The sequence below is a fragment of the Clostridioides mangenotii TR genome (genome assembly GCF_000498755.1).
Taxonomy (GTDB): domain Bacteria; phylum Bacillota; class Clostridia; order Peptostreptococcales; family Peptostreptococcaceae; genus Metaclostridioides; species Metaclostridioides mangenotii_A.
In genome coordinates, this window is sequence record NZ_AXUS01000007.1 from 1 (window position 1) to 57,671 (window position 57,671).

Sequence of the window (57,671 nt, forward strand, 5' to 3'; positions counted from 1 at the left end):
ATTTAATATAATATAAAAATAAAGAATAATTTTACAATGAATAATCTAGTATAGATATATTGAATAAACGTTGATTTACCTTATTGAAAGGTGATTTATATATATTACATAATATTAATAATCTTTATTTGTATAGTAGATATATTATTGCGCTTAGTAAAACATGGAATTATATAGTCCTGTTTTACTTGTTAGTCCAACCGTCTAAAAAGACGGTTACTCCTGCCTTGGGAGAGATATTGTCATATTTACATAGTCAAGACAATATTTAGTATTACAGATTATACCGATATGTTTGTTAAATCATATCGGTATAATTTTTATTATAAATAACTTTTAAAAATTAATCTGAGGTCTTTGTATTTTAAGTGTATTTTTACTAACTATTTTTAAATGTGTTTTTAGGGAATAGAAAAAAAATTTAGAAACTGTAAGGTTTTGATAAATAAAATTGTATATAAGTAATGTAAAAGCTTTTACGGTCATGAAAGGGAGGAAGTAAACTTGCAAGATACATTGATTATTAAACATATCAAAAAGAGAAAGCAAAAAGGAATAGAGATGCTAATAGATAGATACAGTGGACTTTTAGCATCTGTTGTAAGAAAAAACTTAGGTAAATTAATAAACTATGAAGAGGAATGTATCAATGATGTATTTATAGCTATTTGGGAGAATATCGAAAGCTATGAAAAGGATAAAAATTCTTTTAAGAACTGGATTTGTGTAATAGCAAAATATAAGGCAATTAATTATAAAAAGAAATACTTATCTAATACAAGTACATTGGAAATTGAAGATGATATTTATTACATAGACAAAAATTTACTTAGGCTTGAAATTGAAGATGGTATAGAAGAAATTTTTAATCATTTACCTGAAAAAGATAAAGAAATTTTTATTAAATATTATTTAGAGGGGATAGAAGCCCCAGTTATAGCAAAAGAAAATAATTTAAGTATATCTAGTTTTTATACTCGACTATCTCGAGGGAGAAAAAAGATTAGAGAAAAAATTTATAAATAAGGAGGTTATTAGATATGAACGAATATAAGGAATTTAACAATGTGAAATTTGATATAGATAATTATGAGGAAGTTAATGTTAATAAAGCGCTTATAAAATCATCAGTTAAATCTAATTTAAATAAAATAAATAATAAATATAAAAAGGTATTAGTTGCTACTATATCAGGATTAGTTATAGCTGGAGGATTATTTACATTTCGCCAACCAGTTTATGCAAATATTTATAAGGTAATGTATGACATAAAATATGCTCTAGGCATAGAATTTAATTTAGATGAATATAAAACGGTTGTTGGAAAATCAATATCGAAAAATGGTCTTACAATAACTTTAAATGAGGTTATACTTGACGAAGATGAATTAATAGTTTCTACAACTTATAAATATGATAAAGAACTTAAGCATGAATATATTTCCTGTGACCCAGTAATTTACGTAAATGGAAAATCAACAATGTTAAGTGGTTATGGAAATGCTATTGCAACAGATAAAAATACTACTGAACGGGTAATTACCTATAGACTAGAAGAAAGTTTAAAGAGTGATATAGATATTAAGCTAGTTTATTTAAACCCAACATACTTTGAAAATAATAAAGAAAATGTAATAAAAGGAAGGTGGCAATTTAAATTTAAGATAAGTAGCGATGAACTTGCTATTGATACGAAAACTATGGACTTAAATGAATCTTTTGATTTGGGTGAGGATGAAACTATGACATTAAAAAAATATAGAACTAATATATTAGGTACTAAAATAATTTATAATAGAAAAATTCATAACGATGAGGATATATTTTATGACATAAAATTAGTTGGAAAAGATGATTTAGGAAATGATGTTGAGTTTTATTTAAAAAGCACTAATGATAAAGAAGGTAAATTAATATTTAATAAATTAGATAAAAATTTAAATGAAAAAGCAACAAAATTAACACTTACTCCTTATGCTGCAAAGCAAGCAAATACAGGAAATAAGATGAATAGTAACTTTAAACAAATTGGCGAAGAGTTTGTTATAGACTTGAATAAATTAAAATAACTGGTCGTTAAGTTTCAATTTATGGACTAGTTATGTAATTAAAACGAATATAAAGCCTTAAAATCTAATAAATGGATTTTAAGGGCTTACTATTTATCTTTTAATATATTTTTAGGGCTTAGTTATTCTTATAAATCTAACCTCTTTTAGGGATAACTGGTACTAATAAGTGAGAGTTATATTTTCCACCTAAGTAGAACTTATGAGTTCCTTTGTTTACAGTTTTTTCATGCTTGTAACGTTGTACACGATAAATCGATGAGTCTTCAGTAATTATTTCGCTACCTTTTACAACAACCTCTAAAGATTCTCCTGACTTAAATAATGTACCTGAAGGCCATAATTCTATCTCTACTGGAACTATCTCATCTTTTGATAATTTTAGTAGGTTTTTATGCTTTAACCATGGTTGTGCTGGAGTAGATTTTTCATCATCTAATTCACGATGTGAAACTCTTAGCCATCCACTACTTACTTGTCCATTTTCGATATGATTAAAGTCTGGTAAACACACTTCATTACCACGTTTATCGTACTTTTTGATACCTGCAAATAGGTCCATATCATCAGCACCATCTGCACTAACCCAAAGTTTAAGTTTCATATTACCAGTAATCTCTGTATCTGCATTGAATTCTATTTTAAATCTTACTTCATTAGTTTCTGTATTGCTTGAATCTGCATTGTATGACACAACAGATTCTTCTTTAACTGGTGATGCTTGAAGTGTCATATCTTTACCGTTTAAGTAAAACTCTGTATATTTAGTACCTTCTATTGGCCACTCATTTGCTATTTTATCTTGACCTTGGAAGAACTTATCTCTTAATTCATAACGAACTCTTGGATTTTCTCTCCAATCATTTTCTATACCTTTTAGGAAATAATCAAAGAATGCTTTTTGAAGTTCTAGTGATTCTCTTCTGTAGTACATTTCCCACTCTTTACGACCGTGAATTAATAACCACTTATCTTCAGTTGATGCTTGCTTAAATCCTTCAAAAGTACCTCTACTGTGTAGCCCTATAGTAGACCAACTAGCACCAACAAGCATTGGAGTTTTTATCTTAGTTAAATCAGGTGTATTTTTCTCCCAACGTTCATCAAATAGTGGATGTTCCTTTTGAATTTTCATCATATCATCTACTTTTGTATCTGGCCATCTCTCTACAACACTATCAGCCCAAGACTTATAAAATCCTGTATTAGGTATTCCACCGTGGAATGCAACCTCACGATAAACATCGTTTAAACCTTCCCACGGAATCATTGCTTTTAAGTGAGGTGGATTTAATGATGCCATCATCCATTGGGTAACAGCAAGGTATGACACCCCATTTGTACCTACATTTCCATTACTCCACTCTTGAACTCCTGCCCACTCTACAACTTCATAGTAATCTTTTGCCTCTGACATTGTCCATGGATGAAGATCTCCCTCAGAAGTTGCACTACCTCTTACTGCTACTTTAACTAATACATAATCATTTGGAACCCAAAATCCTGGATCTGGAGATTCAAATGGAGTGAAATCTGAATATTCAAAAGCTCCTAAAGTAGGCCAAGTATGACGTATTGCCTTAAAATGTGATAATGAATCTTTTCCATAAGCATCAGCAGACATTACAACTGGAAACTTGCCTGGCTTATTTGGTCTAAATACATTTACATAAAGTGTAACCCCATCACTCATTTTAACAGGTACATCTTTTTCCATAATCATTTCTTGATATCCATAATATATTGTGTTTACAACTATGTTATTAAGTCCTGGATTTGGTTCATCAAATTTTGTTGGTGTTAAAGTAGGATTTCCTAAAAATTTATTCATATATTTTGTTCTCCTTTTCATTTTTTAAATTATTCTTTAGAGAATTTTTATTGCTTGCTTGTCCTTAATTGAAATATACTCTCATTTACACTTATAAACAACCATCAAGTATTTAATAAAGTGTTTGATAAACAACAAAATCAGGTCAAATGTTGCATATGTATATAAATTAAAAAATATTGTATAAGTTTATTCATATACTATATTTGATTATTTATTTCGGATATAATATATACGTAAATATAATAAATTATGAGGTGCTTTATGGAACTTAAAAATGATTTAAGAGTAATTAAGACAAATAACAATATAAAAAGTTCATTTATTCAACTATTAAACGAAAAAGACTTCAACTCTATAACTGTTAAAGACGTATTGGATAGGGCTTTGATTAATCGTTCAACTTTTTATAAGTATTATACTGATAAATACAATTTGGCAGAGATAATCTCTCTGGATTTTTTAGATAAATTTAAACCTTTAGTTAATCTTATCTTCATAAATGGAAAAGAGCTTAAAGACATATTAAATCTTAAAGATGAATTGCTTGAAGAACTTTATGCTCAAAAGATGACTATTTTAGGGCTATGGAAAATTAGAACAGAAAAAATTCATGTGTATGATGATATGCAAGAAATTATAAAATATAGTTATATCAATCTTATAGAAGATGACAATAAAGAAAATCGTGATATAGAATATGAATCATATATTTGTGCTGCAATTATATTAGCAACACTTAAGTTTATTTTGGAAAGTAATAATGTTTATACAGTTCAGGAAGTGGCGCAAAGACTACAGAACTTCCACAATACTTTTTTTAGAATAATAGTTTAAATAAACATTAAATTTCAATTTAGGTATAGTTGAAATTTATATAAAAGGGAAACTGATGCAATAGATATGAATTAGCATCAGTTTCATTTTCAGCTAAAAATTAAAATAGACGAGATAAATAATTTGTTAAGTAGTTTTGATAGAAAAGATAGAGAAATTTTTAATATAATACATCATAACTAGAAGAACTTCACATCTAATTTATAGATTGTGTAGCTCTAATATAAAATTTTCATCTATTTGATACCTTTATCAATCATTTCTTTAATCATATCTCCAAACCCAAAACTATTATACATAAATAAAACTATATCCGAATCACTGTTTCGTATAATTTGATCATAAGTTAAATCTATATTTTCAATATATCTAGGGTCAATTATTTCAACTTGAGAAAACACGTCTGCTAGTAACAATGTCATAGGTGCTTGATAAGAATCTATAAATTTGTTCTATCAACTAAAATTGCTCCTGATGTGTTCCCAAAAAATTTTCTTACTTCATTTTCTATATTAATAACAGCCGTACTAAACTTAATAATTATATTTTTGAGTTTTAATCTAATTAGTGAGGCATAACATCAGTTGGAATAGCTGACTCATATTTTTTGCCACCTAGAGTATTTAAATGCTCCTGATTCATAGTTTCAAGTAGTTCAGGATTTACTAAAACATCGTACGCTGTTAACGCAATTGTTTTACCAGCATTCAATAAACCTTTGTGTGCAACTGATGATTTACCATTTGCTACCCACTGCCATGAATGTGGTGGGGTACCTTGAGGCTCACATCCAATTGTAACCTGTGCTGTTGGAACTATCCAACTAACATCTCCAACATCTGTTGACCCTGCAGTATTATCAGTAAAAGCTAATGGGAATACTTTAGTGTTTACTGGCATCTTTGCAATTTGTTGAAGTTCTTCTTCGCTTAAATCTGGAAATGCCTTTTTAGCACGTAAGTATAAACCTCTTTTTGCATCTTCTGGTAGAGTATCATAGAATTTTTGTTGGTATTCTAACTCTTCATCAGTTAAATTCATTGGCGTAACTAATTTTAGATTTTCATTCATAACTGTTGTCAAAGCATGGTTTGGTAAATAATTAGCACATGCTGAATCAAACTCAATTTCTAATTCAGTCTCTGTCATAAGAGCTGCACCTTTAGCTATCTTATTTAATCTTTCATATATTTCAGCAGCTTGTTCAGTTCTAGGAGCTCTTATGAAATAGTATAGCTTAGAAGTTGGTTGAACGACATTTGCAGATTCGCCGCCTGCATCAATAAACGCATAGTGTATCCTAGCTTGATCTATAATATGTTCTCTTAAGAACTGCACACCTATATTCATTAACTCAGCTGCATCAAGTGCACTTCTTCCTTTTTCTGGAGCTGCAGCTGCGTGAGCTGAAATTCCTTTAAATTTATAATAAACTTGATAAACTGCTAAACTGCTATCCCCCCAAGCTTGGTTTACATCCATTGGATGCCATGTTAGCGCAGCATCAATTCCATCAAATACACCATCTCTAGCCATAAAAGCTTTTCCGTATCCACTTTCTTCCGCTGGGCATCCAAATATCTTAACTGTACCACTCAATTTATGGCGATCTATATACTCTTTGATTCCTACTCCACCAGCCAATGCACCCATACCTAAAAGATTGTGACCGCATCCGTGTCCATTGCTACCTTGCACTATTGCCTTTTGTTCAGCGACATCAGCAACTTGGCTTAAGTTTCCTAAAGCGTCATACTCAGCTAACATACCTATAACTGGTTTCCCTGATCCAAAAGTAGCAACATAGGAGTACTCCATGTTAGCTACACCTTTTTCTATTTTAAAACCTTCTTTTTCAAGTATTTTATAATGCTGATCTACAGATTTTTTAGTTGCGAATCTAGTCTCTGGAGTTTCCCAAATACAGTTTGAAGCCTCAAAAAATTCTTGGCTTTTTTCTTCAATAATATCGATTATTTCTTTTTTTGCATCATTCATATAAGTTCCTCCATAAAAAATTTTTATATTGTAAATTATTTGCTATCACTGCTCTTTTTTATCATAAGTACACTAACACCACATAGTAAGGAAGCTACAGCCATAAAAGTAAATGCTAGTGTAAATGAACCTGAAGCAACTTTAATTAAGTAACCTAAAATCATAGGTGCTAAAAACCCACCAACTGTTCCTCCTGTATTGATAATTCCTATAGAAGAACCAATAATAGATGGATCGAATATTTTATGTGGCCATGTGAATATAGCCGTAAATGCAGATACTGAAACTATACTAACTAAAATTAAGCATACTATAGATAGTGCTAAGTTATTAGAATATACAAATCCTAATACTAAAGCGGCACTAAGAGTTGTAGCTCCCAAAATGAATACTTTTTCTTTACCATTAAACATTTTTGATAATAATGAACCCGCTGAAATAGTCGCTATAGTTTGGAAGACAGCATTAGTAGCCAATATCATACCTGTTTTTCCAAGATCCATTGAGAATTTAGTTGATAAATAACTAGGCATCCATGACATAATTCCATATAATAGGAAATTTAATAATAACATTGCTAAAAATAAAACTAGTACGTTTTTGTTACTTATTACATTCTTTAAGCTAACTTTAGGCTTTGCTGAATTTTTATCTGCAGAACTCGTTTTTTCAGTATTTGGTACAAATATAAATACTAATACAAATGCTATTAAAAATAAAGTTCCTAGTGCAATATAAGCATATCTCCAGTTATAAGATATCAAATTTGCTCCTAACGTAAAGGCTAAGACTCCTCCTATACCTGAAGTTGATAAAATTAACGATTGAACGAAAGTTCTTTTTTCTTTAACAAAGTTATCTGCTATAGATTTTGAACAACTAGGTGGATATCCTCCATGTCCAATACCTGCAAAAAATCTAATGCACATAAAAAGCATTAAACTACTAACAGCACCAAAAGCAAATGAAAATATTGATATTAGTAGTAGTGAAAGCATCAAAACTTTTTTTGAACCGATTTTATCTGCCAACCATCCACCAGGAATTTGCATTAATGAATATCCTAAGAAGAAGAAAGACATAATAAGTCCTGTTTGTCCTGTATCTAAACTGAATTTTGCTGCAATCGGTATAATAGCTGTTGAAATCATATTCTTATCCATATAAACCATTGAATAACCAAACATTAATGTTAGGATAAGAACTGTACTTTTACCTTTCAATGAACTTTTTTCAACTTGATTTTCCATATTTACCTCCAACTATCCTTATTAGAAAACGATTTCTTAATAAATATTATAATATGTATTTTTATTATCAAGGGTGTTATTTTTGCTATGATTCCATCCCTTTTTTTTATTCTTTCTGATATTGTAAGTTGTTAAGTAAAAAAAGGACCCACCTTTAATTACTAATAAAGTGTAGGCCTTATACAAATATACTTAACTGCATTCATAGTTAACGTAGAGGACAATGAAATCATACTGTCATTTATAGTTATATGTTTCAAAATATATTTTGGAGCAATTGTAGTCTCTAAATAATCCATATATTCTTGGTCAATTTCTTTCTCTCCACCAAGTCTCAACCAATCATTGTAAATTCCGCCATGATCTTTATCTAATAAATAACTTTTTACAACATACTCACGAGCTGGCAGATTGAAAAATTCGATGTCTATTGTCTTAGTTTGGTATTGAATAAATTGATTGCTAACAGAGAGTTTCGGCTCCAGTAAACAGGAATTATACTGAATAATATGGTATTCTTCATTGTACTTGTAGATCACTGTATCTTGCGATTGATAAATAATAAATCCACGTACTTTATCTAAAAATTTAAGAGTAAAATATGCAGGCCTTTTGATATATCCAAAGAGAAATAATGAAAGAGAATTATCTTCATTTTTATTAGAAAGAGAAGATTTTATATCTATATTCAGCCAATATCCAAAACCTAAAATTTCATCCTTTAGTATATCTAGTGTATGAATAATTAAAGCTGCTCTGAAAAAAGTTCCTGCAAGTGGACCACTATCTCCAACTAAAGTATTCCATTCAGTTAAAAATATTGATCTTTGCTTGGTAAAAATGGATCGACTCTCTTCTTTTAACTTATAATACTTGTCTAAAAAATCAGAAGATACAAACTCTCCTTGATCATTGTAATACTGAAAAAAATCTCCTCTTAATCCAAGAAATGAAAACTTCATTTCATGTTCTTTCACTTTATCAATTAAAAATCTATTTTTTTTATACACTTCCTCATTTTGAATATCTCCAAAATCCAATCCAATATTATTAAAATGAAACTCTTCTTTTAATTCCTTTGCGAATTTTATCAATTTAGATGTAGAATTTTCATCTCCATTAATATTAATATCAAAAGAAAATTCAAAATGCCATCTAGAAACTTTTTCCTTTCCAAAGTATCCTAAAAAATGTTTAATAAATTTTCTTAATTCATTTACTTCATCGTCAATATCAATATTTGTCTGTTGCAATCTTTTTTGATCAACTACTATGATTGGTAAAAATCCTAACCGCATAATAAAATTAAATAGTCTATTATTTCGATTATAGCTTGAAACAAGACTAATATTATTTTGAGTTGAACTCTCTTTACAGAAACCTATCATTCTTATGAATTCGAAACCTAGATTTTTTTGAACATCCTCAATTTCATCTATACAATCCTTTATCAGAAGGTTATCCGCATCTCCAATATTAAGTATTTTAGATTTTTTCTGTACCTCTACAGAGCTGTCCCGTTCTTGCATACAGTCTATAGTAATATTGCTATTCACAATTCCGTATGGATCTTCAATATCATTTTTAACTAAAAAACCAGATAGTTTGTGTAAAGCCTCTTCCTCTGATATTTCTCTATACTTAGATTCTAACAAAGGATTAAACTCTTTTTTAAATAGATCTTGATTTTGCATACGATAGTCAGCAGGGCTTACTCCAAAATATTTTTTAAAATGTTTATAAAATGATTTACTTGTTGAAAAACCATTTCTCATCGCAATCTTAATAATTGAATCTTTAGAATCTCGCAGATTTTCAACGGCATTCTGTAAACGAACTTTAGTAATATATTCGCTAAAGGACACTCCTACTTCCTGTTTAAAATATCTAGAGAGGTAGCTATATGACAAAAATTCCTTTTTAGCAACCTCCTCTAAAGATATCTGATCCTTATAGTTCTTATTAACATATTCCATTATACGTCTAATTTTTTCATCTTTTATCAATTGTCCTTGTGGCTTTTCAAAGATGTTCTTTATTAGAAATTCACTTGATAGCAAAGTTAATAGGTCAAAAAAATGTCTGTACATATCAAATTCGGATGATGATTTGTTAACAGCTTTCATCATCATTTCAATCAATAAATTTTTTATCTTCTTATATTTCTTCTCTTCTCTAGAACTATAAGCTCCTGTTGTATTGCAATTAAATCTAAATTGAAAATCTTCCTTTAACATCTCTTCAAGCTGTTTTCTATCAATTTGCATAATCATGGTTAGATTGTCCTTATTAGAAGAAACACTATGAATCTCCATAGGATTTACAACTATTATATCTTCTGAAATTAGGTCGTGTCTTTCACTCTCGATGTTAACATTAATTTCTCCATTTATCACAAAATGAATCTTCCAACCATCGAATTGATGTGTAGGTAGATATTGGATTTCCATTAATTTAAGGGTAAATGCTTGTTTCATAATTTCAACTCCCTTTATTATAATATTTACATATTACCATATATATTTACGAAAGGGTCTTGATTTGTAATTCTTATTCGTTATATAACTGATTCGAAATAATATGATAATTAGCATCCTCCTAATATATATTAACAATAATGTACATCTAATATATAGGTTACACATTCAACATTTAAAATACTCAAAATAAATCTGTAATACTATAACAAACGTATAAAAAGCCATAGATCCCCTTATAACAAAGGTATTCTATAGCTTTTTTCCTTTTATCACTACTATTAGCATTCCCGACTCAATATTTCTATTGAACACTTAATACAGTTTCATATCCATATTTTACTTAGTTCTCTATTTATTTTTCTTATCTTATACCTAACAACTATAATAATCATCACAATAGCGTGCTGCATGCTACTTAAAATCAAGTATATTTAACACAATTTAATTTAATTTTTATACATCGTAAGTATTTATAATATTTTATTTATATTCAATAGCCTGATATTCCTGAATTCTACCAAATTCTTTTCTTACAAATGAGCACAGAGGAACTATTGATTTATTTTGTGATATAGCTAAATCAACTATATGCTTTACCAATCTATTTGCTATAGATTTTCCTCTATATTCCTCCTTTACATACGTATGATCAACTATCAAAACCTTATCTCCATCTTTAGTAAATGTTATTTCTCCAACTTCTTTTCCTTCATGATACGCTGCAAATCTATTTTTTGTTTCCTCAAATACATATTCAATCATAAAATAACCTCCATATTTTTAAACTAGTGAGTTTAAAATCTTATTATTATGTATTATACCTTGCAATTGTAATTTTAAACTTTTATATTATTTTTTAAAATATTTTAAATTTAATTCAATTTAACATTGTTATAAGTTTTAATTGAATAATAAGACAAAAAATAGTATAAAAATTTTGACTGAATATAATAAATAGAGTGATTTGCTCATTTTAAAAGGAGTTATTTATAAATGAATAGACGTTTATATAAATTTTAATCTCATAGCTCTTGTGATCAAAATTTTTCGAGTTGTCGGAACACATGAGTAACATAGAAATAACATGTGCCCATCTACTTGCTTTCTTGGATATTATTATCATCTATGATAAAATATCTAAAAAGGGGGTATTACTATGGATTATTCATTGCTTACAAAGCAAATAGTTTCAGTGATAGAGAACGAAAAAGATTTTATAGCAAACACATCAAATATAAGTGCAATTCTATATGATGCGATAGAAGATATAAATTGGCTCGGGTTCTATTTCATAAAGGATGGTGGGCTTGTTTTAGGGCCTTTTCAAGGCAAAGTTGCCTGCACTAGAATTAATATTGGAAAAGGTGTATGTGGAACTTCTGTTTCCAGGAAAAAAACACAACTAATTGACGATGTGCACAAATTCCCTGGACATATTGCATGCGATAGTGATAGCAATTCGGAACTCGTTATACCTATTATTATAAAAGGTGAAGTAAAAGCTGTCTTAGATATAGATTCTACAACTTTCTCTCGTTTTTCAGAAGAAGATCAGGTAGGATTAGAAAATTTAATTGATGAAGTTAAACATTATCTTTGGAATTAATATAAACAAAAAAGCTGTTCTAAAAATAATTATTTGGTCAGCTTTTTATTATGAACTTAATTTATACTTAAACTGTTTCATATAAATATTTTCTGATATAGTTCATCCTTTTTATTAAACTATCCTGTCAGCTTGTTAAGTAGTTTTGTTTTAAAAAATGAATATTATAGGAACAGACGCTTTAACATTGCTGTTTATTGAACTTAGAAAGATTTTTATACAAACTTGCTTGTATCCTGTCTTTACTTGTTTTATCTAGTAGCAATAAATGTGATCAATGACGATTGGCTATCATGTCCGTATCCCAATTCATAGTTTATGTTATCAAAGCCTACTTCTTTTAAGAGTAATTCAAATTCTGTTATACCATACCAAAATAAAGTAAAGTGCGAAACTTCAGTACTTTCAATTGAACCTTTATTTAGTAACTCATACTTATGAATATATGAAGTTTTTTGTGCGAACCAATCAATCTCTTCACTAATGCTTGTAAAAAGTATCCCTTCCTCTTTAGTTAATGAATAACTACTTGAGCTCACTTCACCAAGTTTAAAATCTATTGGTAATTCTAAATCGATTATTATTTTACCGTCTATATTTAAATGATTATAAAAAGAAGTTAAAATTTGGCTTACTTTATCTTTTGGCAATAAACAAAAGCTACCAGTGGGCATTATAATTGCATCATATTTATTAGGTAAAAATAAATTAGTTAAGTCTTGTTGATACACTTTAGTATCTACCTTATGTTCGTTCATATTTACTTTGCATTGTTTAATCATTTCTAAAGATAAATCAACCCCTTCAACATGCAGTCCGTTTTGAATAAGCGGTATGAGAAAACGCCCTGTACCAACACCTGCTTCTAAAATGTTTCCGTTCAAATTTTCTAATTTACTGAAGTAGTATTCAATATCCCCATCAATTGAATATCCTACTGGTTTGGTTATTTCATATAACTTGGTACTTAATTCGCCGTATTCTTTGAACATGATTTCCCTCCAATAATGTATTATCATCAGAATTCACTAATATCTGAAAAACTAATATTTTCTGTTATATACTTTATAATTTATTGCGTTAAATATTAATTTGATTCTACCATAAATTTCATGACCTATCAAATAACAGAATAACACCTATTTTTATAGATTATTAGTACCTCTTCTTAAAGAGAAAATTATATTATTAAGGCAGTGTTAAATTAACATTCTATTGAAAAGTTGAGACTCTGACTATCGTTCTAATCAGCTTTGAGCTTTCGGAATGGATATGAAAAAAGGAATCTGTGAATTCAGTAATAACTGATTAAAAAATTACGTAAAGAATGTAAAGAATTATAAACAATGTTTACTCTTTATTTACGTATATATAATAATTGCTTAACAAGATTTAGTTATTATTAATTTAGAGTTTAAAAAATAATTTATTAGGAGGATTAGTAGATGTTAAAAAATAAGAAGTTAATAGTTCTAGCACTTTCAATAATGATAGGTATTGTTACAGTAGGTTGTGGAAAAGGAGTAGACAGGCAAAAATCTAATTCCAATAGTATTAAAATTTCGGGATCTACATCAGTTGGAGCTGTAATGGAACCTCTTGTAGAAGAATATAAAAAGAGTAAAGGTAAAGGGGCTGATATAGAAGTTCAGCAAATAGGTTCTTCTTCCGGAATAAAAAACACAATTGATGGTACATCTGAAATAGGAATGACATCAAGAGATCTTAAAGAAGAAGAAAAACAATCAAATTTAAAAGAAACACAAATTGCTATAGATGGGATTGCAGTTATAACAAATAAAGAAAATAAAGTAAAAGATTTAACTATGGAACAAATTAAAGGAATTTATACTGGTAAAATAACAAATTGGAAAGAAGTTGGAGGAGATAATTCATCTATAGTTGTTGTATCAAGAGAAGACGGTTCTGGAACAAGAGAAGGATTTGAAACTATAGTAGGATACGCTGCTGAAGAACTCGTAAACAGTGCAATTATAAGCGATGGATCAGGGAATATAAAAACGACTGTAGCAGGAAACAAAAGTTCAATAGGGTATATATCACTTGGATATGTAAACAAAGAAGTAAATAGTATATCGATTTCAGGAGTAGAAGCAACAGTTGATAATGTCAAATCTAATAAATATCCGATATTAAGACCTTTCTTATTAGTAAATAAGCCAAAAGGATTATCAGATAAAGGTCAAGCATTTATTGATTATATATTAAGCGAAGATGGACAGAAGGTAGTAGAAGAACACGGTTTTGTTGGAGTTAAGTAATAACTAATAGATATCTTAAAAAGCCATGAGAATTTTTCCTATGGCTTTTTAAAAATCGATTGAATCAATCAAATATTAAAAAATAAATATTTATCAGGTCTTCTTAATTTATTAAAAAACTGTATATTCCCTTATGAATGATTACTAGAGAACAACCTTAGATACCTAGTATTGAAAGATGTGTTAAATAGAGAAAGAGAGGGTGTAAATGATACTAAAATCGAGAAATGTAAAAATTGAACAAAACCGTGATCTTAACAATAATAATAGGCTTAAGTGTTTAGTTGAGAAAATCACTAAAAATATTTTTATGTTAAGCGCTTTATTAGGAGTTGCTTGTTTATTTTTGATAATAGCTTTTGTATTTTATATGGGTCTAAAACCGTTTATTTTTGATGGGTATTCGTTTACCGAATTCATATTTGGTAGTAAGTGGATACCTTCAGCTGAAAAGTTTGGCATACTACCGATGATAGTAGCATCGCTATATGGAACTCTTGGAGCTCTATTTATTGGAGTTCCAATTGGAATATTAACTGCTGTATACATAGCTGAATTGGCACCAAAAAAAGTCTCTAAGATTGTTTCTTCAGCAGTAGAATTATTAGCTGGAATCCCATCTGTTTTGTACGGTATATTTGGTATAGTGGTAATTGTCCCGTCTATACAAAATACATTTAATATACCAAAAGGACAGACTTTGTTAGCTGTGATTATTGTACTATCTATTATGGTACTACCAACTATTGTATCAGTATCAGAAACTGCTATTAGAGCAGTTCCTAAGGAATATAAAGAAGGATCTTTAGCCTTAGGTGCTTCACAAATAGAAACAATATTTAAAGTTATATTACCCGCCGCAAAATCAGGTATATTATCAGCAGTAGTACTAGGCTTGGGAAGAGCGTTAGGTGAAACTATGGCAATTATTCTTATAGCAGGTAATTTAGCTAATTTACCTTCTTCAGTATTAGATAGTGTTAGACCCCTTACAACAAATATAGCTTTAGAAATGGGATATGCATATGGAGTACATCAAGAAATGTTATTTGCAACTGGCGTGGTGCTATTTGTATTCATACTAATACTAAATCTTATACTAAATAAAATTTCTAATAAGATGGTAAAATAGTACTCCACTGTGATAAGTCATTTTTACTTCTATTCATATCTAAGATGTAAGTCATTTTTACTTCTATTCATATCTAAGATGTAAGTCTTTCGTGTTATATTTTAGTATTCAAGATTACCCCTGTTAAATATTAATCCCATATATCCCATATTAAAAGAGACCATATCGCAAGTTGCGATATGGTCTCAATCACTTAATCAAATCATATGTCATACATAGAGGTTTACTTGTTCTAGGATCTAATATGATTTCTGCATCTATATTGAAAACACTTTTTAAATTTTCCTTTGTCATTACCTCAAATGGAGTTCCGCTACAAACTACATTTCCACTCCTTACTGCTATCATATAATCGGCAAATCTAGATGAGAGATTTAGATCATGAAGTACCATTACTATAGTTCTTTGTTGCTCTTGATTTAATTTCTGAAGCAATTCTAGTATTTCCAATTGATGTGCTAAATCTAAGTAAGTAGTCGGCTCATCTAAAAGTATCAATTCACTCTGTTGAGCAAGTGCCATCGCGATCCAAACGCGTTGTGTCTGACCTCCTGATAACGAGTCTATCTGCTTATCCTTAAACTCTTCTACATTGGTAGCCTTAATCGCCCAATCAATTATATCTTTGTCTTCTTTTAATAATTTTCCAAATCCTTTCTGGTGAGGGAATCTTCCATATGCAACCAGTTCAGTTACGGTTAATCCTCCTGGGGCCTTTGGTGTTTGGGGTAAAGTAGACATTTGTTTTGCAATTTCCTTTGTTGGAATCTTCTCTATATCATTTCCTAAAATAAAAATATTTCCATTTGTAGGCTTTAACATCCTAGCTATTGTTTTTAATGTTGTTGACTTCCCACATCCTTTAGGGCCTATTATTACTGTTATCTCACCTTTTGGTATTTCAATGGATAAATTGTCTACTATCAGATTTTCACCATATGAAATTGACAAATCTTTGGTGACTATACTTTTCATTCCTTGTCCTCCTTTATGATTTACTTAGATTTGTATAAAAGATATATGAAGTATGGGGCTCCAATAATTGAAACTACTATGCCCGCTGGGATCTCTGTTGAAGACATTATAATTCGACCTATTGTATCTGACATAAGTAAAAAAATGCCTCCTAATAATCCCGATGTTGGTATCAATATTTTATTATTTGCTCCAACTAGTTTTCTAGCCAAATGTGGTGCTATAAGCCCTATAAAAAGTATCGACCCTCCTATTGCTACACATCCACTTGCCAGCGCAACCGCTGCTATCGATATAACTATGAATTCTTTATTTATATTTACACCTAAACCTATAGCCATCCCTTGACCAAGATTTAAAACGTCTATAATTCTGGACTTATAGAAGATTAATGCAGAAAATACCAAAACCCAAGGCAATAGTACCACAATATATCTCCATTCATCTCCCCATATACTCCCAGCTGTCCAAAGCTGTGTAAATTCATATTGTTGCCGATTTAAAGTTAGCGTTATAAATAGTGTAGCTGCATTAATTCCTGTATTTACAGCTACTCCAGTAAGTAAGAGTCTTGTTGATGATATATTTTTACCTTTTTTATATATTAATAAGTAAATTATAATTGCCGCTCCCATGCCACCTAAAAAAGCAAGTATTGGCAATAACACTGCAGAAATAAAAATAACTTTATAGAAATTATCTATTTAGAATCTGGAAACATGAGCAGATCTCAAAAGGGATATAAAACTATAGATCTAAAGGCAGGAATAAACGTATTTGTAAACAACCACAGACCTATGAAATTATTGTACCAAGCAGATTCCCCTCTTAAATTTGTAACAGTTACATTATTTTCAGATTTTTATGATGAATATATAAATTCGAAATTCCCAGAAGATAATATAAAATTTTTAAAATCAATAAATCTAATACCACCTGGATACAATACTCCAGAGATTTCATTAATATTTAAACAAATAAAGAGTAAAATGGCATCAAATGTAAACAACAGAATTTATTATGAGAGTAAAATTGGCGAGATTATTTCTATAATAGTAGACATATCTAATAAAATTAAAGTAGCAAGAGATTCTAACAAAGTACTATCTAAAGATGATTTAAAATCTTTAAACATAGTTAGAGAGGTATTAGATAAAAACTACGTAGATAAACCTACAATCAAAGAGCTAGCTTACATAGCTAAAATGAGCCCAACTAAGTTAAAATCAAGCTTTAAAGCTGTTTACAACACTACTATTACTCAGTATTCTATATCAGTAAAATTAAGATATTCTTTGATTTTACTTGCAGATGCTGACGCAAGTATTGAGGAAATTGCCAAGTCTGTAGGTTATAAAAACGCTAGTAAATTTAGTCAGATGTTCTTTAAAACTTTTGGTATGTACCCTAAGAACTACAGGAATTTATATAAATATCATTAGGAATCATATACTATTATTTTACATCTAAAAAACCTTATTCCTATAGTAGAATTATATTCAATTGTTGGGATAAGAATAGGCAGCCTATGGGAAGCAGAAAAGCGTGTTGTAATAGTTATCTCATTGTTAATTTTATACATATATATTTTTAGCTAAAATAAAATATAATTCGCTTATCTTTATAATATTAATAACAATTTTATTTTAAAAAATTATTATTAAATGTATTATACTAAATTAAAAAATATTATTATGCAATTAATTGCGATATTTATTTATATAAAATACGAAAATTTGAGAAGTATAAGTGTTATAATTTAAGTATTTAATATATAGAGCAGATATATTATGGTATCTGTTGATTTGCAGCTTAATAATTTTATAATTTTTACTTTTCAAACGTTTTCTTCATTGACCAATGTCAGGAGTAAATCATTTTATATATCTTCTTTAAAATAATGTAAGAAAGGTAGATATTTATGATAACAATTATTTTAGGAATATCATTATTATTAATAGCATTATCAGCTTTTTCTCTTTTTAGTTTGAAAATGCCAAAAGGGCAACTAGCTATGTCTGGAATGGCCAATGCTGCTGTGGCTACTTTTTTAGTTGAGGCGATTCATAGATACATTTCAGGAGACTTACTTGGTATTAAATTTTTCCAAATATTAGGAGAGACTTCTGGTAGTTTAGGAGGCGTGGCAGCTGCCATTTTAGTACCAATTTCAATGGGAGCTAATCCTGTATTATCTGTGGTGGCAGGCGTTGCTGTAGGTGGGTATGGAATTCTTCCTGGTTTCATAGCTGGATACGTTGTAGGTTTTTTAGCTCCTCTAATCGAAAAAAAACTGCCAACAGGTATTGACATCATAGGAGGTGCCCTTCTCATTGCTCCAATAGCGAGAGCAATTGTAATTTTTGTTGATCCAGGAGTAAATATGGTAATGTCACAGATTGGAACCACAATCACACTTGCCACAGAGCAGTCCCCCATTATAATGGGGTTACTTCTTGGAGGAATCATTAAAATGATATGTACATCCCCTTTAAGCTCCATGGCGCTGACTGCAATGCTGGGACTTACAGGATTGCCAATGGGCATCGCTGCGATTGCGTGCGTTGGTGGTTCTTTTACTAATGGTATTATCTTTCATCGCTTAAAATTAGGAGATAAAAGTAACGTGATAGCAGTTATGCTGGAACCTTTAACTCAAGCAGATATCGTTACATCCAATCCAATCCCTATTTATTGCTCTAATTTCTTTGGAGGAGGACTTGCAGGAATTGCTGCTGCTTCTCTACATATTGTAAATAATGCTCCTGGAACTGCTTCACCTATACCAGGACTTCTTGCACCTTTTGCTTTTAACCATCCCCTTAAAGTATTAGCAGCAATTGGACTTGCTATTTTAGGAGGTATTATTGCCGGTTTGGTAGGAAGCATGATATTTAAGAAAAAAGCGACAAAAGTTGCTGAAGTTGCTTAAATACGTAAAAATAAATTAATCTGTTAAAAGAGTAATATAACATGATTTGTTAATTGTTTGAGTAGTTACGTAAAATTATTAGTTTATTGGTTGATTAGTTAATTTTTTAACTATAAGTTGAAAATCGTTCTTTCTATATAAATTTGATATCTGTTTTTAATAACTCTAATATTTTAGATTTATCTATTTTTTAATGTCATTGTAAAAATATAATATTTTAAAATATGTAATAATACGATTTAAGATAAAAACAAAGTAAAGAGTAATAATATTAGATATATTAATCGAGGTTAAACCCTCGATTTTTTTATTCAAATTTATATTCTATGTGATAAGGAGTGTCATTAAAGCTCAAAAAAGTGTGTTGTATACCACTTAAAATTAAGTAATATCTAACACACTTTAATTATTTATCTAAATCATACAATCAATATTTTTCAATACTTTGATATTCAAAACTTTCACCCGATAAATAATAAGTATTGTAGCATCTAGATCGCCCAATAAAATCATTTGCAAATTTGTTAATATATTTCCCATTATTTCTCATTTTTCTAGTATTATATGACCTTTCAATCAGCTGTTATTGAGAGTATTCTCGTAACCTCGCGAGTAAAAATTTTAATGATTGTCAATATAATTTTGCACCTCACTATGATATTCAACAATGTTGGTCTCCTGAGGATCTGTTAACTCATTTAGCAAAAGATCAACCATATGATGTGCGGTTTTCCCACCAATTGTCATAGATTTTATACAGGAAACGCAATAAACTGCCACATCTTGACAAGGCATCTGGGCTGCCCTCTTCTTTTGAAATGCTATTACCTTCTGGACCGGTAATTGGGGATAAAAATTGTCACCACAACAGATTGATTTTGTTCCCGAATATTCTGACTCAATAATTTCTATATCCATTTTTCTTAGCAAACTTCTAACTGCAGCATGAACTTGTGGTTTTGGACGATATGAACAGGAATCATGCACAGAAAGAGTTAGTCCAGAATGTTTTGGTAAGGGTAAATCCTCTATAGAATCTAACACTTCCCATAAAGATATTGTGTTTACCCAAGCATATAGACTACGAAAACGCCTATCACAACCTGCACAATTATTAATTATGATTGATCCATTTTCTAATTTCGGTTCATGATGACAACAAATTTTATGCAGTTTCACTGGTCCAAAATATTTCTGTAAAATTTTAAGTATTTTTTCTTCTGATTCTGGCTTATATGTATTAAACGCACAACCTGCATTAAAATAGCATTTGTCCATATTTATGCTTGACAAGGGTATGCTTGAAAGTCGTAATCCATTCATAAAAACCTCCTATTAATTAAATAAATTATAGTTATACCTCCAACCTGTTGCGGCGAATTATAATCACAATAAGGTGTCTTATCCATTATACTATGCTTTTCCGCACATTGCTAGCGAGACTAGCACCGCCTCCCCAAAATGCGGTTCTAATTGTCACCTGTCAGCGGATGTCCTGTATCTGTCGCCCCTACGATTCTTATAAGTTAAAGTTCTCAACTCTTCAAACCCTTATATTCAAACTCCTCCCAACATTAATTTTTGCCATTTGACATCTTTACTTATGATATCTAACCCTCCCATATCGAGTACGCAAAAACGCAAAAAAGCGTGTTGTATACCACTTATAATAAGCAATATCTAACACGCTTTTATTATTCTATCTAAATCATACAATCTAGTAGTTTCAATGCTTTAAGTCTATTCCCACTCTATTGTTCCTGGTGGTTTAGAAGTTATATCGTAAACTACTCTGTTAACACCATCAACCTCGTTGATTATTCTGTTAGATATCTTCTCTAGAATATCATAAGGCATGTTGTACCAATCAGATGTCATTCCGTCAGAAGAATTAACTGCTCTTAAACCTACTAAGTGAGCGTAAGTTCTCTCATCTCCCATAACTCCAACTGTCATAACATCTGGTAAAGTTGCAAATGCTTGCCATATTTCAGTGTAAAGCCCAGCTTTTCTAAGCTCGTCCATATAAACTGCATCAGCTTCTCTTAATATGTCACATTTATCTTCAGTCACTTCGCCTATTACTCTTATTCCAAGTCCTGGACCAGGGAATGGATGTCTAAATATTAAATCTTCATCTATTCCTAACTCAAGACCTATTCTTCTAACTTCGTCCTTGAATAACTCTCTTAAAGGTTCAACTATTTCTTGGAAATCTACATCTTCAGGTATTCCACCAACGTTGTGGTGAGATTTGATTGTAGCCGCATCTCCAAGACCACTTTCTATAACGTCTGCATAGATTGTTCCTTGTACTAGGAAGTCCATCTTACCTAATTTATTTGATTCTTCTTCAAATACTCTTATGAATTCTTCACCTATTATTTTTCTCTTAGACTCTGGCTCAGTAACTCCCTTTAATTTTCCTAAAAATCTATCTTGAGCGTTAACTCTGATTAAGTTCATATCAAATCTTTCTTTGAATATTCTCTCAACATCATCGCCTTCATTTTTTCTAAGTAGACCGTGATCTACGAATATACATGTAAGGTTATCTCCAATGGCTCTGTGAATTAGTACAGCTGCAACTGATGAATCAACTCCACCACTTAATGCACATAAAGCTCTCTTATCGCCTATTTTTTCTTTTATTTCTTTTATTTTGTCATCTATAAATGAAGTTGTAGTCCAATCTCCACTTACTTTACATATATTGTATAAGAAGTTTTTAATTATTTTATGCCCTTCTAAACTATGCTCAACCTCTGGATGAAATTGAACACCGTATATTTTCTTAGCGGCATTTTCCATAGCTGCTACAGGGCAAACTGCTGTAGTTGCAACTATATCAAATCCTTTAGGTGCTTTTTCTATAAGGTCAGTATGACTCATCCATACAGAACTAGTAGTCAGACCTTCAAATAATGCTGAATTTCCGTAATTTATCTCAGTTTTTCCGTATTCTTTTTCTTGTTTTTCACCTTTTCTAACTACTCCACCTAAAGTGTGAGCTATTAGTTGGTCTCCATAGCATATTCCTAATATAGGAATATCTAAATCAAATATATCCGCTGATATTTGAGGAGAATCTGGTAAGTACGCACTGTTTGGTCCACCAGTAAATATTATACCCTTAGGATTTTTTGCTTTTATCGCATCAACTCCAGCTGTGTATGGAATTATTTCACAGTATACATTGTTTTCTCTAACTCTTCTTGCAATCAATTGGTTGTATTGACCACCGAAGTCTACTACTAATACTAGTTCATGTTTCATAATCTCTCTCCTTACAATATTTTAATTTTAATTACATTATATATAACTATATTAACACATTTTTTATAATTTGATAACTCTAACGAATATTAATCAAATTATTCTCCGTTTTCGTTCGACTTATAAATCTATACAAAAAACCTGTATAATAACTTCCAACATTTTCAGGAAAGTGAAATTACTATACAGGTCTCCAGAAGAGCTTATAAAATTTATAGCCAACACATAGGGATATTAATCAGCCTACATATTTACTTTACTAGCTATTCTGCTATAATAATTTCACTCATAGTTAAGATATTTACGGTATCTTAGGGGTAACTCTCAGACCTTATTACTGAGTATATACGAGTGATTTTATATTAAATTTATAATTACAACTGAGTACTAATTTATCACAAATTCAAGTATTATGTCAATAAGTTTTCGTCAATTTCTTCTATAATTCTCGAATTTATATTGTCAAAAATCGCAATAAGTGGAAGCCCTGTTTTTTCAGCTATTTTTTGCAATCTTCGTATTCTGGCGAGTACTTTATTAGCTTATTTTTATAGTATCCCAATTTGATAGATATTAAACCATATTCAGTGTTAATTTCAGTGAATTTCCTGTTCATTGCACTTCTATTATACTCAATATACCTAACACCAAAAGTACTTGTCTCTTTAAGTATCATTTCTACAAATTTCTCTCTATCTTTTTTAGCACATAATATTGAAAGTTTAGTTGCAGGTCTATTTTTTTTCATAAATATACTTTGAGTGTATACATCCAATGCCCCTTCACTTAGCAATTTATCGTATATATACGAGTATATCTCACCAGACATATCATCTATATTAGCTATCAGTTCATATACAGCTTCTTCTTCAGTACTGTATACCTCGCCGCTAGTTACTTCTTTTTTTTTTCGGCTAAGATAACCCTAAGCATATTAGGTATCTCAAACTTTTTATGACCAATCCCATAACCTATTTTCTTAGGTTCTACTTCAAGCACATCTACAATTTCATTGCAGAGTGACTTTATTATTGCAGCTCCAGTTGGTGTAGTGCATTCTCCCTCAACTGTATTGAACTTAACTGGAATATCTTTTAGTATCTCAATAGTAGCAGGGGCTGGTACTGGCATAATTCCATGATCACATTTTACAAAACCAGATCCAACAGGCACTGGACTTGAGTAAATTAAATCTACCTCTAGCAAATCTATCAGAATACACGCTCCTACAACATCAACAATAGAATCAACAGCTCCAACCTCATGGAAGTGAATTTTTTCTACAGTTGTACCGTGAACTTTCGCTTCAGCTTCTCCAATAGTCATAAATACTTTTTTAGCATTTTCTTTAACTCTATCGTTTAATTCACTATTATCTATAATTTCAAATATATCTTTAACATGCCTGTGGCAATGACCTTCTTTTGAAATAACTTCTACGATTGTACCTACTATTCCACTTTCATTTTTTGAATCCACCTTTATTTCAAATTCATCACTCATTCCAAGTTTGCTTAACTCCTGTAGAAATACATCTCTTGAAGCTCCTAAATCCAGCAAACTTGCGATTGTCATATCTCCAGATATTCCGTTTACTATATCAAAATAAAGAACTCTACTACTCATACCTACCTCCTATATGTCTTAATTTTAATCTAATTTATTAATCATGGATGCTAGATATCCAGCTCCAAACCCATTATCTATATTGACTACAGATAATCCTGAAGCACAGCTATTTAACATACCTAAAAGTGCAGATAAACCTCCAAAATTAGCTCCATACCCCACTGAAGTCGGAACAGCTATTACAGGTACATTTACAAGACCACCTACAACACTAGGTAGAGCTCCTTCCATGCCCGCTACAGCCACTATTACCCTTGCCCTATCCAATAATTCCTTCTTATCCAACAAGCGGTGAATACCAGCAACCCCGACGTCATATAACCTTTCCACTTTGTTTCCCATAAACTTTGCAGTGTAATAGGCTTCATCTGCTACAGGAATATCCGATGTTCCACCTGAAACTATTAAAATTTCACCTTTCCCTGTATCATCTATATGGTGTTTTTGTATCATCAGCGTCTTTGATAATTTATCATATTGTGCTTTTGAATATATGTTCTTTAGTTTTAAAAAAGTTTCCTCTCTGCATCTTGTTCCCAGTATATTAGAATCTTTTTTGTACATCTTATCCACTATACCTAAAATATGTTCATCAGTCTTTCCCTCACAGTATATTACTTCTGGGTATCCGTTTCTAATCTCTCTGTGGTGATCTATATTGGCATACCCTAAATCCTCATATGGCAAATTTTTCAGCTCATTTAAAGCTGAATCTATATCCAATTTATCATTTTTTACTTCTTCTAGTAGTTTTTTTAAATCCATTATTTTTGCTCATACCCTTTCTATAGTATTATCAAAAATCTTATCTGTATAAATTCTTTAAAAACCTAAAAAATTTCCAGAACTTTACTGCTTCTTTTTTAAATCATTCCCCTATATATAGTATACAATATTTGTATACTATATATATGCAATAACCTAACAAATAAATTTAAAAATAAAGATTAAATATTTTATTTAGTCCTAGCTTCCATTTACAGCATAGGAATGTTGCTTACGCACCAAATCTTCTGTACCCACGTATACATCATCGATTTCATTTTCAACTTCTAGATGATAGAAAATTTGTTTTACTTTACACTTCCTAATTTTCCATTATAGTAAGGTTTTTTTATTACACAAATATTATTAATTGTGATGTATTTTATATTTCTTCTTTTAATTTTCCATCAAAAAAACCCATAGTTATCTTAAACTGATTTTCAAGTTCTGTAAAGTTACACTTCTCTACCTCAACCAGAATAATATCAAAGACTCTCTTGTAGTTAACCCTATCATCTACAACTTTTCTGTGTATAAGTCTATTGAGTATCACAAAGTGATTTAAAATAGTTTTCTTTCTAATTGTTTCTCCTAAATGACAAATATTATGAACATAAAAATTATACCCATGATTATCTAACTAAAAAGAGCCAGGAAAAATAAATTCCCTGACTCATAAAAATCACTAAATTTTTATTACTTTATCGATTTTCGCTAAAGCTTGAATTGCAAGAACTACATCATGCCCGGCATTCCTCCGCCCATTCCTGGCATTCCACCAGTTGGATCTTCTTCTGGTAAATCTGCTACTGCTGCTTCTGTAGTTAAGAATGTAGCACCTATTGATGCTGCATTTTGTAAAGCTGATCTAGTAACCTTAGTTGGGTCAACTATACCTGCATCTATCATGTTTACATACTCTTCGTTCAATGCGTCAAATCCTATTTCTGGTTTAGAATCTATTACATTTTGAACTATTACAGCTCCTTCAAGACCAGCATTTATTGCTATTTGCTTTAATGGTGCTGTAAGTGATTTTCTTATTATTTGAGCTCCTAATTTAACTTCGCCTTCAAGTCCTTCAACTAAGTTGTCGATAGCTGGTATTACATTTACTAAAGCAGCCCCACCACCTGCAACTATACCTTCTTCAACTGCTGCTCTTGTAGCGTTAAGAGCATCTTCTATTCTTAATTTTTTCTCTTTCATTTCTAATTCCGTTACAGCTCCAACTTTAACAACTGCAACTCCACCTGCTAATTTTGCAAGTCTTTCCATTAATTTCTCTCTATCAAAATCAGAAGTTGTCTCTTCTATTTGATGTTTGATTTGGTTTACTCTTTCTTCAATTTCACGTTTGTCTCCACCACCATCTACTATCGTAGTGTTTTCTTTAGAAACTTTAACTGAAGAAGCTCTACCTAACATTTCTATTCCTGCTTCTTTAAGATCAAATCCTAACTCTTCAGATATTACTTGTGCTCCTGTAAGTATTGCTATATCTTGAAGCATTTCTTTTCTTCTATCTCCAAATCCTGGAGCCTTAACTGCAACTACATCGAAAGTACCTCTTAATTTATTAACTATTATTGTAGCAAGAGCTTCACCTTCAACATCTTCTGCTATTATTAATAATTTTTTACCCATTTGAACTATTTGCTCAAGTATTGGTAGTACTTCTTGTATGTTAGTTATCTTTTTATCTGTTATTAATATATATGGATTGTCTAAATTAGCTTCCATTTTATCTACATCAGATACCATGTACGAAGATAAGTATCCTCTGTCAAATTGCATACCTTCAACAGCATCTAATTCAGTGTTCATAGTTTTTGACTCTTCTACTGTTATAACGCCTTCTTTACCTACTATTTCCATAGCTTCTGCTATTAACTTACCTACTTCTTCATCTCCAGCAGAAATTGAAGCAACTTGAGATATAGCTTCTTTTCCTGTAATTGCTTTTGATTGAGATTTTAATTCTTCAACAGCTACTTCAACTGCCTTTTGAATACCTTTTCTTAAAAGTATTGGATTAACACCTGCAGTTACATTTTTAAGACCTTCTCTTATTATTGTTTGAGCAAGAAGTGTAGCTGTAGTCGTACCATCACCAGCAACATCATTAGTCTTAGTTGCAACTTCTTTTACAAGTTGTGCACCCATATTTTCAAATCTATCTTCTAATTCTATTTCTTTAGCTATTGTAACACCATCGTTAGTTATAAGTGGTGATCCAAACTTTTTATCTAATATAACATTTCTTCCTTTAGGTCCTAATGTTACTTTAACAGTATCAGTTAATTTATTTACACCAGTTTCTAAAGCTCTTCTTGTTTCCTCTGAAAATTTAATTTCTTTTGCCATCACAAATCCCTCCACTTAATATTTCTTATATTTTTCTAACTCTACGTTTTAAATACATCTATACACTAGTTTTAAATTCTTTTTAGTTAGATCTCTTTTGAAGTATTACTCTATCTCTATACAAATTGAAATAGCTATTACTCAAATAATAACTATCTCTAAATTTGTACTAGTCTTCTAATACAGCCAGCACATCACTCTGTTTTAATATTGAGAACTCTTCACCTTGCAGTTTTACTTCTGTACCTGCATATTTTTGGAATATAACTTGGTCCCCAACTTTTAATTCCATAACCACTTCTTTTCCTTCTACTATTCCACCAGGACCTACTTCTACTACTTCAGCAACTTGGGGTTGTTCTTTCGCAGCACCTGGCAATACTATTCCGCTTGCAGTTTTTTCTTCTGCTTCTACTTTCTTAATTACTACTCTGTCAGCTAATGGTTTTATTTTCATTTTTACTCCTCCTATACTATGTAGAAATAAATTATTATTTTATAATTTGTTTTGTTATCACTCTATCCAATAGAGTGCTAATAATTATTATGATATACCAACTCTACATAATTTTCAATACTTTTTTAGTAATTTTTATAATATTGGTGAAAACAATCTAGCTACTGATTCTTTAACTTTTCTAGTAAATCCTCTCTTTTTAAAATTCTCTAAAGTAAGTTCTTCACTACACTTTAAATCATTATAAAAATCGTCTGCCATTCTCTCTATAACTTTTTTATCATAAATAAACGCATTTATCTCGAAGTTTAGCATGAAACTTCTAAGATCCATATTCGCAGATCCTGCTGATGCTATTTCGTCATCGATAATAACTATTTTAGAGTGAATAAATCCATTGTTATACAAGAATACTTTTCCACCCGCTTCTAAAATCTCTTCAAAATATGAATGTGATGCTATATTTACAATTTTATGATCTGCAATCTTTGGAAATATAATTATAACCTCGACACCTATCAAAGCGACACTTTTTATTGCCTTTAATATACTTTCATCAGGTATAAAATATGGAGTCTCGATATAAACTCTTTTTTTAGCCTGACAAATTGCAGTAAAATATGCGTAGTGTATATCCTCCCAGTCGCTATCTGGTCCACTTGCAACTACCTGTATCATGCTGTCTCCAACGTAATCCATAGTTGGAAAAAGCTTTTTAGTCTCTATAACCTCTTTTGTCGTGTAGTACCAGTCTATTATAAATATCATCTGAAGCATATAAATAGAAATGCCTTCTATCCTTATATGAGTATCCCTCCAATAACCGAACTTTTCATTTTTGCCTAAATACTCATCTCCAATATTTATGCCACCAGTGTAACCAATTATTCCGTCAATTACTACGATTTTTCTGTGATTTCGATAATTTAACTTACCACCTATAATAGGAAACTTCGTAGGTAAAAATGCAGCAATCTCTATCCCAACAGACCTCATTTCATTAAAGAACTTCCTATTAAACCAAAATCTCCAACACCCTACATCATCGTATATTATTCTTACTTTGACACCTTTCTTCGCCTTTTCAATAAGTTCATGTTTAATTACTCGACCTATTTCACTGTCTTTAATAATAAAGTACTCTAAATGTATATGATCTTTTGCATTTCTTATGTCTTTTATTAAATGTTCAAACTTTTCATTTCCATCAATAAATACATCTACTTTATTATTCTTCGTAAAAGGAAACATACCTGTTTTTAAGAGCAAACTTATTACTCTTTTTATCGAGCTCCCATCCTCTTCATCTGAAAGCAATTTATTTTGCTTTATTGATTCTATTTCTAATTCAACAACCTCTTTAATTTTTTCTAAAGTATTAAAAAGTCTTTTTTCCTTTATAGTGTTAGCTAGCTTCTGGGTTTTAAATAATTTGATTTTTCTAATATTTCTCCCAGAAACAGCGTATACTACTAACCCTATTCCAGGAAATAATATAAACATCAGAAGCCAAGACATAGTTTTAGCGGGGTCTCTATTTTCAAGCAATATTATTACCGAAATAATTGCTCCCACTAAGTAAGAGATGGCTAAATAAATTAGAAATAACATTAATCCTAATCCCATAAATACTACTCCTCAGTTTTGTTTATTTGCCAATACCTAGCTCTCTTGCATAATAGAATAAATATTGTTGTGCAAATCCAGCTAGATCTCCAAATTTATCCATAGAGTACACTCTTATTTTAGGCAAACTAAGATCCTCTTCTAGGTAAAATTCTTGCATAACTCTCTTAACCCATACATCTACAGGAAAAGTGTCGTATTTTTGCATTCCAAATAATGCAATACAATCACAAACTTTTGGACCAACTCCATTAAATTTCAAAAGTTCTTTTCTACAGTTTTCCGTATCTAACTCAAAGTATCCACTTACATTGTCTTCATTTAAAAATACCGATTCTGCTGTACTCTTTATGTATTTATCTCTAAATCCAGTTGAGCATGCTCTTATTTCTTCTTTTGTCGCTTTATTTAGTTCCTCCGGAGTAGGAAAAGCGTAATATTTTTGACCTTCGTACTCTCCTATATATTTTCCAAATTTCTCAGATAAATTCTCTATTGCTCTTTGTATCATTGGAATTCTATTATTTGACGAAATTATAAAAGATACAAGCATCTCCCATCCATCTTGTCTTAATATTCTTATTCCCCATCCAAAGTCAGATGCCTTGTCTAAGTACTCATCCATATTTTTCAAAGTTTTCTTTATCTCTGTATAATCTGTTCCTAAATCAAAGTAATCATACCAAATATTATTAAAATCTTCTAAATTTGTATTGTTAAGTATTGCCTTTCCTTCTTCACTTTTCACATTTAGTATTTTTCCTTTTACAACTCCAGTATATGAACCATCCTCTTGTGGTTTCCATCTAAAGCACTGGCCACATTCGAATATATGCTTGGCATCAAAATCTGTTAATCCCTCTATAATAACAGAATTATTTTCTTCATAAGTTTTCATTATATTTTCCCCCTTTGTAAGCATTATTAATTATTTAATCTATTTTAGTATATACACATGTTTTTACTATTTTAACACATATAATGCTATTTTAAAAATACTGTCATTAATTGTATCGATTTGCAAGTAGATAAAGCTTTATTTTAGAATAAAAAAAGTGCAAATGCAGTAATTTGTATACTTATAGCATCACTTAGTGATTTTTGCTATACTGCTATTTGCACCTATTAATTTCTTTTCAACTTATAATATAGTATATTTAAGCTGTTATTTAAATACTTTATCTTAATCTCACTATTATTAAACTAATCTACTATATTAACCTTTCTTTAAGCTAAAATAATACACTTATTAGAACAATCGCCGAAATAACTTGAATTGTTCCTACACCTAACCCGTACATCGATACTTCTTTACCCTGTTTCACCAAATCCACTACATTTACTTTTAAACCGATTGCTGCTAAGGCCGTTATTTCAAATTTATTACTTATTGCCTTAAATCCAAGTGACATGCTTTCTGGAATAACATTTAAAGAAAACAATGCACACATTATAAAAAATCCAAATACATACCAAGGAACTTTTGCCTTGTTTTTTGATTTATTCGTTCCTTTTATATCGACATTATCACTAGACACTTCCTGCTCTGTTCTATTTTTCAGATATCCAAATAGTAAAACTACAACCACTAGCATTATTACTCTCATAATTTTAAATATTGTAGCTAGATCTTTTACTTCTTCTCCAACAATAGCTCCACTTGCTACAACTTGCCCTATAGATTGAAGCGTTCCACCTATTAGCGCAGAAGATCTAAGGACTTCCTGATTGTACAGAAATTGAGATAAAATAGGCAGTATAAACATCAGAAAAATTCCCGTTACATTTACAATTGTTATCGCTATTCCTTTATCTTTATCGCTTGCGTTTATAACTGGTGCAGTTGATGCAATAGCCGATGAACCACACACTGCGTTTCCACTTGCCATCAGATATCTAAAATTTTCTCCAAAACCAAGCTTCTTTCCTATAAACATAGCTGAAATTATCGTTATAGACATCTGTATTACTATAAATGATATCCCAGATATTCCAAGTCCCAGCAGAGATTTTATACTAAGTGTTCCACCTAATAAAACTATAGAATAAGCAAGTAAGTTTGACTCAGAAAATTTATACCCTTTTTGAAATATCGGCTGCCCTAAGAATAGATTCCCTACAAACATCCCCAAAAATATTGCAATTGATGCCGCACCTATTTGTGGAAATAATTTAGATAATAGTATACTCAAAAAAGCAACTCCCACCGATACTATTAATCCCGGAATAATATCTTTTATATATTTAAACGATGATTCTACTGTTATTTTAGTCATAAATCTCTTCCTCTCTTATTGATTATATTTATAGTATATTATGTGTATAATCATAAGTAAAATAAATATATCTTATAGTAACCATTATATATTTTAATCATTATTTAAAGTGTTAAGTTTTATCTATTATAAAGTTATTGGATTTGATGTATAGTATAATTAATTTAAGATGCAAATATATGATTTAAAACCAATTAATTTAAAATTAAAACTCGGAGATGAATGCAATGTTAGAGGAATTAAAAACACTTATAGCTGTCGTTGAATGTAAAAACTTTACAAAAGCCGGTGAAAATCTAAAGCTGTCTCAGCCAAGTGTTAGTACACATATTAAAAACCTTGAAAATAGATTTGGAGTCACTCTTATTGATAGGTCCATAAAGCAAAAGACAATATACATCACCGAAAGTGGATACATACTTTACAATAGATCTAAAGAAATCTTAAATTTACTCGATAAAGTAGACCATGAAATGAAAGATGTTACAGACTCTGTAATTGGACATGTTAAAGTTGGGGCTAGTTTTACCATAGGCGAGCAAATACTTCCTAAATTTTTAGCTAATTTTACTAAATCTTACCCAGATATAGATATAGAAATTTTTATTCAAAATACATCTCAAGTATCTTCTCATATAAAAAATCTAAACTACGATGTAGGACTTGTTGAAGGTACAACTTCTTCATCTCATTTTATACAAAAATATTTTTTAATGGATAAAATGATTTTGGCGATGCCATATGATAAAAATTTATCTTCAGAAAATTTTTCATTTGATAGCCTACAAAATAAAATATGGGTTGCAAGAGAAAATGGATCTGGTACAAGAGAATACTTAAATATGTTTTTAAACAGCAATGAAATTGTACCTAAAAACATAATAATACTAGGTAGTAATCACGCAGTAAAAGAAGCTGTCAAAAATGGTCTTGGAATAACGATCATATCTAATTTAGTTACTAAATCAGATGTAAAAAACAAGAAACTCTCTACAATAGAACTAGATGAGAACTTCAACAGACATCTGTCATATATAATTCCAAAAAACACAACATTATCTAAGTCTGTCGATGTGTTTTTAAATGAATTATGCAATTACTGCAACAAATTTAAAAATTAACGTTAATAAAGATAGGGGATTTTGATTATTTTCAAAAACCCCTATCTTTTTATTATTACAAATTCACAATACTATGCTTTAGCCTTTTCTAGATTCCCTTAACCCAGAAGTCTGGATATATAATGCCAAACCTCATCGAATATTCTAATGTAAATTCTTTAATTTACCATCTTATATCAGGTCAACTTATAAAATCAAAACTGTACCTAACAATTCTGTTAGTTTATTGTTATAAACATCGATTGGATCAAATTTTTAAATAATATAAAATTTAAATAATCAAAATAAATTTAATTTTTTTTAAAACTTATTTTGAAAGAAATTTTTACCAAACAGACTAAAATTTTAACTTTATTAGGGGGTTATAATGAAAAAATTTGATTCATTTACTTTAAAAATAATAGCAATAATAACAATGCTACTAGATCATATATATACTTATATTGGGCAAAGTGGCGTAGATATCCCGATATGGTTCGGGTATTTAGGAAAGTTAGCTGCTCCGATATTCTTTTTTTTAATTGTAGAGGGCTATTTTCATACAAGCAATAGATTTAAATATTTAACTAGGTTAGCTTCTTTTGGGCTGTTGATGGTAGTCATAGATAAGGTGTTAAATATCAATAACAATATATTTTTATCGCTTACTCTATCTATAATTATAATGATGTTTATGGACGCTATTCGTTTTGGAAAAAGCAATAAAACAGCTTCATTATCAGCGATTGCTTTAATAGGATGCTCAGCGATATACCTTTTTACAGAAGCATCAATTTACGGTTTGGTGATGACACTTATTTTTTACTTCTGTAGAGATTATAAACTACTACTCGCTCTATGTTATATCTTATTTAGCATTTTCCCGATTTTCCCGTTGCTTTCTACAAAAGATGTCTATGAACAATTATTCTTATATGATTACCAATGGATGATGATTTTTGCAATAATACCTATTCTTATGTACAACGGGAAACTAGGATTAAAAAATTCATTTACCAAGTGGATGTTTTATATATATTATCCACTACACTTAGTTATAATTATGATGGTTTCTAGCATTATGTAGTTCAATTATCCGAAAATTATTTAGTATTTTACAATACAATATTTTATCCCTTCATAGTAAAACCCCAAAACCAGTATATTTTTATTGTATACCAATTTTGGGGATTATATAAAGTCTTAAATAATATTAGTTACTATGTATCGTATCTACTCTAACACGAATATATCGATATTTCTTCTACCAAATTGTCTTGCCTCTTTATTTGAATTCATAAATACATCAACTTTTGTACCTTTGATCGCTCCACCTGTGTCATTAGCTCTGAATGTTTTATCAAAATACGGAATATATACATCTGAGTACATAGGGATCACTTTCGGATCAGTAGCTATTGTACCCCACTTTGGCTTTTCTCCACTGGCAGTAGCGCTATGGCCAGAGTATGCAGAAGCATTAGAAGTGTATTTTTTACCTTTTCCTATAAACTCTCCATTTGATTTAAATAAGTACCATTTGCCATCCATATATGTATGTTTCTTTACCAGATTAGAATTATTATCGAAAAAATAACTCTTTCCATCTATATCTTTCCATCCTTTTACAGCAACATCTTCTTTATAATACTTGTCCCCTTTCCAGCCATTAAATTTAATAACTGGATTAATCGAAAGTCTCTCACCTAATATAACAATTTTCTCTGCTTCTACATATGTAAGCTCTTTTGCATTATTTTTAGATAATACTATATTAGTATCGTTGTTTGAAGCTAAAGGTATACCAGTTATAGAATCTGGGAAACTATCTCCTTTAGTAGTGTATACTACTTCTGTATTATCGAAGAATTTATTATGTATTTTCTTAGATGTATCATATCTATCTGCACCCGCAACTCTTTCAGTATTAGCGAAATTCTTTTCTACCCAGCTACCTACTACATTTTCTCCACCGACTATATAGACTTTATTTGGATTAAAACTTTTAATCTTATCTATTAAATCTGTGTCGGCATCTTTTGGTGTAATAAATAGTGGAATATTTTTATTGTGCGCATATGAAGATATACTGATTGAATCGGCGAAATTCTCTCCACTTACAATTATCAGCTCATCTATGCTATCTTTTTCATAAACGTAATCATTAATTATCACTGATGTATCATAACGATCATCCCCAGCAAATCTTTCGATTTCTAACCCGTTAGCTATAAGTTTATTCTCAACATCTAAACTAATAGATGTCTCGTCTCCTATCAATATTACTTTTTTTGTATTTAATTTTTTTAATACTGATAAATTTCCATTATTTAAACTTTCTTTTTCATTCAATATGATTGGTGCCTCATATTTTTTAGATAAACCTGTAGCAGATATCGAGTCTGGATATGAACCCCCATATGCTATAATAACAGTCTCTGCTGTTGCATATGTATTTAGCGCAATTTCTCTAGATGTTTCATACCTATCTACGCCTGATATTCTTTCATAAACTATATTTTCTTCTGCAAAACTTTTATTATTAAAAGAGAATATTGCTATTATAGTTATTAAAGATAAAATAATTTTTTTCTGTCTAATTATAATATTCATTGACTATCTCCTTTTCATGTCTTATATAATTCTTACTTATTTTACATTATCTGTCAAATTACATTTTATGAGTATATCATTAAATCAAAAAAGTTACAAGTTGTAACTTTTTAATTATTAATAAATATTTTTACATTAATTGTTAATTAACGCAAATTTACTGTTGTATTTTAGCGTTTATACTATTACTAAGAACTCATTACTTTTTTTAAAAATTCGACAAATTTTTTAGTATATTAGCAGGTATAGACTATTTAGAAAATCACCTATAAGACTTGTAAAAAGAATTAGTAAACAATACAATATTAAGAAGAAAATTATGATTTGTTAAAATTCTTGGAATCTAAATAGCCAGTGAAATTTACAATTAAATTTCACTGGCTATTGTTTATTTTAACTAAATCGTATCTTTAAATAGATGTTATTAAATTTACCTTTTATTTTGTAGCGAACTCTCTGCTGCCTGGTTTTATTACGTTTATCTTCCCTTCTTTACAAAGCGGACACTCATCAACATCATAAACTTGAATATCAAGCTTTATAGCACTGTATATTGGTATTCCAATATCTCCGCTAGTTCTGTTGGCTATACATGCAACCCCTATAACTTCTCCGCCAAGCTCCTCTAAAACTTTCTTAGTTTCTAAAGTAGATTTTCCTGTTGTAACTACATCTTCAGCAATTATGATCTTAGCTCCTTTTTTTATTTCAAATCCTCTTCTAAGTTCCATTACATTGTCTTTTCTTTCAGTAAATATTGCTTCTTTACCTAATTGTCTCCCTAGCTCATAAGAAACTACTACTCCACCCATAGCAGGACCTACTACTATGTCTATATCTAAATCTTTTATTTGGTCGACTACAGGCGCTAAAACTTTAGCTGCTCTGTCTGGGTATCTTAATACTTTAGCACATTGTATATATCTGTTACTGTGCTTTCCTGAAGAAAGAAGAAAATGCCCTTCTAATAATGCGTCGCAATCTTTTAATATTTCAACTATATCTAAATTTTCCATAATTATCTCCTATTCGTTTACCTTATATATATTTATAAAATTTCAGTTATTTTTAATTAAAGTATTCCTCTTATTTCATCTAAGTCCTTAATTCCTTCGCTATCCATGAATTCATTTATTCCTTCTATTATGTCTAATCCTATCTTAGTATTTATAAAGTTTGCAGTTCCCACTTGTATACAGGTAGCCCCTGCCATAATAAATTCTATAGCATCTGTTGCTTTAGTTATTCCACCCATTCCCATTACTGGTATGTCTACAGTTTTACATACTTCATGTACCATCCTAAGCGCTATCGGCTTGATCGCTGGTCCAGATAGACCTGCATATATATTTTCAAATACAGGCTTTCTTGTCTTAATGTCTATTGCCATAGCTTTAAATGTATTTACTAGGGATATTCCGTCAGCACCCTCTTCCTCACACACTTTTGCCATTCCTACTATGTCTTCTGCATTTGGTGATAATTTTATGATTAATGGTAATTTAGTGATATTTCTAACTTCTCTAACCACTTCTCTAGCTATTTCATTTTTTATACCAAAGGCCATTCCGCCTGCTTTTACATTTGGGCATGAAATATTTAATTCAATTATATCTATCGATTGATCATTTAATAACTTAACTCCTTCTAAGTATTCGTCAAGTGTTCCTCCACCTAAGTTCGCTATTCTAACTAAATCTAATTTACTGAAATTAGGAAGTTCATTTTCTATAAATCCTTTAACACCAGGATTCTCTAGACCAACACTGTTCATCATCCCTGAAGGCGTTTCCCAAACTCTCATACCGTTGTTTCCATCTTTTTGATTAAGTGTCAGCCCTTTACTGCTTATTCCACCTAATTTCTCTATATTGTAAATTTCACCATACTCTCTTCCGAATCCAAATGTTCCAGATGCCATTATTACTGGGTTTTTGAAGTTGATATCCCCAAACTTTACATTTAAATTAGCCATTGAATACCACATCCTCTCCCCAAAATACTGGACCATCTTTACACGTCTTTTTATTTCCATCTTTAGTCTTACAAGTACAAACTAGACAAGCCCCTACTCCACATGCCATATGATTTTCTAAAGATACCATAATCTCAGTATCTGTACCTTTAGCCATACCTACCAATTTCTCCATCATAGGTGTTGGTCCACATGTAAGTATATAGTCGTACTCGTTTACATCTATTATGTCAGTTACAAATGTGCTTCCTGTTGCTGTGTACACATTTTTACAAACTTCCTTGTATTCATCTTCAAGTATTACTTCATCTCTAAATCCAAGGTAAGCATCGCAGTTATCTATATTTTTAGCTACTAAGTGTAGTGGAGCTATTCCTATTCCTCCACCTACTAAAGCAACTTTTCCTTCTACTTTTGTATATCCATTTCCATAAGGACCTTCTAGCCTAATAGTATCATCCTTCTTTAAATCACTTATTATTTTAGTTCCTTCTCCAACAACCTTGTATATAAAAGTTATACCTTCAGAATCGATATCAAATATACTTATTGGTCTCGATAAAAGCGGGTACATATCCCATGCTCTAAGCATATAAAACTGTCCCATCTCTCCTTTGAAGTCTCCCTCAACTTTAATTTTATACATATCATCGCCGATATATTTATTTTCTATAATTTTATACATTGAGTTTCTCCTATTCATTGATCTCATCATCTAAAAGCATCATTATTAAAGCCATTCTCGCATACATTCCAAATTTTGTTTGCTTGAAATATACTGCCCTCTTATCTGAATCTACATCTGTATCAAGCTCTCCATTTCTTGGAAGAGGATGCATGATAAGCATGTCTTCTTTAGCCGCTTTAAGTTTTTCTTTATTAATATGGTAACAACCTTTAAGTCTCTCATACTCGTCCATATCACTGAATCTTTCAGCCTGAACTCTTGTCATATAAAGTATATCTAAATTACCTATCACACTCTCTAAATTATCTGTTTCTATATACGATGAATCATCTAAAGCATCTTTAACATACTCAGGCATCTTTAATTCATCTGGTGATATGAATATAAATTTTATATTTTTGTATTTAGATAGCGTCTTTACTAGAGAATGTACGGTTCTACCGTATTTTAAATCTCCACAAAGTCCTACTGTGTGGTTATCTAAGCTTCCTTTTAATGATTTTATTGTAAGCAAATCTGCTAGGGTTTGTGTAGGGTGTTGATTTCCTCCGTCTCCTGCGTTTATAACAGGTACTTCAGAGTAGTCTGAGGCAATTGAAGCCCCTCCCTCTTTAGGATGTCTGATCGCAATTAGATCAACATAGCTTGAAACTGTTCTAACAGTGTCTTCAAGCGACTCACCTTTTGTAGTAGATGATGAATTAGAATCTGAGAATCCCACAACCTTTCCGCCTAATCTAAACATAGCTGACTCAAAACTAAGTCTTGTTCTTGTAGATGGCTCGAAAAATAGTGTTGCGAGTAATTTCCCTTCACATGCAAGTGAATATTTTGATGGGTTTTCAATTATTTTTTGAGCTAACTCTAATAATTGATTTATCTCCTCTATAGAAAAATCTTCTGGTTGGATCAAGTTTCTTGATTTCATATTTTCCTCCTTTTTTAGCCTCTCTGGACTAAAATTAAAAGTTATTTTTGTACTTTTTTATACTGCTAGTAGCTTATCATTTATTTAAGATAATGTCAATATAGGTCGAGGGTTTGATAAATAAAAAACACCCCAAAATAATTTAATTATCTTTGGGGGTGTTAATACACTACTATATTATATATTAAATTATTTACTACTTAAATTATTTATTTATTCAAACTTTATATGGTTGATTTTGCCATCTATTATACAGATGAACTTATCACTTTTATAAAACTCTCTTAGCCGTCACAAATCTTTGAGTGTAGTAATCTGACTCAATACTTGTCACTTTTATATTCTTTCCTGAAGAAGGTGCATGTATCATACTTCCTCCACCAACATATATACCAACATGGCTTACTTGCCCAGAGCCATCTGTAGTAAAGAATACCATATCCCCTGGCTGTAAGTTTGATTTGCTTACAGTTTGTCCAAATTTAGCTTGCTCTTTTGACGTTCTTGGTATAGATACTCCTGCAGAGTTATTGAACACATACTTAGTAAATCCAGAACAGTCAAAACTATTTGGTCCTTCTGCTCCCCATACATATGGAAGCCCTTGTTTTGAGTACGCTAAGTTAAGAACTGATTGTACTGACGATGAACTAGATGCTGGAACATCTGAAGATGAATTGTTAGATTCTTCCTCTGAAGGATTAGATCCACTATTTGCAGATTCATTATTTTCTGAATTTGTGTTAGTATCCGACTCACTTGATTCAGTCCCATTTTCTTCTGTTGTTCCATTTGATTCAGTGCCATTTACTTGAGGAGATCCGTTCTCTTCTGTTCCTTTGTTTTGTAACTCAGGTACAGTACTTTGAGTAGAATCAACTCCAGCATTGTATTCATCAACTATTGGAGATTTATCAGTTACATATTTTGAGAATAAATAACCTTCTTGCTCGTTATGTTTAACTTTTAACCATTCCCCATTGTCTTCTAAAACTGTAATCGCAGTTCCATAGTCTAACACCTCAAGAACTTCAGAATCAGTTCCTTCTTCCGATCTAAAGTTTAGTCTGCTAGCATCAACATATCCGTCACATACCTTTAGGTCTAAATATTTAGCTGACATCCAACCTTCTAGTGATCCATTTTCTACTTTAAGCCATTCTCCCTGCTTACCTAAAACCTTAAAACTCTCACCAGAATAGGCAACATTTTGTACTTGTCCATCTTCTTGCTCATTTCTTACGTTTACTGCGACTCCATCTTTAACCACTGCCGTTTTAAATCTTACATCCTGATATTCTTGTGTTTCTGTCATATCTATCTTCTCTACGTCTTGATTTTGTTGTGAATAATCTGCAGGACTAGCATAAGAAACTATACTTGCCGACAAAGCTACTGCTGTAGCAAAAACTGGTGCAAAAATTTTCTTCCTCATAATATTCCTCCTAAAATTGACATATGTAAATGTCTTTTTCATGAGTACATTTAAAACTTATCCAAGATCATAGATACTTCTCTAATTGTAACCATTTTGTAATCAAAAGTTTCAATATTTATAGTATCCTTATATTAAGTAATATTGTTATCATTAATCTTGTATAGCAGTATAGAATAGTTAATTCGCCCAATTAATTATTCAGTTAACTCGTTTTCTAAATATACATCATCTATTTTATTATATCTTATGGGTATATAAAAGTAAAGTTATGCATAAATATTTTAGATATAAGAGCCCATAAATACACAATGGAATTGTGTATTTTTTGTAGTTTCAATTGATAAGCTACTATTTTTTACCAAATAATACCAGTAGTAGAAAGTTATTCAAAAAACTGTTACCCTCTAAAATTTACTTTTTTAGAGAATAATAATCTAGAATAACCATTTTAAATATTAGAATAAATATAATTAAGCATAGTAATAATTAAATTACACGTTAAATTAAATAATTGTAGGCACTAAAAAGGCGAGTTAAAATAACCCGCCTTTTATTATATATAAGAATGTTTAATTTAGCGAACTAAATCTTAAACCCATCCTCTTAATTTCATAGCATCTGCAACTCTCTTGATTGACATCATGAATGCAGCAGTTCTCATATCTACACCGAACTCTTCTTTTAAGTCCCATATAGCGTCGAAAGCTTTAGTCATTGAAGCAACTTGTTTCTCTTGAACTTCTTCAAATGTCCAGTTGTATCTTTGTAAGTTTTGTACCCACTCGAAATAAGAAACTGTAACTCCACCAGCATTAGCTAGTATATCTGGAACTAAAGTTACTCCGTTATCGAAGAAGAATTTATCAGCTTCTGGAGTTGTTGGTCCATTTGCACCTTCACAAACTAATTTAGCTTTTACTTTTGGAGCTGTTTCTTCATTTAATTGTTTTTCAAGAGCACATGGCATTAATATGTCAACTTCTCTCTCTAAAACTCTTACATCAGAAGCTTCAGCACCTGGGAATCCTTTTATACATTTGTGTTCAGCATTGTAAGCTAATAAAGCTTTCATGTCTATACCATCTGCATTGTAGATGTTACCAGTGTGGTCTTCTACTGCTATTACTTTAGCACCAAACTCTTCTATATATTTACCTGCATAACTACCAACGTTACCGCATCCTTGAAGACCAACAGTTACGTTATGTAAATCTATTCCTAATTTATCAGCAGCTAATAATGCCATCTTAGCAACACCGAAACCTGTAGCTTCAGTTCTTGCTAATGATCCGTAGAATTCTACTGGCTTACCAGTGAATACTCCTGGTTGGAATTCTCCTGTAACTTTAGCAAACTCGTCAACCATCCAAGCCATTATTTTACCGTTAGTATTAACATCTGGAGCTGGTATATCTATTTTTTCTCCTATAACTGGAGCTATAGCTGCAGTATATCCTCTTGCTATTCTCTCTAATTCTGCATCAGAATATTTAGATGGGTCTAAAGTTATACCACCTTTACCTCCACCATAAGGTATTCCTACTACTCCACATTTAAATGTCATCCATATTGATAAAGCTTTCACCTCATCTAAATCAACAGCTGGATGGAATCTTACTCCACCTTTGTATGGTCCACAAGCGTTATTATGTTGAGATCTGTATCCAGTAATTGTTTCTACTCTTCCATCATCCATTTTAATTGGGAAATTTACTTCTAATACTCTCATAGGATTTTTTAGTGTTTCGTAGATTTCTGGCTCAAGTCCTAATTTATCACATGCATTTTTAACTTGAGATTGTGCCATTTCAAAAACGTTTAAATCTTTTACTGACATTTTGAAAGCCCCCTTAAATATATTATTGTTATATGTACTCGCCATACTCAGAAAAACCATTTCCCGAGTTCACACTTAGATTATAGCATACTTCTTCCAATATTAGTATATCAAATTTCAAGTTTATTTTTTAACTTTTATTCACTATTTATTTTTATTATTAAACCTTTTCTGAATATTCAATTTATTCTTTAAATAGATTTATTATTTTTACCCATTGCATATAATGAATAAAGACTCCCTAAAATAGGCTCTAAAACACTTAGATACAGTGGTTTTTATTCTATTGAATACTACATAATATGAAAATATTCTACATATGTATAGATTCTAAATAGTTTTAGATATTTAGTTAAAATTTTCCAAATATTCGTAAATAGTAAACTTCTTTTTGCAATAAAATTTAAAATAAATATGATTGTTATATAGAAAGATATTTGTTATAATACTATTGAATATAAAATATACATATCAAGGAGGATTTTAAGATGGCATATAAAATTACTGACGCTTGTATAAGCTGTGGAGCATGTGAGGCTGAATGTCCAGTTAGCTGTATATCAGCAGGAGATGATAAATACGTAATAGACGCAGATACTTGTATAGATTGTGGATCTTGCGCTGGCGTATGTCCAGTTGACGCTCCTCAAGGAGAATAGTTTATTAAAAAGACTGATTTAGGAAAATCCCAAATCAGTCTTTTTTTATTAAAGAAAATAGTCTTGTTCTTGTTGTTATTGAACTCGTCTTTTTATTATATTAGTTTTCTTCCTTCATAAGGTATGAAAGTGTAAACAAACTCTCTGTTAGGTTAACATTCTCTACTATAACACCTTCTGGTACTACTAAATCTATAGGTGCAAAATTCCAAACTCCCTTAATTCCCGCTCTAATTACTCTATCTATAACCTCTTGTGCACCGTTTTTAGGTATACACATTACTGCGATATCTATATTGTTCTCTTTAATAAAGTCTTCAATAATATCTGGATCTAAAACATCGAATTCTCTAATTTTAAGCCCTATTATTCTTGGATTTGCATCAAAAAGAGCTTTTATCTCAAAACCTGCATTTCTAAATCCCGAATAATTTGCTATTGCTTGTCCTAAATTACCTGCCCCAATAAGTATCGCATTGTACTTTTTATCTAAACCTAGTATCTTACCAATCTCAGTGTATAGAGCTTCAACATTGTATCCATAACCCTGTTGGCCAAATCCCCCAAAATTATTTAAATCTTGTCTTATTTGTGATGCAGTAAACCCTATGATATCACTCAATTCCTTTGAAGATATTCTCTGTATATCTCTATCCAATAAGTCACCAAGATATCTATGGTACTTAGGTAATCTTCGTATAACTGCCATTGATATATTTTTGTTAGTCACACAATCACTCCTTCTTACAAATTTCTATTTCTTTATTTAAATCGTTTCATTGATAAAAACTAATATATATAAGCTTGATTATATTATATCAAAATATTATAATTTTAGATAGTTCAAGGAGGTGGAAATTTTATGATTGTTTTATCATGTAACAATCTTAGCAAAAATTTTGGCATAGAGTCAATATTTAAAAATGTAGATTTTACAGTCAACGATGGGGACAAAGTCGGTGTTGTCGGAGTCAATGGTACTGGAAAAACTACATTATTTAAGATAATCGCTGGCATTTATGAGTACGATACTGGTCATATTTATACCTCTAAAGATTGTGAAATTGGATATTTAGAACAAAATACTAATTTTAACTCAAACAATACTATATTAGAAGAAGTCTTAGAAGTTTTTAATGATTTGATAAATATGGAAAAAGAACTTAGAAAGTTAGAAAATAGAATCTCCGAAGAAAGTGTAACATCTAGCTCTACTATACTAGATAAATTAATGGATGAATACTCTCACAAGCTAGAGTTATTTTCTGATCTAAATGGTTATGGATATAAATCTGAAGCAAAAGGAGTCCTAAAAGGCTTAGGATTTAACGATATTGACTTTGACAAACAGATCAATGTACTTTCAGGTGGCGAAAAAACTAGAGTTCTTTTAGGTAAATTGCTACTTAATAAACCTACACTACTTCTACTAGATGAGCCTACTAACCATTTAGATGCAGATGCTATAGAGTGGTTAGAATTATTTTTAAGGCAGTATAAAGGAACAGTTTTGACAATATCGCACGATAGATATTTCTTAGATCAAACAGTTAACAGGATATTTGAGTTGAATAATAAGAAGCTTAAGCTTTACAACGGAAACTATTCCGACTTTATAGTAGCTTCAAAGACTGAGAAAGAAATAGAACAAAAGAAATACGAGGATCAGCAAAAAGTAATTAAAAAACAAGAGGAGTCGATAGATAGACTTAAGGCTTATGGTAGAGAAAAACACTTAAAAAGAGCTAGAAGTAAGGAGAAGGCTCTTGATAAAGTTGATTTGCTAGACAAACCAGATGCTGAAAGAGAAAAAGCTCGTATCAGATTTTCTCCATCTGTCCAAAGTGGAAACGATGTACTTGCTTTAAGAGATATATCTATGGGCTATGGAGAAAGAGTTTTATTTAAAGATCTTAATTTAGATGTATACCGCGGCGAAAAAATTGCTCTTATAGGTGCAAATGGTATTGGCAAATCTACTCTATTTAAGATAATAGACAACGAACTAAAACCATTGACTGGTTCAGTTAAATTTGGAACTAATGTACATGTTGCATACTTCCACCAGGAGCAAAAAACTTTAAATTTAGATAATACTATAATAGATGAGATTTGGGAGAACAACACTCACTTAACCCAAACCGCTATAAGAAGTATGTTAGGTGCTTTCCTATTTAAAGATGAAGATGTGTTTAAAAAAATTTTTACATTAAGTGGTGGTGAAAGATCACGTGTCGCAATACTAAAGATGATACTTTCAAATGCTAACTTACTTCTTTTAGATGAGCCTACCAATCACTTGGATATAGACTCAAAAGATGTACTAGAAGAAGCCCTTTCAAGTTATACTGGTACAATATTTACAATATCTCACGACAGATACTTTATAAATACAATCGCCAGTAAAATACTGGTTTTAGATGAAGAGGGAATAACCGAATACCTTGGAAACTACGACTACTATGTAGACAAGAAAAGACAAATGTCCGAAATGAGTGTAGTTGAAGAAGAACCTGAAAAAACAAAAACACAAATAAAAGATGAAAAAAGAAAACAGAGAGAGCAAAGAGAAATCGAGAAGAAATCGAGAATTGAAATACAGAACATAGAAAAAGAAATTGAGAACTTAGAAAAACAAATAGAATACTTTGATGAGATGCTCTGTCAAGAAGAGGTCTACTCTAATCCAGATAAAGCTAAAGATGTAAATCAAGAAAAACACAACAATGAAGAAAAGCTTTCTTCACTGTACGAAAAATGGGAAGAACTAATATAATATTAGCTCCTTCTACAACACTTTAAACTAACACGAAAGTGGTGATTTATTGAATTTAGGATTATCATTAAACACAGAAAATAAAAAGTTCTATAAAATTTTATTCTTCTTATGTATACCAATAATTATTCAAAATCTAATTTCCGCATCTGTAAATGTAATTGATACAGTAATGGTAAGTAGTTTGGGCGAAACCTCAGTTGCGTCAATAGGCATTGCAAATCAAATCTTCTTTCTATTTAATATGTCTTTATCAGGTGTAACGGGTGGAGCTAGTGTATTTATTTCACAGTTCTATGGTAAAGAAGATACAAATAATATAAAAAAAGTTGTTGGACTTAGTTGCGGATTTGCACTAGTTCTATCTTTATTATTTTTGATTCCAGTATCATTAAAACCAGAATTGATAATACACATTTTCTCATACGATCAAGAAGTTGTAAGAATATGTAAGGATTATTTCAGCATTGTTATTTTTTCTTATCCACTTATTGCGATAAGTACTGTATTTAGCACTGGATCTAGAAGTATTAGAAATCCAAAACTTGGTATGATATGTAGTTTATTCGCACTTATTGCAAATATTATCTTAAACTACGGCCTTATTTTCGGAAACTTAGGAATGCCTAACCTTGGTGTTAAGGGAGCTGCTCTAGCTACTGTTATAGCAAGGATGGTTGAAATAATATTAATACTATTTTATGTATACATTCATAAAAAAAATTATGCACTTAGATTTGGATTTACAAATATTAAATCTATAACTAAAGACTTTACAAGTAAATTTTTATCAAAAAGTATACCGATCTTCTTAAACGACTCTGCGTGGGCTTTTGGAACAGTTTTATACGCTGTTGCATATTCAAAGGCTGGAACCTCCGCAATAGCATCTAGTCAAATAGCCACTACTACTGGTAACTTCTTTTTAATGACTTGCGTATGTATAGCTTCAGGTGGAGGAATTATGCTTGGAAATGAGCTTGGTGCTGACAATATAAGAAAGGCTCTAGTGTATGCAAAAAAATTCTCTATCTTAGTTATTATTGCAGGAATAATTATGGGCGGACTTTTGATTATAAATGTACCATTTTTACTAAAGATGTTCAACGTGACTGAAGTGTTAGCTCCTAATATCATAAAAATATTCCTTATCTTAGGAATTTTGATGCCACTTAAAGCATTTAACACCCTAATGATTATAGGTATACTTAGAAGTGGCGGAGATACTAAATACGCACTGATTTTAGAGCAAGCTAGTATATGGTTTGCCGCTTTACCACTTACATATTTTGCAGCATTTAGTGGATACCCTATATACATTTTATTTTTACTGACTTATTTTGAAGAATTAATAAAGCTTATATTTGGACTTCCGAGGGTTTTATCTAAAAAATGGGCTTCCAATATTGTAAATGAAATGGATTAAATTATTTGTATATAATTTTATGTGAATTTACGAAAAAATAAAAAATAGCCGGTTTCCTTATAACGTTAAGAAACCGGCTTTTTATATGATTTATATATTTTAAAATGTGTATTCTACATGTATTTATCTTGTCTAAAATATTACTTAAATTTCTTTTTATTTTTATAGTGTTTCATTAATCATTTATTTTATGAATTTAAAATCAATTCTAAGAATTTATACTTAATTATACTTACTCTATACTTATATTACCTCTTATATATGATTATAATTAAAATCAAACATGATAACTTTACTAAAATTTTTCTTTTGTTAATCCCTTTTCTACATTCATCATTTGTATTCACTTTAATAGTATTATTCTGCATTTAAATAGTTTATTGTTATTTTAATATTTTTCTGTATTATTCTATATTTCATCCACAATTAATCTTTTACAATTATATAACCTGTTGTAGTTTTTCTTCCCATATTGTTTACTCTATTATAATATGAAGAGTCACTCTCATTATTATTTCTTGGAACATACACATCAAATCTATTTACAGTTCCAAAGTATCTCTTATTTCCTGTATCTTGGACCACTTTATGTCCATGGTCGTTTATATATAAATCAGTTCCAAAATCCAAGAAGTTATTTGCCACTGTCTTGCTATTCATATCAACACCTGAAGCTGTTTTTAATCCATAAGGCCCATTTTCACAAGCAAGACTGGAATAGTAAGTAATCTCACAAACTATAGGCTCTATCTTTTTTATATCTACACCAAGTTCTTTTTCCAGATCTTCTCTAACCTTTAAAAGTTTATATTCTTCACTATTTTTGTATTCATTTAAGCCCTTTTGTAAAACAGCACTTACTTCTGAGACTATATGTGTTTGTCCTTTTTTAAACATCTCATCATCCACTTTTATTACTGATGTATCTGTTTCTGCGTATATCGTCACCGTTACTAATAAAAATAGTAATGTACTAACTAAGACCCACAATATCTTTTTTCGAATAAAAATCACTCCTTATAAATTTTTTTATCTATTAAAGTTTCTCTTTTTTTGACTAATGGGATATTGTTTTTGCTCGATACTTTAATAGTTTATTGCAATATATCTATTTTTTCAACATATTTCTTAATTTCTGCTTTTAATTTATGGCTTTTTTTGTCGTTTTTTTAACTTCTATATTAATCACTCTTCTATATCTATATTCCAGTAATCCACCAATTATTACTCCAATAAATAGCAATATTACATTAGTTAATATTATATTCTTCATGCACCCCTATTGTACCTCTTTACTTAGGTTTATTAATTTATTTTGTATTGACTCAATCTATTTATATAAATTTCAAGTTCTTTTTTATTAACTTTATATTGGATTTTTTATTAGCCTTATTTATATTGTTTTTGTAAATACTATTGGGATTATTTACATTCAAAACTTTTTCCTCAAATTATATTTTTCCTTTCATTTTTGTAAAAAGAACTCTTCATATAACATTATCAATTAGCAGCGTTTACACAGACTTTTTTTGCTTATTTTATATTTTTTCGGTAAGAGTTCTGAATTTTCCTATGTTTTTTAATAACAGTTCCATAATATTTTATTTATTAAAATTAAATTTATTTCAACACATAAAAAACAGACTCTTTCTTTAAAAGAAGAATCATTTTTTTATTTAGAAAACTGATGCAATTAATATTTATTGCATCAGTTAAATTCACCATATTTTTTTCTAAAAATTATATATTATTTTATCGATTACATTCATTTTCTAAATCTTTATTTTTTATTTTTCTATTTTTAGTTTTGGTATTTTCACATTCTTTTTCAAATGTTTTATTTAACCAATTAATATTTTGTTTATTTGAATAATATAAAAGTTTTCCTTTATCAATTTCCAACTAGTTGCTCTGTCATATTTTTATAAAAACAAATACTAAAAATATCATAATAAAATCTATTCTTTGAATTGCTATAATTGTATTATACTATTTCATCCTTAATTGATTCTACTACATTGCTTTTTTTAACGCATGTTGAAGAAAAATAATACGATAAGAAAATAGATATAATTATAAGCGTAGTATACATTAGAATTACTCCTACTGGAAAAACAACTATAAACTCAGCCCATGTGATTAGCGTTAATCTTAGCATATACCAACAAATAAATAATAATATTGGGATACTGACAATAATAGGTGTTACAGCGAAGAATATACCTTCTAGCATCAATACTTTATTTAATCCCTTTGGTGTTAATCCTACTGACCTAAGCATAGCAAATTCTCTTTTGCGTAGTCTAAGATTATTCGAAATGGTAGAAAAAGCGTTAAAAATACCAATTAAACCAATCATTAAGGCAACAGCAAAAACACTAATAGATATAGATTTTTGAACCAGTGCATCATTATTCTTTTCTTCCAAGAGACTCCATATACTAAAATCATCAGATCCAAGATAAGAATTACAAATCTTAGTTAGTTCTTTCTTTGTGCTTGTACTAGCCTCGTCACCGACCAATAAATCAATTGCTATAACGCTGTATTCAAGCATACGCTCTGGCATAAAATTACTAACTATTTTTTGATAGGTTTTCATAGGAACTATATAAGATACGCTGTATTTATTAGTTTCTAGATTACCTGGAGAAATCTCTGTAAAAGCTCCAACTTTAGCATTAAATTTATAATTTGTTTTCATATACTTCTCTACTTTTTCATTTAAAACTAGCTCATCACCCTCTTTTATATTTAACAATGGTATTTTTTGTGTAGCTTTTGAAACATCTGGTGTATGATATGTGCTATCTAACAATATTCCTGTCACTACACCATCGTGATAAAATTTTTCAGAATCAATACCAATTTCTTCACAATACTTTTTAAATGATTTATCGCTTAATCCAACTAAATTTGATATAATTCTATGCTTTCCTTTTTCATTCAATACATTATGTTTGAATCCTACTTCATCAAACCCTCCAGATTTAGCAAAAACATCTGACTCTTGTTTTGATGTTACATAGGTTGAAGTACGTACTTGTCTTCTAACTACACTCTCCTTAACCTCAGGCAGCGAAAGAATTTTATTTATCATCTTCTCACTTGGTTCATCAATAATATTTAGATTAACATCCATATCATATTTTGTTATTTGATTATTCTTTGAATTAGCTAAATTTAATATAGATATAATGCTAACATACCCCACTGTTAAGATAAAACAAATTGAAATAGATAGCACAGCCGTGCGTAAACTTCTTTTGTTAGCTGAAATTTGTACTCTTGCTAACTCACCTTCTATACCAAATATTTTATTAATTATTGGGTGGGATTTTTGTTTTTTTAATTTTATACTATTGCTATTTTGACGTATCCCAACAATAGCTGATACTTTCGCTACTTTTATCGCTGGTATATACGCCGATATTAAAACGGTAATCAATGAGATAATAATAGCAAAAACGACAACAACCCAGGAAAATGAAATATCTATCTTTCTAAAATGTTCTGTAGCACTAAGAATTTCATTAACTTTAAAAATAACCATATGGCTAAATAGATATCCTATCATGATACCTATTGGTAATTGAACAATCCACAGCACAAACCCTTCATAGAGGACAGAACACTTAATTTGCCTTGGAGTTGCTCCTAAACTTTTTAGGATTCCTAGTTGCTTAATCCTGCTATTAGCAGATAAAGAAAATGCATTATAGATAATAAGAATAAATGCTCCCATAACTAGTAAAGTCATTATTATTACGGTTGCTAGCACTAACATGAATTGAATATCTGTATCATTTTTATCGCTAATTCCATATAGATTTAATAAAGGTGTATTATAACGAACTACATAGTGTCCATATTCATCCTGAGTTAATCCCGCAGACTTAGCAATTTGAGGTAATGTCTCATAGATTTTACGAGGTTTCACCAAACGCATATAAACCGTAAGTTCATCTTTAGGTTGGATTTGTGAAGTTTCCAAGTATCCCATGGCAATATACCCAGGATATACAGATCCGTCAGAAATATCTAATTCTCCAACTATATTATACGTCTTAGTTTCTGTTGTCTTGAAAGTCTCGCCTGATCGTTTGTTATTTTGGGTTTTCATTATTTCATTACCCAACATACGATTACCTATAGGAATAGTCAGCTTATCACCAATTTTATACGAAGGATTATCCAAGAAGAATAATTTTGATACAACAATTTCTCCAGATTTTTTTGGAAGTCTACCTTCTGTAAGCGTATCTTTCATACTCATATCCGACCAAAAATTTGCATCTCCATCTCTCATTAATAGATATGGGCGTTTTGTATTGGAACATTTAGCAGTAATCCACTGTCCTTTAACCATAGTGGTTTCAACCGCTTGGTTTTCTGTTACATATTTTAATTTATCACCTTTTATAGATTCATATAATTCACCATGCCAATAACCTCCCTTTTCAATTGTTGAGGTTACTTTTGATTCCCATAAAGTATGTACAAATATACATAGTGAACATAAAAGTGCTGAAGCAATTGTAATAGCAACTATTATAGAAATTGTATGTCGCTTATTCTTTTTCAAATGGTGATATGTATATTCACTCATGATATTCATTACTTAATCACCTCATCTGACACAATCTTACCATCATCTATTCTAATCATTCTATCTGCTGATAATGCAATTTTTTCGTCATGAGTAATTATTAAAATAGTTTGATTGTACTCTTTATTTGAAATCTTTAACATCTCAAGAATACTTTCAGAATTTTTTCTATCAAGGTTTCCAGTGGGTTCATCTGCTAGAATAATGCAAGGTCTATAAATCAATGAACGAGCGATAGCAACCCTTTGCTGCTGACCCCCTGAAAGTTGGTTTGGTAGATGATTAAGCCTTTCATTTAAACCAAGCATTTTTACAATCTTTTCAAATTCTTTTTTTTTGGGATTTCTGCCATCTAATAGCATAGGTAATAATATGTTTTTTTCAACAGTTAAAGTAGGTATAAGATTGAAAAATTGATATATTAGCCCTACTTTTCGTCGGCGAAATAAAGCCAATTTAGTTTCATCCATTGATGAAATATCAGTGTCATCGATATATATTTTTCCTTTTGTAGGTTGATCCACTCCACCTAACATATGTAGGAGTGTTGATTTTCCTGATCCACTTGCTCCAATTATTGAAACGAACTCTCCTTTGTTTATTTTTAAATTTAAATTATCCAATGCAGTAACCTTTGTGTCCCCCATTCCATAGGTTTTTGTCAGATTTTCAGTTCTTAGTATTTCCAAAGTATTCTCTCCTTTACTTATTAGTTCATATCTTCAAAGAGTTTATGATTTTACTGTGCATTTCTTTGATTAACTTTATTTTACTTTTTCTATCTTACATCTTGGTGACAGTACTAATTAATTTATATAAAACTTTATTATAAATTTTGCTCCTCCTGTATCTTTATTTACAGCAATGATTTCACCATTTTGTTTTTTAATTATTGACATTGAAAGAGCAAGTCCTATTCCCACGCTATCCTTGGATGAATTTGCACCCTTATAAAATCTAGTAAAGAGGTGAGGAATATCATTCTTATCAAATCCTTTACCATTATCTTCAATTATTATTTGTGTACATATAGGATTTTGTTTATAACCTATAGAGATTTCTCCACCATTTGGTATTTGCTCAGAGCAATTTTTGACTATATTAAGAATGGCTTCACTATTCCAATGGAAATCCCCATTAAAAAATAGATCACTATTGTCTTTAATAAAAAGTTGTTGTTGTTTACTCTCTATCATTAAATGTAGAGGCTCAACAGCAACACATACCAATTCATAAATATTTATAGGTTTATATTCCAATATCATTGCATCTGCATCGATTTTCGAAAGTATTAACAATGACGACACTAAATAATTTAGACGCTGTATCTGTACTGAAACACTTCTAATATATAAGGCTTCATCCCCTTCAATATGGCTACCTTCTAACAATTCAATCATCAATGACATGGACGTAAGTGGAGTTTTAAGTTGATGGGATATATCTGCAAGATTATTAGATAGATTTTCTTTTTCTTCTCTTTCTCTTTCCCGACTTTCTCTAAGCATCATAACAATTTTATATAATTCATCCTCTAAAATTGAAAAATCGTCTTCTTTATTCTGAGTCTTCATTCTATAAATTCCTTCATTTATGTCGTAAAGATATTCTGCTAAATCATCTATACGTTTACGCTTTATAATATATGAAACTAATAATGATCCTCCAAAATAAAAAAAGAGTCCTGTAATTAGTATTACAACCCCCTTAAGTACTTTGCTAAATCCTTGATGAATATTAAAAATAACTTTAGAATCTTCAATATAACCATATTTCTCTAATATTTCTTTACCTTTATTTGTATCTATTTCATTTTTCTTTTTTAGTGACGATACCAAGTCTTGTTCAATATCAGAATTAGCATTAGCACCAACCGCTATAAGTTGTGCAGTTTTTTCATAAAACAGATTCTCTGATTGTTTGTAAATAAAAACACCAAATATAACACACAATAACGTTATATATATAAAACTAGTAAACGACCATATTTTCATACTTTTTTTAATCATATAAACTTTAATCCTCCAGTCTATAGCCTATTCCTCTCACAGTTTTAATAAAAGAATCATCTTCCAACTTGTCTCTAAGGCGCTTTATAGCTACTGATAACGTATTATCATTTACAAATTCTCCATGAACATCCCATATCTTTTCCAATAAGATAGTTCTTGTGACAGTCCGATTTTTATTCTCTAATAATTGTAATAATAGATTATACTCATTAACTGTCAAATCTACTTCATGCTTATTTTTATACACTCTTGATTCTGACTTTATTACTTTAATATTGTTACACCATAAAATATCTTCTTGAATTTGCTGTTTAAGAGTTCTTCTTAAAACAGCAGTAATACGAGATTGTAAAACGCTTAATTTAAAAGGTTTTGTAATATAGTCATCTCCCCCCATATCTAGCCCTTTTATCATAGTACTTTCTTCATCTTTGATAGTAAGAAAAATAATAGGTACATCTTTAATCTCTTTTACATAACAGCAAAAATCAAATCCTGATCCATCAGGGAGATTCAAATCTAGTAATATTAAATCTATATCATTATTAAAAAGTTCCTTTCCTTTTTTTAAATTTTCCCCATGAATAACCTTATAATTATTTTTCGATAAAAATGATTTGATTCCAAAAGCAATCGTATCGTCATCTTCAATTATCAAAATTGTAAACATTCATTTGTCTCCTTAATTTTTTATAGATTTTGATTTTTTTAACAACAATATAGCCCCTGTACCAGAAAATACAGATTCTACTTCATAGTGATTTTTGGTTTATAAAGTTTGTAACATCTTGTTAATCTCAGGATCATCTTGTACAATTAATATCTTAATCATCCTTATACTCCTTATTTAGTTTTATACATAAAGTTAGCATTTATAGCTTAAATATAGATTATAGAAATAGGACTAAAGTCCCTGTAACTATACATCATTATAAATGGTAAAAAAGTTTGTTATTTGCATAAAAAGACCCCTCTATTTTCAGTAAATTGACACTAAAGATAAGGAGTTCTCTTAGATTATTTCACAAAAATTTGGTTAATATAAATTAATATTTTAAAATCTATGTGATTTAATTTTTATATTATTTTGTATATCAAAATTATCGCTCTTATCAGGAGTGATCATATAAAGTCAGGAGTAAGTCGCCAAACGTATTACACTCCTGGATTTTTATCATTTTATTTAATATTTATTTACTTAAATTTGAACAAGTTTCTTTATTAGTATATATTATTTAATTATATTAGATGTAGATGTTTTAATTTGCAAATCATTAAATATATCACTATTTAGTTTAGAATTTTATACCTATCTATCACCAATCTTAAGATTAGGTACAGCATTTAAGCTCATATCATCACGAAAACCATTTATATAATTATAATAACCAGCACATCCAATCATAGCGGCGTTGTCAGTACATAGAATAAGAGGCGGATACTTGATATCTATTTCTGTTCCCTTAGAAACTTCCACAATTTTTTCTCTAAGTCTAGAATTTGCGGCAACCCCACCAGACAATGTAATAGTATCGTATCCTTTGTCTTTAGCTGCCTTTATAGCCTTATTTGAGAGAACTTCTACAACAGCTTCTTGAAAAGATGCAGCTACATCTTCAACTACAACATCTTCATTTTTCATTTTCTTTCCATTTAAATAATTTAGAACTGAAGACTTTAGCCCACTAAAACTAAAATCGTAACTATCATCAATATAAGCTCTAGGAAAATCTATTGCTTCTTTATTTCCATTTTTAGCTAGTTTGTCTATAATAGGGCCACCAGGATATCCAAGATCCATCGCCCTTGCGATCTTATCAAATGCTTCTCCTGATGCATCATCCCTAGTTCTTCCGAGAATTTCGTATTTGCCGTAGTCTTTTACCTCAACCAAGTGAGTGTGCCCACCAGACACTATAAGAGTTATAAAAGGAGGTTTTAATTCTAAGTGCTCAATATAATTTGCACTAAGATGTCCTTCAATATGGTTTACTCCTACTAGAGGTATTCCTAAAGTAAATGCTAGAGATTTTGCATAAGAAAGCCCAACTAAAAGTGCTCCAACAAGACCAGGTCCATATGTAACTGCTACAACATCTATATCTTTAAATCCAACTTCAGCTTTATCTAAAGCTTCCTGAACTACTATATCGATATTCTCTACGTGTTTTCTAGAAGCTACTTCCGGCACAACTCCACCAAATTTTTTATGCGTTTCAATTTGTGTAGAGATGATATTTGCTAGAACTTCTCTTCCATTTTTTAAAATTGCTACTGCAGTTTCATCACAACTGCTCTCAATAGCCAAAGTTATAATATCCTTCATTATTTACACCTCTTTTAACTGATTCCACATTATTATTGCATCTTCGCGATTGTTTGAATAATATTCATTTCTAATTCCGGCAATTTTAAATCCATATTTTTTGTATAAATTTTGAGCTACAATATTAGATTTTCTGACTTCAAGAGTCATCGCTATAATTTGATTTTCTTCACAAAGCCCTATAAGTTCTTTCATAATTCTATCGCCAATTTTTCTACCTCTATAATCATTATGGACAGCTATACTGTTTATATGGCATTCGTCTAAAATGAACCATGTACCTACATATCCCACAACTTTATCGCCAATCTTTGCCACTAAAAAATGGGCTAAGTTATTTGATAGCTCTTTTGTAAATGATTCTCTACTCCAGTAGTCTTCAAAACAGTCTCTCTCTACTTCAAACACACCGCTTATTTCTTCTTGTGTCATTTTTACTATTATCAATCCGTCGTTTTCGATCAAATCTTTATTTTTATTGCCTAACTCATTATCTCTATTTTCTATCCCACTAAACTTATCATTATTATTAAGCTTATCATCTATCATATTTATACCTCTTTATTTTTCTGTTCATATTGTATTTCTGCTTGAGATTTCTTTATATACATTGGTTTTATATCGTAGCAGTTATATATATCTTTTCCTAGTTTATATTTATTTATAGCTGATAAACATATACTACTTCCTTTTGAAACATTGTATATACTATCGCAAACTGTTGCGTTTTCCATATTCTTAAATTTATCTGAGTATTTATACACCGCTTCACCCAAAATAACGTACTCTTCATTGCTATTCTTTATCTCTTCAACCAATGCGTCTACTTCTTTTATTTCAATATCTTTTTTAACATTTAAACTATCCTTATTATCAGTCTTATTGTATTTATACTCTGCAGAGTAAACTTGATTCTTTTGAGCATCTAGAATAGGTACAATAATTTTTTTAGTTAGACTTGCATTTTCTGCTAGTGATTCTAAAGAATTTACAGCAACTATAGGCACATCGTTTACATGAGAAATTGCTTTAGCTGTAGACACACCTATTCTTATCCCAGTAAACGATCCTGGTCCTATACAAACTGCCAATAAATCCATATCATTTATATCTAAATCAGAAATTTTAAGCATACTCTCTATCATTACCATCAGTTTTTGCGAATGCGTCTTCGTATCGTTAACCACAAATTCACATATAAGTTTATCATCCTCTATAACTGCTATGCTAGCTGCCATAGAAGATGTATCAATTCCTAAGACCTTCATTATTTTAACAACTCCTCAACAATCCTAGTATACTCTTCTCCTTTTGGAGTTAGTATCATTTCTCTTCCATCTTCTACATATTTTAGTTCTATTGTTAAGCGCTCTTCTGGCACGATATCTTCTATTAGATTTGCCCACTCGATTATACACACTCCATCTGAATTTATATATTCATCATAACCAATATCGTACATTTCTTCACTACTTCCAATTCTATACACATCGAAA

At 30.3% G+C, this 57,671-nt stretch carries 49 protein-coding genes and 1 riboswitch (1 of these 50 running past the window's edge); of the genes, 13 read left to right on the forward strand and 36 right to left on the reverse strand.

Annotated elements, in window-relative coordinates; translation table 11 throughout:
* The first annotated feature begins 504 nt into the window (after window positions 1-504).
* Together T473_RS0104790 and T473_RS0104795 are read left to right on the forward strand one after the other, a co-directional pair.
* Window positions 505-1,026: a sigma-70 family RNA polymerase sigma factor gene (locus T473_RS0104790; RefSeq protein WP_024620882.1), complete on the forward strand. Its 522-nt coding sequence runs from the start codon at window positions 505-507 to the stop codon at window positions 1,024-1,026.
* Between the two features lie 14 nt (window positions 1,027-1,040).
* A complete protein-coding gene (locus T473_RS0104795; RefSeq protein ID WP_024620883.1) occupies window positions 1,041-2,069 on the forward strand; it encodes a DUF4179 domain-containing protein in 1,029 nt (342 codons plus the stop codon).
* 136 nt (window positions 2,070-2,205) lie between these two features.
* On the opposite strand, the gene T473_RS0104800 is transcribed toward T473_RS0104795, so the two are convergent.
* Entirely contained in the window at window positions 2,206-3,900 is a 1,695-nt protein-coding gene (locus tag T473_RS0104800; protein ID WP_024620884.1) for a CocE/NonD family hydrolase, read from the reverse strand.
* Window positions 3,901-4,164: 264 nt separating this feature from the next.
* On the opposite strand from T473_RS0104800, the gene T473_RS0104805 reads away from it, so the two are divergent.
* Window positions 4,165-4,737 (forward strand): TetR family transcriptional regulator, encoded by a 573-nt coding sequence (locus T473_RS0104805; protein ID WP_024620885.1) that lies wholly within the window; start codon window positions 4,165-4,167, stop codon window positions 4,735-4,737.
* A gap of 236 nt (window positions 4,738-4,973) precedes the next feature.
* Here the strand turns inward: T473_RS0104805 and T473_RS16245 are convergent, their stop codons facing one another.
* From T473_RS16245 to T473_RS0104830, 5 genes are all read right to left on the reverse strand, one after another.
* A complete protein-coding gene (locus tag T473_RS16245) occupies window positions 4,974-5,153 on the reverse strand; it encodes a hypothetical protein (protein ID WP_200865878.1) in 180 nt (59 codons plus the stop codon).
* A gap of 148 nt (window positions 5,154-5,301) precedes the next feature.
* Window positions 5,302-6,735 carry a M20 family metallopeptidase gene (locus tag T473_RS0104815; protein WP_024620886.1) on the reverse strand — a complete coding sequence of 478 codons (1,434 nt, stop codon included), beginning with the start codon at window positions 6,733-6,735 and terminating at the stop codon, window positions 5,302-5,304.
* A gap of 35 nt (window positions 6,736-6,770) precedes the next feature.
* A complete protein-coding gene (locus tag T473_RS0104820) occupies window positions 6,771-7,985 on the reverse strand; it encodes an MFS transporter (RefSeq protein WP_024620887.1) in 1,215 nt (404 codons plus the stop codon).
* 161 nt (window positions 7,986-8,146) lie between these two features.
* Complete coding sequence (locus tag T473_RS0104825; RefSeq protein WP_024620888.1) at window positions 8,147-10,462, reverse strand: helix-turn-helix domain-containing protein; 2,316 nt, start codon at window positions 10,460-10,462, stop codon at window positions 8,147-8,149.
* 483 nt (window positions 10,463-10,945) lie between these two features.
* On the reverse strand, window positions 10,946-11,227 hold the full coding sequence (locus T473_RS0104830; protein WP_038300325.1) for a GNAT family N-acetyltransferase: 282 nt from the start codon (window positions 11,225-11,227) through the stop codon (window positions 10,946-10,948).
* Between the two features lie 394 nt (window positions 11,228-11,621).
* Between T473_RS0104830 and T473_RS0104835 the strand changes: the two genes are divergently transcribed.
* Window positions 11,622-12,071: a GAF domain-containing protein gene (locus T473_RS0104835; RefSeq protein WP_200865879.1), complete on the forward strand. Its 450-nt coding sequence runs from the start codon at window positions 11,622-11,624 to the stop codon at window positions 12,069-12,071.
* Between the two features lie 251 nt (window positions 12,072-12,322).
* On the opposite strand, the gene T473_RS0104840 is transcribed toward T473_RS0104835, so the two are convergent.
* Window positions 12,323-13,063, reverse strand: coding sequence for a class I SAM-dependent DNA methyltransferase (locus T473_RS0104840; RefSeq protein WP_029791527.1), 741 nt, complete (start codon window positions 13,061-13,063; stop codon window positions 12,323-12,325).
* A 453-nt stretch (window positions 13,064-13,516) separates the two neighbouring features.
* Here T473_RS0104840 and T473_RS0104845 point away from each other — a divergent pair, with 453 nt between their 5' ends.
* Together T473_RS0104845 and pstC are read left to right on the forward strand one after the other, a co-directional pair.
* A complete protein-coding gene (locus T473_RS0104845) occupies window positions 13,517-14,353 on the forward strand; it encodes a phosphate ABC transporter substrate-binding protein (protein ID WP_024620891.1) in 837 nt (278 codons plus the stop codon).
* A gap of 208 nt (window positions 14,354-14,561) precedes the next feature.
* Window positions 14,562-15,485 carry a phosphate ABC transporter permease subunit PstC gene (gene pstC / locus T473_RS0104850; protein WP_024620892.1) on the forward strand — a complete coding sequence of 308 codons (924 nt, stop codon included), beginning with the start codon at window positions 14,562-14,564 and terminating at the stop codon, window positions 15,483-15,485.
* A 189-nt stretch (window positions 15,486-15,674) separates the two neighbouring features.
* On the opposite strand, the gene T473_RS0104855 is transcribed toward pstC, so the two are convergent.
* On the reverse strand, window positions 15,675-16,460 hold the full coding sequence (locus T473_RS0104855; RefSeq protein WP_024620893.1) for an ABC transporter ATP-binding protein: 786 nt from the start codon (window positions 16,458-16,460) through the stop codon (window positions 15,675-15,677).
* A 20-nt stretch (window positions 16,461-16,480) separates the two neighbouring features.
* The gene (locus T473_RS0104860) at window positions 16,481-17,128 is read right to left on the reverse strand and encodes a FecCD family ABC transporter permease (RefSeq protein ID WP_278246345.1); all 648 of its coding nucleotides are present in this window, start codon (window positions 17,126-17,128) and stop codon (window positions 16,481-16,483) included.
* A 51-nt stretch (window positions 17,129-17,179) separates the two neighbouring features.
* Between T473_RS0104860 and T473_RS0104865 the strand changes: the two genes are divergently transcribed.
* A complete protein-coding gene (locus tag T473_RS0104865) occupies window positions 17,180-17,902 on the forward strand; it encodes a helix-turn-helix domain-containing protein (RefSeq protein WP_024620895.1) in 723 nt (240 codons plus the stop codon).
* A gap of 479 nt (window positions 17,903-18,381) precedes the next feature.
* On the forward strand, window positions 18,382-19,392 hold the full coding sequence (locus T473_RS0104870; RefSeq protein ID WP_029791530.1) for a PTS sugar transporter subunit IIC: 1,011 nt from the start codon (window positions 18,382-18,384) through the stop codon (window positions 19,390-19,392).
* A 621-nt stretch (window positions 19,393-20,013) separates the two neighbouring features.
* Here T473_RS0104870 and T473_RS0104875 read toward each other — a convergent pair.
* From T473_RS0104875 to T473_RS0104920, 10 genes are all read right to left on the reverse strand, one after another.
* Entirely contained in the window at window positions 20,014-20,715 is a 702-nt protein-coding gene (locus T473_RS0104875; protein WP_051365871.1) for a heterodisulfide reductase-related iron-sulfur binding cluster, read from the reverse strand.
* Window positions 20,716-21,132: 417 nt separating this feature from the next.
* Window positions 21,133-22,668, reverse strand: coding sequence for a glutamine-hydrolyzing GMP synthase (guaA, locus tag T473_RS0104880; protein WP_024620898.1), 1,536 nt, complete (start codon window positions 22,666-22,668; stop codon window positions 21,133-21,135).
* A gap of 269 nt (window positions 22,669-22,937) precedes the next feature.
* Window positions 22,938-23,039: riboswitch (purine riboswitch) on the reverse strand.
* Between the two features lie 128 nt (window positions 23,040-23,167).
* Window positions 23,168-23,497 (reverse strand): nickel pincer cofactor biosynthesis protein LarC2, encoded by a 330-nt coding sequence (gene larC2, locus T473_RS19375; RefSeq protein ID WP_278246346.1) that lies wholly within the window; start codon window positions 23,495-23,497, stop codon window positions 23,168-23,170.
* Between the two features lie 65 nt (window positions 23,498-23,562).
* Window positions 23,563-24,294: a nickel pincer cofactor biosynthesis protein LarC gene (larC, locus tag T473_RS19380; protein ID WP_024620899.1), complete on the reverse strand. Its 732-nt coding sequence runs from the start codon at window positions 24,292-24,294 to the stop codon at window positions 23,563-23,565.
* Between the two features lie 24 nt (window positions 24,295-24,318).
* Complete coding sequence (gene larB, locus T473_RS0104890; RefSeq protein ID WP_024620900.1) at window positions 24,319-25,062, reverse strand: nickel pincer cofactor biosynthesis protein LarB; 744 nt, start codon at window positions 25,060-25,062, stop codon at window positions 24,319-24,321.
* A gap of 735 nt (window positions 25,063-25,797) precedes the next feature.
* On the reverse strand, window positions 25,798-27,429 hold the full coding sequence (groL, locus tag T473_RS0104900; protein WP_024620901.1) for a chaperonin GroEL: 1,632 nt from the start codon (window positions 27,427-27,429) through the stop codon (window positions 25,798-25,800).
* Window positions 27,430-27,598: 169 nt separating this feature from the next.
* Complete coding sequence (locus T473_RS0104905) at window positions 27,599-27,886, reverse strand: co-chaperone GroES (protein WP_024620902.1); 288 nt, start codon at window positions 27,884-27,886, stop codon at window positions 27,599-27,601.
* Between the two features lie 135 nt (window positions 27,887-28,021).
* Window positions 28,022-29,512 carry a cardiolipin synthase gene (gene cls / locus T473_RS0104910; RefSeq protein WP_024620903.1) on the reverse strand — a complete coding sequence of 497 codons (1,491 nt, stop codon included), beginning with the start codon at window positions 29,510-29,512 and terminating at the stop codon, window positions 28,022-28,024.
* Window positions 29,513-29,534: 22 nt separating this feature from the next.
* Entirely contained in the window at window positions 29,535-30,410 is an 876-nt protein-coding gene (locus T473_RS0104915) for a DNA-3-methyladenine glycosylase family protein (protein WP_024620904.1), read from the reverse strand.
* Between the two features lie 334 nt (window positions 30,411-30,744).
* The gene (locus T473_RS0104920) at window positions 30,745-31,788 is read right to left on the reverse strand and encodes a YeiH family protein (protein ID WP_024620905.1); all 1,044 of its coding nucleotides are present in this window, start codon (window positions 31,786-31,788) and stop codon (window positions 30,745-30,747) included.
* Window positions 31,789-32,015: 227 nt separating this feature from the next.
* Between T473_RS0104920 and T473_RS0104925 the strand changes: the two genes are divergently transcribed.
* Window positions 32,016-32,909, forward strand: coding sequence for a LysR family transcriptional regulator (locus T473_RS0104925; RefSeq protein WP_024620906.1), 894 nt, complete (start codon window positions 32,016-32,018; stop codon window positions 32,907-32,909).
* Window positions 32,910-33,276: 367 nt separating this feature from the next.
* A complete protein-coding gene (locus T473_RS0104930) occupies window positions 33,277-33,975 on the forward strand; it encodes a TraX family protein (RefSeq protein WP_024620907.1) in 699 nt (232 codons plus the stop codon).
* A gap of 146 nt (window positions 33,976-34,121) precedes the next feature.
* Here the strand turns inward: T473_RS0104930 and T473_RS17170 are convergent, their stop codons facing one another.
* The 7 genes from T473_RS17170 to T473_RS0104965 all read right to left on the reverse strand — a co-directional run bounded on the left by T473_RS17170 (window position 34,122) and on the right by T473_RS0104965 (window position 42,367).
* Complete coding sequence (locus T473_RS17170) at window positions 34,122-35,501, reverse strand: cell wall-binding repeat-containing protein (protein ID WP_024620908.1); 1,380 nt, start codon at window positions 35,499-35,501, stop codon at window positions 34,122-34,124.
* A 437-nt stretch (window positions 35,502-35,938) separates the two neighbouring features.
* Window positions 35,939-36,517, reverse strand: coding sequence for an orotate phosphoribosyltransferase (pyrE, locus tag T473_RS0104940; RefSeq protein ID WP_024620909.1), 579 nt, complete (start codon window positions 36,515-36,517; stop codon window positions 35,939-35,941).
* A gap of 56 nt (window positions 36,518-36,573) precedes the next feature.
* Window positions 36,574-37,476, reverse strand: a complete 903-nt coding sequence (locus T473_RS0104945) for a dihydroorotate dehydrogenase (RefSeq protein WP_024620910.1) — start codon at window positions 37,474-37,476, stop codon at window positions 36,574-36,576.
* Window positions 37,469-38,161 (reverse strand): dihydroorotate dehydrogenase electron transfer subunit, encoded by a 693-nt coding sequence (locus T473_RS0104950; RefSeq protein ID WP_024620911.1) that lies wholly within the window; start codon window positions 38,159-38,161, stop codon window positions 37,469-37,471. Before T473_RS0104950 ends, T473_RS0104945 begins: the two co-directional genes overlap by 8 nt.
* Before the next feature lie 10 nt (window positions 38,162-38,171).
* A complete protein-coding gene (gene pyrB, locus T473_RS0104955) occupies window positions 38,172-39,092 on the reverse strand; it encodes an aspartate carbamoyltransferase (protein ID WP_024620912.1) in 921 nt (306 codons plus the stop codon).
* A gap of 271 nt (window positions 39,093-39,363) precedes the next feature.
* The gene (locus T473_RS0104960; RefSeq protein WP_024620913.1) at window positions 39,364-40,527 is read right to left on the reverse strand and encodes a C40 family peptidase; all 1,164 of its coding nucleotides are present in this window, start codon (window positions 40,525-40,527) and stop codon (window positions 39,364-39,366) included.
* Window positions 40,528-41,119: 592 nt separating this feature from the next.
* Window positions 41,120-42,367, reverse strand: coding sequence for a Glu/Leu/Phe/Val family dehydrogenase (locus tag T473_RS0104965; RefSeq protein ID WP_029791532.1), 1,248 nt, complete (start codon window positions 42,365-42,367; stop codon window positions 41,120-41,122).
* A gap of 488 nt (window positions 42,368-42,855) precedes the next feature.
* Between T473_RS0104965 and T473_RS0104970 the strand changes: the two genes are divergently transcribed.
* Window positions 42,856-43,026, forward strand: a complete 171-nt coding sequence (locus tag T473_RS0104970) for a DUF362 domain-containing protein (RefSeq protein ID WP_024620915.1) — start codon at window positions 42,856-42,858, stop codon at window positions 43,024-43,026.
* A gap of 100 nt (window positions 43,027-43,126) precedes the next feature.
* Here the strand turns inward: T473_RS0104970 and T473_RS0104975 are convergent, their stop codons facing one another.
* Entirely contained in the window at window positions 43,127-43,756 is a 630-nt protein-coding gene (locus T473_RS0104975; protein WP_024620916.1) for a redox-sensing transcriptional repressor Rex, read from the reverse strand.
* 132 nt (window positions 43,757-43,888) lie between these two features.
* Between T473_RS0104975 and T473_RS0104980 the strand changes: the two genes are divergently transcribed.
* Window positions 43,889-45,802: an ABC-F family ATP-binding cassette domain-containing protein gene (locus T473_RS0104980; RefSeq protein ID WP_024620917.1), complete on the forward strand. Its 1,914-nt coding sequence runs from the start codon at window positions 43,889-43,891 to the stop codon at window positions 45,800-45,802.
* 49 nt (window positions 45,803-45,851) lie between these two features.
* Complete coding sequence (locus T473_RS0104985; RefSeq protein ID WP_024620918.1) at window positions 45,852-47,228, forward strand: MATE family efflux transporter; 1,377 nt, start codon at window positions 45,852-45,854, stop codon at window positions 47,226-47,228.
* 426 nt (window positions 47,229-47,654) lie between these two features.
* Here the strand turns inward: T473_RS0104985 and T473_RS0104990 are convergent, their stop codons facing one another.
* The 9 genes from T473_RS0104990 to tsaE form a co-directional block, all read right to left on the reverse strand.
* A complete protein-coding gene (locus tag T473_RS0104990) occupies window positions 47,655-48,176 on the reverse strand; it encodes a 3D domain-containing protein (RefSeq protein WP_161627536.1) in 522 nt (173 codons plus the stop codon).
* 1,036 nt (window positions 48,177-49,212) lie between these two features.
* A complete protein-coding gene (locus T473_RS0105005; RefSeq protein WP_024620920.1) occupies window positions 49,213-51,846 on the reverse strand; it encodes an ABC transporter permease in 2,634 nt (877 codons plus the stop codon).
* Window positions 51,846-52,526 (reverse strand): ABC transporter ATP-binding protein, encoded by a 681-nt coding sequence (locus tag T473_RS0105010; RefSeq protein WP_024620921.1) that lies wholly within the window; start codon window positions 52,524-52,526, stop codon window positions 51,846-51,848. Before T473_RS0105010 ends, T473_RS0105005 begins: the two co-directional genes overlap by 1 nt.
* A gap of 117 nt (window positions 52,527-52,643) precedes the next feature.
* Window positions 52,644-53,846, reverse strand: coding sequence for a sensor histidine kinase (locus T473_RS0105015; RefSeq protein WP_024620922.1), 1,203 nt, complete (start codon window positions 53,844-53,846; stop codon window positions 52,644-52,646).
* Between the two features lie 7 nt (window positions 53,847-53,853).
* Window positions 53,854-54,519, reverse strand: a complete 666-nt coding sequence (locus tag T473_RS0105020; protein ID WP_024620923.1) for a response regulator transcription factor — start codon at window positions 54,517-54,519, stop codon at window positions 53,854-53,856.
* 639 nt (window positions 54,520-55,158) lie between these two features.
* The gene (gene tsaD / locus T473_RS0105025; RefSeq protein ID WP_024620924.1) at window positions 55,159-56,175 is read right to left on the reverse strand and encodes a tRNA (adenosine(37)-N6)-threonylcarbamoyltransferase complex transferase subunit TsaD; all 1,017 of its coding nucleotides are present in this window, start codon (window positions 56,173-56,175) and stop codon (window positions 55,159-55,161) included.
* 3 nt (window positions 56,176-56,178) lie between these two features.
* Complete coding sequence (gene rimI, locus T473_RS0105030; RefSeq protein ID WP_038300340.1) at window positions 56,179-56,607, reverse strand: ribosomal protein S18-alanine N-acetyltransferase; 429 nt, start codon at window positions 56,605-56,607, stop codon at window positions 56,179-56,181.
* Window positions 56,608-56,726: 119 nt separating this feature from the next.
* The gene (gene tsaB, locus T473_RS0105035; protein ID WP_024620926.1) at window positions 56,727-57,443 is read right to left on the reverse strand and encodes a tRNA (adenosine(37)-N6)-threonylcarbamoyltransferase complex dimerization subunit type 1 TsaB; all 717 of its coding nucleotides are present in this window, start codon (window positions 57,441-57,443) and stop codon (window positions 56,727-56,729) included.
* On the reverse strand, window positions 57,443-57,671 hold the 3' portion of the coding sequence (tsaE, locus tag T473_RS0105040; RefSeq protein ID WP_024620927.1) for a tRNA (adenosine(37)-N6)-threonylcarbamoyltransferase complex ATPase subunit type 1 TsaE. Its footprint extends 224 nt past the window's final position; 229 of the gene's 453 nt are visible here — the last part of the coding sequence; its start codon lies beyond the right edge, outside the window — the gene reads right to left on this strand; the stop codon is at window positions 57,443-57,445. Before tsaE ends, tsaB begins: the two co-directional genes overlap by 1 nt.

Coding starts and splice junctions, on each gene's coding strand:
- tsaD (WP_024620924.1), bottom strand. CDS start 56,175: ATGAAGGATATTATAACTTTGGCTATTGAGAGCAGTTGTGATGAAACT.
- T473_RS0104870 (WP_029791530.1), top strand. CDS start 18,382: ATGATAACAATTATTTTAGGAATATCATTATTATTAATAGCATTATCA.
- T473_RS17170 (WP_024620908.1), bottom strand. CDS start 35,501: ATGAATATTATAATTAGACAGAAAAAAATTATTTTATCTTTAATAACT.
- T473_RS0104945 (WP_024620910.1), bottom strand. CDS start 37,476: ATGGCTAATTTAAATGTAAAGTTTGGGGATATCAACTTCAAAAACCCA.
- larB (WP_024620900.1), bottom strand. CDS start 25,062: ATGGATTTAAAAAAACTACTAGAAGAAGTAAAAAATGATAAATTGGAT.
- cls (WP_024620903.1), bottom strand. CDS start 29,512: ATGGGATTAGGATTAATGTTATTTCTAATTTATTTAGCCATCTCTTAC.
- T473_RS0104920 (WP_024620905.1), bottom strand. CDS start 31,788: ATGACTAAAATAACAGTAGAATCATCGTTTAAATATATAAAAGATATT.
- T473_RS0104830 (WP_038300325.1), bottom strand. CDS start 11,227: ATGATTGAATATGTATTTGAGGAAACAAAAAATAGATTTGCAGCGTAT.
- T473_RS0104915 (WP_024620904.1), bottom strand. CDS start 30,410: ATGAAAACTTATGAAGAAAATAATTCTGTTATTATAGAGGGATTAACA.
- pyrB (WP_024620912.1), bottom strand. CDS start 39,092: ATGAAATCAAGAAACTTGATCCAACCAGAAGATTTTTCTATAGAGGAG.
- rimI (WP_038300340.1), bottom strand. CDS start 56,607: ATGACACAAGAAGAAATAAGCGGTGTGTTTGAAGTAGAGAGAGACTGT.
- tsaB (WP_024620926.1), bottom strand. CDS start 57,443: ATGAAGGTCTTAGGAATTGATACATCTTCTATGGCAGCTAGCATAGCA.
- T473_RS0104800 (WP_024620884.1), bottom strand. CDS start 3,900: ATGAATAAATTTTTAGGAAATCCTACTTTAACACCAACAAAATTTGAT.
- larC2 (WP_278246346.1), bottom strand. CDS start 23,497: ATGTCTGGTGAGATATACTCGTATATATACGATAAATTGCTAAGTGAA.
- T473_RS0104865 (WP_024620895.1), top strand. CDS start 17,180: ATGAGCAGATCTCAAAAGGGATATAAAACTATAGATCTAAAGGCAGGA.
- T473_RS0104970 (WP_024620915.1), top strand. CDS start 42,856: ATGGCATATAAAATTACTGACGCTTGTATAAGCTGTGGAGCATGTGAG.
- T473_RS0104825 (WP_024620888.1), bottom strand. CDS start 10,462: ATGAAACAAGCATTTACCCTTAAATTAATGGAAATCCAATATCTACCT.
- T473_RS0105020 (WP_024620923.1), bottom strand. CDS start 54,519: ATGTTTACAATTTTGATAATTGAAGATGACGATACGATTGCTTTTGGA.
- T473_RS0104805 (WP_024620885.1), top strand. CDS start 4,165: ATGGAACTTAAAAATGATTTAAGAGTAATTAAGACAAATAACAATATA.
- T473_RS0104795 (WP_024620883.1), top strand. CDS start 1,041: ATGAACGAATATAAGGAATTTAACAATGTGAAATTTGATATAGATAAT.
- T473_RS0104930 (WP_024620907.1), top strand. CDS start 33,277: ATGAAAAAATTTGATTCATTTACTTTAAAAATAATAGCAATAATAACA.
- T473_RS0104950 (WP_024620911.1), bottom strand. CDS start 38,161: ATGTATAAAATTATAGAAAATAAATATATCGGCGATGATATGTATAAA.
- T473_RS0104965 (WP_029791532.1), bottom strand. CDS start 42,367: ATGTCAGTAAAAGATTTAAACGTTTTTGAAATGGCACAATCTCAAGTT.
- T473_RS0104820 (WP_024620887.1), bottom strand. CDS start 7,985: ATGGAAAATCAAGTTGAAAAAAGTTCATTGAAAGGTAAAAGTACAGTT.
- pyrE (WP_024620909.1), bottom strand. CDS start 36,517: ATGGAAAATTTAGATATAGTTGAAATATTAAAAGATTGCGACGCATTA.
- T473_RS0105015 (WP_024620922.1), bottom strand. CDS start 53,846: ATGATTAAAAAAAGTATGAAAATATGGTCGTTTACTAGTTTTATATAT.
- T473_RS0105005 (WP_024620920.1), bottom strand. CDS start 51,846: ATGAATATCATGAGTGAATATACATATCACCATTTGAAAAAGAATAAG.
- T473_RS0104855 (WP_024620893.1), bottom strand. CDS start 16,460: ATGAAAAGTATAGTCACCAAAGATTTGTCAATTTCATATGGTGAAAAT.
- T473_RS0104980 (WP_024620917.1), top strand. CDS start 43,889: ATGATTGTTTTATCATGTAACAATCTTAGCAAAAATTTTGGCATAGAG.
- groL (WP_024620901.1), bottom strand. CDS start 27,429: ATGGCAAAAGAAATTAAATTTTCAGAGGAAACAAGAAGAGCTTTAGAA.
- T473_RS0104835 (WP_200865879.1), top strand. CDS start 11,622: ATGGATTATTCATTGCTTACAAAGCAAATAGTTTCAGTGATAGAGAAC.
- pstC (WP_024620892.1), top strand. CDS start 14,562: ATGATACTAAAATCGAGAAATGTAAAAATTGAACAAAACCGTGATCTT.
- T473_RS0104815 (WP_024620886.1), bottom strand. CDS start 6,735: ATGAATGATGCAAAAAAAGAAATAATCGATATTATTGAAGAAAAAAGC.
- T473_RS0104875 (WP_051365871.1), bottom strand. CDS start 20,715: ATGAATGGATTACGACTTTCAAGCATACCCTTGTCAAGCATAAATATG.
- guaA (WP_024620898.1), bottom strand. CDS start 22,668: ATGAAACATGAACTAGTATTAGTAGTAGACTTCGGTGGTCAATACAAC.
- T473_RS0104960 (WP_024620913.1), bottom strand. CDS start 40,527: ATGAGGAAGAAAATTTTTGCACCAGTTTTTGCTACAGCAGTAGCTTTG.
- T473_RS0104845 (WP_024620891.1), top strand. CDS start 13,517: ATGTTAAAAAATAAGAAGTTAATAGTTCTAGCACTTTCAATAATGATA.
- T473_RS0104905 (WP_024620902.1), bottom strand. CDS start 27,886: ATGAAAATAAAACCATTAGCTGACAGAGTAGTAATTAAGAAAGTAGAA.
- T473_RS0104925 (WP_024620906.1), top strand. CDS start 32,016: ATGTTAGAGGAATTAAAAACACTTATAGCTGTCGTTGAATGTAAAAAC.
- larC (WP_024620899.1), bottom strand. CDS start 24,294: ATGAGTAGTAGAGTTCTTTATTTTGATATAGTAAACGGAATATCTGGA.
- T473_RS0104840 (WP_029791527.1), bottom strand. CDS start 13,063: ATGTTCAAAGAATACGGCGAATTAAGTACCAAGTTATATGAAATAACC.